The organism is Levilactobacillus suantsaiihabitans (genome assembly GCF_004745505.1).
Classification (GTDB): Bacteria; Bacillota; Bacilli; order Lactobacillales; family Lactobacillaceae; genus Levilactobacillus; species Levilactobacillus suantsaiihabitans.
The window spans coordinates 1-57,671 of record NZ_RKLX01000018.1 but is presented as its reverse complement, the minus strand read 5'-3'; the positions used below and the strand labels follow the sequence as shown (position 1 = coordinate 57,671).

Sequence of the window (57,671 nt, the reverse complement as noted above, 5' to 3'; positions counted from 1 at the left end):
TATTGCCAGTGTACACCATATTTTAAATTCTGTGGTAGCACAACGTATTATTTTAATGTTATTGTTACTGCATAGAAAAATCTAATGGAATGAAGGCGATGAATTAGAAAAGGAGAAATATCATGAAAAAATGGCTAGGTGGTTTATTAGCATTGGTGGTCGCAATCGGGTTCGGCATGGGCTGGAACTACATGTGGTCAAAGAGTAGTCGCGATAAGGGGAGCTCGGATCCTACTAGTGTTGTGGCTGAGGCGGAGGAGAATAGTCCGCTGACAAATAGGATAGTGACCCTGAAGCTTGTTGACGAGGATACTTCGGATAACTTGTATAACGTAATCGTCAATTTAAAAAAGGGTGGGGTTACAGCAGCCGAGCTCAAAAACAGCACTTACGCTCAGTTGCTTAAAAAGGTAAAAGAGAATGATCAGAAGGATTATCGTCTGCTGATGCAGTATTATGATATAGAATCTAGTTTAAGTGGTGGTAAGACTAAACAAATTTTGAAATCAATGCGGTCAGACCTTGGTGTTGATAGTATTTACAAATTGGTAACACTATCTAGTTCTACTTTTCTCAACAAAAAACCTAATCCAATGGGCTATACGCTGAACAAGAAAGACTTCAAGAAAAATTTAGCAGAGAAATACGATTATTCTAAGCTTTCTGGAGTTGTTGAGGTTCCTTATAAGAAGAACAACGCCTCAGTAAACCTTAATTTGAAGCAAGCAAATTCCACTACGAGTGTAGCTGATCTCGGTTCCTATACGGTTAATGGCGTTAATACCACGTCGAAGTCACTGGATTTTCTCAAACGTCTAGGAAACGATGATGATATTCTGTCACCAAAGACAATTTCACTTTCAGGTCAAGGGGAGTCGCAACAATTGACAGTCTGGCTAATAGAAAAAGGTGTAATAAATATTAAGCGTATTGAATATGTGGTCGATGGCAAAGAACAAGAAAACCTCCCTAAAGAATTACAAGCTACTACCGTGGAAGGGTATTACGGACAAAAGAAAGTGATCACTCACCCTAAAGTTGAAGGATTTTCATTGGAAAAAGGTCAGCCTCGAAAATCTAAAATCAAGTTTGAGGCAGATCCCGGCAATCAAGAGGAAGAAAAAATTATAGTACGTTACGTAGAAGATAGTGTAGTAAACCCTGGAGACGACAGCGATGATGAATCATCAGAAACTGAAAATCCAGGAGGGGGTGCAGGCGATGGTGGTGGATCCACAACTGGTTCAAACGACAACTCCGGTTCAGACAACGGCAATGACGTAAACGCCGGTGACAACAGCAACAATACTGGCAACAACGCAGGTAACAACACCGGCAACAGCAACGCCAACAATACCACCACCAGCGTTTCCCCATTCAAGGTCTACGGCAAGAAGAAGCTGTACCGCTACTCCCACGCAACATTTACCAACAATCGGCGGGTGCAGACGCATGCCAAGAAGGTGAAAGCGCACGCTCCGGTCTTCACGGTGGTGGGCAAGACGACTTCCAAGACTGGCGCCGCGCGGTACGTTTTAAATGACGGCACGCACATCACGGCCAAGGCAGACTACGTGGGCAAGCTGTACTGGGCTAGCGACTACCGCAAGCTGTACGTGACGCATCCGAAGGGCATCAACACTTACAAGAGCACGACGCTGAACCAGAAGGTCAAGTCCCTCAAGCAAGGCACGGCGGTGACGGTCAAGGCCGTGGCCAAGAAGGGGCAAATGACGCGCTACCGGCTGGCTGATGGCACGTACATCACTGGCAACAAGCAGTACGTTTCCCCAACGAAGCCTAAGACGGTCAAACAGGTCAAGGCCAAGACGCGGGTCCGCGTTTACCAAGACGTGAACTTAAACAAGGTGGTCAAGACCTACCAACCGGGTAAGGTGATCAAGGTCAACGGCTGGAACCACTCCCGCGGCGACGTCCACCACGTCTCCGGTGTCAAGCGCTACAAGGTAGCAGGCGGCTACATCACCGCCAACAGTAAGTACGTGAAGGTTGTGAAATAGGTTTGCGAAGGTCGCCGGTGGGGCGGCCTTTTTGCGTGGGACGGGCAAGAACACATTAGTGATGAACGCGCTAATCCCTGAAGTGGTTTAGGGCGTGCTTAGGTTCGCGGTTAAAACGATAGTTCTAGGGGATTGGGTGGTGGCATGTTATGCTGGGAGCAGCATAACTGGCGTGAGATGATGTTTTGTCGTTGAATGCTGGGGTAGTTGTGAAGCAAGGATGCTACGCGTAAATTTGTTCTGCGAGTTGCATCGATTGAAATGGCTTATCGCTGGGCACAGGTGGCGATTAAGTATATACTTAACTGCGAGACTATGTATTGGAGGAATTGTGATGCCAACACCTATTTTGAGCTTCGCCTCGACTAAGGCTACCGCCACAGCTGAGAAGAGTGTTGCTAAAGAGTTCCAGCTTTATGAACATAATTTTCAAGCCACTTCGCGGATCGTTAACGAGTATATTCAAGAGAAGTCTGATAAGAAGTCGGCAGATGCCGCCTATTTAGATTTTGTTTTGGAAAAAGCGATGGGCGATAAACTAGGCGAGGTAAATAAGCTTCAAACACAATTGAACAATAGAGAATTTGTACAAGAATACTCTGAACACATTTTAAAAATAGTGACACACTCGAATAAGAGATTAAATCGAGTGGACCAAAGCCTTGCCAAACACTATATTGATATTGATACTTCTTTAAATCGGCTTAACGTTTCACACTCCGACATGCTTAGAAAGATGAGCAAGCTGTTCAAGCAGATGCTGGATAGCGAAGATCGCATTGTGAGTATGAAAGGGACAAATGTTAATATTAAATTGCCAATGAGTTTAAAATCAGCTAAAGAAGGCAAGACTTTCATTCGAGGTGAGGACTTTGATTAAGAATATCGTTTCAATTAATTTGAGAAGCGTGAATATGGATGACATTCAGGCGGCTTTTAATAAATATTCCAAAGAAAACGGACTAGGCAGTACACCGACGGAGATTCAAGTTAAGCTGGCGACTAGCGTTCGGGGAAATGGTGTTAGTAAGAAGAACGCTAATCGCTTGTCTTTTTTTGTTAACCTGGATATGTCATTTGGCACGCATAATGAAGCTGAACCTGATGATATTTTAGGAACTATCAAAACGATGTATGAAATTCGTGTATTAGTTGATGATTATTCCGAGGACTTAAATAAAAAGGGCAATATTGAAAAGCTGGTTCCTCACGAGGAGTTGCTTAATATCGTTGAACCGTATTTTAGAGAATTAATTGCCTCTCTAATTGATCGCACGGAATTATCGCTGGCAACAATTCCTTATCATTTCTGGGAGAATCAGTAGATGAGTCAAGAACTTAGTGTGCGCGATTTTCGATTTATGTATGAAAGTAGCCAAACGGATAGATTAATTCGTAGGTATTATAGGCTTGCATTTAAAGCGTTGAAAATCAATGCCTTTAAATCTAAAGAGGCCTTTTTATTTACAATGCGGTTCTTTTACCAACACCCTATGAACTTAGAAGCTTACGTAGATGTAATGGACGATACACTGATGGACTTAGAAACTGAAGAGTTAAGCCAAGATGATGTTTCTAACATTCAGACCATCATCAAGGGGTTGGGATGGATTTATAGCCAGGATCAGGTACTGTATAAGAAAATCAGAAGTACCTTCTTAGAGTTGGTGACTGAAACGTTTGTGAAAAATAAGCAGAGTTTTTCTAAATCCGTGATTCATCATGAACCGGAAGTGATGATTAGGCGGAAACCTTTCTTTGACCGTAGTTCTAACTGGAATCAGTCTAGGATTGATGTGGTTGCTTTAAATTATCGTAAAAAACAGTTGATTTTAGCTGAATGTAAAGCCAATCTGAACGGCTTTTTTGGTATTTTGGATTTGGGAATGAGATTTCCTGAAAGACTGAATGCGCAAAGAAAGAATGCTTTTAGACGCGGCAGAAATAAAGTGGCGTATTTAGGAAAGTTTGAAGAAAGATGTCAAGAACTCAAAATAGCCAGTGAAGTTAGCAGTGTAATGACAACTTTTCTTGATTCCCGGGTTAGCTTCAGATTTCCTAATCTGCTCGACAATGGAAAGATCAAGTTGCTTTTTGCCGAAGACATTGCAAATGAACTGTTTGAGAGAGTTGGATAATGTGGCCTTTTGCTGAATACCATCTTTTACATGAATAAAAAAGTCCGCGTTTACCAAGACGTGAACTTAAACAAGGTGGTCAAGACCTACCAACCGGGCAAGGTGATTAAGGTCAACGGCTGGAACCACTCCCGCGGCGACGTCCACCACGTCTCCGGCGTCAAGCGCTACAAGGTAGCAGGCGGCTACATCACCGCCAACAGCAAGTACGTGAAGGTTGTGAAATAAGGATTGCGAAGGTCGCCGGTGGGGCGGCCTTTTTGCGTGGGACGGGCAAGAATACATTTAGTGATGAACGCGCTAATCTCAGAAGTGGTTCAGGGCGTGCTTAGGTTCGCAATTAAAACGATAGTTCTAGGGGATTGAGTGGTGGCATGTTATGCTGGGAGCAGCATAACCGAGCGGGATTACAAACAAAGTGGACTTAGCCAATGTGGTAGTAAGGAAGTAAAGACACATGAGAATTCAAAATTTGGGACCAATCAAAGATGCTACCATCACGCTAAATCGATTGACGGTTTTCATCGGCAAGAATAGCACGGGCAAGACGTTGGCTAGTTACGCCATTTTCGCATTTCGAACTTGGTTGGCAACCACCTTTCAATCAGAAGCGCTCATGTTGGGAGATTTTCAGCAGTCAGCGGCCCAAGATGAAACTAAAATCTCAACAGTAGCGTCTCGTCAGAGGCTAGTTGGTCAAATAATTGCTGATTTTAACGCGCTAAATGATACAGGTGCCTATTTTCAAACGTTTTTCCCGGACGCTAATGTTTATCGAGTTGGTGTGACGCGGATCACGGCAGATGAGTGTGATGTAGCGCGACTATCGGCGGTTGAAGGTGGCGTTAACTTAGCTGATCCGTTGGAAAAAAGCGTTTATGTGCCAGTAGAAAGGCTGGGCCTCACCGCTGACCTGTCAATTAGTTCAGCGGAGAAGCAAGCAATCTTTGAAAATACCCCTTATCCCATTGCGGCCTACTGCCAGTTTTTGAATGAGTCGTTGCGGGGGATGCACCAGTCAGATACCGCGCTGCCCCAAAGTGTACAGACACATTTGTCCGAACTGATCCCCGGCACCTTTACCTATGATGAAAACCGCGGCCAAATTTGGTACCAGCCAGATGACACGCGCTCAACCAAGGTTAAGCTCAGTCTAGCTTCTACATCCGTGAAATCCTTGCTGGGCCTTGACCTATTTTTGAGAAGGACAAATGGCGGCTACCTATTGTTAGATGAACCGGAAATGGGCCTGCATCCCTCCCAGCAAAAACGTTTGCTGGACCTGCTGTACGCTGTTGCGTTGAAAACAACGCCGGTAGTCATGGTGACGCACAGTGATTATCTGGTAAAAGAGCTGGTCAACTTGATATTACAGGCGAAGGTCGCTGGCTCGGCGGAAGCTGGACAGGTTGTTGTCTATGAGTTTACAGCGGGTGGCGTGCGAAATCTGGGGGATATTTCTGTTGCCGAAAGTCTGAGTAACTTTGATGACACGACCGATGCGATTAATCAGCGGTATTATCAGCTGTTGGATCAGTTATCGCCACAATGATTGAGATGGGTGTCGTTGATAAAGGTGTTAAACATCATGTAGACTAAAAAACTTGCGTGAACCGGTAATTGGCTCACACAAGTTTTTCATTTATATTTGGAAGAAAAGGGCTACAGTCCCTTGTGGTAGTTAGAGTATTTGAAACGATGTCACGAATTATTGGGCCGTCATGGTGCTACTGCCGGACGTTAAGGCGTAGCTGCCGGCTGCGTTGTAGGTCAACGATAAGTTGGTGCTGCCGAAGGTGAGACTGGTTGGCAGGGAGGACGTGCTCAAGGTGTACTTGGTGTAGAGGGCGTCACCGTCGGCGTTCGTGGATTGCGTCGTGCCGTCTGATTCAGTGACGGGGACGTAGATGGTGTTTAATTTCGCCGCGGTCAAGGCATCGCTCAGGCCGCTTTGGGTGGCCACCGTACCGCTGACGCCTTGGTAGTCGGCCGTGAAGTTGGCTTGGGCCTTGGTAACGGTCGTACTGCCATCAGAGGCCAGGGCGCCGTCCGTGGACAAGGCATCGTTCTTCCCGGTCGTTGCGTTCAGCGCGTATGAGGAGGCAATCGTGATGCCGGCATCCGCGTTGGCAGTGACGGGTACGGTCACGCTAGTCCCCCAAGTGGTGCTGGTCGTGACGTAGGAGTTAGAAGCGTTGGCCAGACTATAGCCGGCTGGCAAATAAGTCGACGAAGCGATGTCGTTGTTGACGCTGGTGACATCGTCGCTGGATAGCGCCGCACCAGATTTGGCATCGCTAGCCGTGATCAACACGCCACTCTTGACGCTCTTGCCGGTCGAGCTGTCCACGTAATTGACCGTGATACTCTTGGCGCTGGTGATGGTGCTGTTTTCACCCGTTTGTAGGGCACCCGCGTAGATCCAGCCCGAGATCTTGGTGTTGTTGTTATCGGTGACGTGGTAGTACAGTGAGCCTTCCTTGGTCTTGGTGACCGCGGAGTCGACGGTAAATGAGTCAGAGGCCAGCGCGGACGTACTGTTGATGACCTTGGCAGCCTTGTACTGGGTGTATTTTGGTGCATCCCACAGCGTGTTGGTCTTGCCTGGGTTCTTCAGGTAGTAAGTCTTCGTCGTTGGCGTCGTGGCTGCCGTCGTCGTGTTGGCGGATTCAATGCCGCCCGCAAACGTCCCGGCAGTCTTCCCACCGTAAATGTAGCCGCGGTATTTCCCATCCATGGAAACGACCCGGTAGTAAACGGAGCCCCGGTTGGTCGTCTTTTGGCCGTAAGCGCGGAAGTAGCTCGCGGACTTCTTGGATGATGCCAGGCTGGCCATGGTCTTCTTGGAAGCAACGACCTTAGCGCCCTTGACCGTTCCCGGCTTGGTGTACAGCGCGTTGGTCCCGGTGGCGGCGACGTTCCGTGAGGTGGCCGCCGTGGTTAATTTGGTATAACTCCCCGCCTTAGCGTAGGACTTGGCGGAAGCCGTCGTGGTCGTAGCCGCCGCAACCCCAGCTAAGCTGAGCGTGGCGAGACCTAAGTAAAGTGATTTTTTCAAATTGGTTTGCATAGATTTCTCTCCTTTGGTGTGACTGGTTAAGTTCTGCCTTAACTGGGGTCAGTATAGCAAAGGATGGGGCCGTTTTTACCGCGGGGGTCGGTTTTGTGCGGTGGGCGTGACCTGGAGATTTGCGCGTGTGGTGTCGTGGCGGTAGCTGGTGACTCGGGATATAACGACGCGAAGAAATGTGCTGGTGCGGGGACTGGGTGGCGCGGAGTGTTTTGGTTGGTGAATGATTTGATGGTGGTGTGGAAAGTTTTGGTGGCGGCGTTTAGGTTGGATTAAGCTTGTTTTCGGTTTGGTTAAGGTGGGGACGGCGGATGAGATGTTATTTCTACCCTAACAGTGATAAAATTATATAGTCGGCTGATATTTAATCACCGCAATAACACGGCGTGCGGCTGATAATTTGGGGATTAAGGAGAGATTTTGTCGTTATGAAAAAATTGGTTCGCTTGATTTTACTAGTCGTGGTATGCCTCCTAACGGTGGGGACGCTGAGCACGACTGCGTTCGCTAAGCCCAATGGTTATTCTTATAGTCGGTTACCTAAGGGGATGATGGGGAAGTGGTACACTTACACGAACTTTGGTTATGGAAAGAAGAAGCTCTATAAGATACGGATGAGTAATAAGAATTTGCGCAAGTACAAGAAGCACAAGGTGTACTGGGGTAAGAATGCTAAAAAGGGGCTGAAAACGATGAAGTACTGGACAGCGACACAGACTGGAAAAATCCATGGATATCATTGGATTTGGACGTATGGTTGGCAACAATCTGCTGGTGATGGTACTTATTACAATTTACATAAATTTGGCAAGCATAAGGTGCTTACAGTAGCTGATGGCGCTGGTATATGGACTAGTGCGCACTATTACAGAAGTAAAAAGGTCGCCAAGAAGATGGGGATGAAGCACTACCCTAAGTTCAAGTACCAAAGCCTAGACTTTTAAAACGTAAAGAAGCCCTGGATATCGTTTGGATATCTGGGACTTCTTTTTGCTTCCTCTATTTCACCTTCACAACGTAGCTCTTTAAGATCCAGGCCTTGTGGCCGGCATGGTCCTGAACTTGATAATAAGTATGCATTTTCCCATTGATCTTGATCCGCTCTGACTTGACCAGCCGCCAGGTCTTGGTTTGATGCTTGGCGGTGCGGCCCTTGGACTTCTGCAAGCGGGCATCCTTGAACCATTGCTTATGGCCCTTCAGGTGGTAGAGGTACTTGGTGTGGTGCTTCTTGGTGGAAATGATTTGGTGCTTAGCTGGCTTGGTCTTCACCGGTTGGTCGGCCAGGCTACCTTCCGCGGGAACCGCAACATCCGGTGTAGTGGGTTGCGTTTGGTCGGACGCTGGTTGTTGCGGCTGGCTAGGTTGGGGTTGACTGGGTTGTGGCGCCGGTGTTGGTGCTGGCGTCGGCGTGGTTGGTTTGGGCTTCGTGGCGAAGGTTGTGTCACCCGCCGCTGTAGCTGTGTACGGGGTGTTTTTACCATCAGTGGAAACCAGGTACATGGACCGCAGCTTGGTCTGTTGCAGCCGGGAGAAGCCGAGCACGTTGGTGATGTAGCGGTTTAGGGTGACGTAGCGTGACGTGATTTCGCGGTAGTATTCGTCCAACCATTCCTTCTTGACCAGGCGCCCTGTCTGGTGTGATTGCATAAAGTCGCCGAGGATGGTGTCCTTGTCCATCCCTAAAATTGTCATGACCAGCACGGTCGCGATGCCGGTTCGGTCCTTGCCCGAGGTACAGTGATAAAGCGTGGCGTACCGGTTGTGTAGCAGCATGTTGAGAAAGCGACTGTAACTGTTGATGGCCGATTGACTGAATTCTAATTGCTGAACGTAAAAACCTCCGTCGCCGGCAAAGGTCGGACTGAGGGCAACGCTGTCACTGAACGCGTGTGATCCGAGGACCGACATGCTGGTGTTGCTGACGCCGGCTAGTTGCTGGTCTGGTGCACCAGTGATTTGCCCATCAGTTCGAAAGTCAATGATAGAAGTGACATGATGGTCGGCGGCTAAAATGGACTTGTCGTTGTTGGTGATGTAATGTAGATTATCTGAACGCAGTAGTCGGTTGGGACGAATCTGCCATTTGCCGTCCGCGGTCTTATAGCCGCCAAAATCGCGGGTGTTCTTGGTTCCAGCTAGCTTGACGAGAGTCTTTTTGACGTCACCGTACGTAGCAATTTCATTGGCTAAATTGCTGTCCGCTTTCTGAGTTGTCGTGTCGGCCAGTGCGGTCGTCGTAGCGGAAACGCTACCGCCACCCGTCGCCAATAGCGCGAGGGCCACCCCCGCGAGGCACAAGGCCTTGAAACGCTTTGATGATTGCATGTAACTCCTCCTGATGGTGATGTAATTTTGGCACCACGGTTAGGATAGCAGGGCAATGTTTGGTTGGTGTTGTGATTTTGTATTGATTTGGTAATGGGTGGAAATGGTGGTGGGGGAAACCTTGTTGTGGGGCGGGGAACCTGGTACACTAACGACAAGTTGAAAATGTAATCAGAGAAAGCGGGTGGCAGCGTGTATATTCATCTCATTGCAGTGAGCAAGTTCGGCGGACAATCGCTAGTGTATCATTTCGCCAGTTCAGATCCGGAGCGCGTGTTGGCGAAACGGCGCGCGCTTCGAGAGAACACCCCCGTGGCATTGGCAGAGTATGGCGTTCACGTATTAAAAACGGACCGGGCAGATTTTACGTCCGTCCAGGCGCTAGATCCTTATTTTAGTGGCGCCAAGATCTATACCGACTTTGCGCCGTTCTTTTCAGCGCTTGCGCCGCTAGTGCAGGATGCTTTGGCAGAACGCCGCGCGCGCTTTGGCTGGAGTAACGCCGCAGATACCGATAGTTAAGTTAGCAAGCTGAAAGAATCTAAAAAAAGTGCAGGCAATCGTCAATTCACGGCGATCACCTGCACTTTTCAGCTATTCAGCTTTTAATGACACCACGGTCCGGGACTGGAAAATCTGGTCGAAGTCAGGACCAACCGCAAACCAGTCGGAATGACGCAAGAGGCCTTGTAATGCGGCCAGTAAGTCGGCGGCGTCATCCTGGACGAGCGCGTCGGCGAAGATGGATTCGGCGTAGTATTCGCGTTTACCAGTGGCTTCGTCCTTGTCGTGCGTTCCTTTCCAGGCCTTCAGGCTGGTCGTGGCGTCGATGGTCAGGACTTGGTTATTGGCAAGCGTTAATTTGATAGACATTGGGGCACCTCATTTTTTAGTTAGTAGGCCTAGTTTAGCTTATTTACCAGGGAAATGGTATTATTTTTTGTTTTTTGGTGGCAGCGGTCAACCACCGCTCGTACCGAAACCAAGCAATCTCCTGCACAAAATAGCACGCATCGCGATAGGACAATCGGGCCGTATCAAACAGAAAGGCAATCTCGCTAGCTTGATAAATGTCGTCGTAATAGCCACGCAGACTGGCATTCAGGTGGTTGGCGTCTAAATAAGCCAACAGTTTGTGGCGCTCACCACTGGTGGCTGCATTGTAGGCCAGCGGGGCGTACGTGAAGCTGGTCACTAGTCCGTAACGCCGCAAGTACGGCAACACGTCGGTAATCGTGTAAAGCCGCTCGTCCATGCAGTAATGCATCAAAATGATGGTCGTCGGGGGCCGGGAAATGAATGGGTGCATTTGAATCGCCTCACAAGGGGAAAGAAAAGACGGCCTGGCTCTACCAAGTCGTCGTTTGAAAATCACCACGGATGGTCACTGTGGCGTTGCTGGTCAAGGGAAGTTAGATAGCCGCTTGCCGCCAACGTCAGGTACGAGAATCGCTGCCGTTGCGGCGCGGTGGGTGAAACTCTTGTGGCAGTCCTTTCTTGATTGGCACCCATCGTTACGTGTAGAATAGCACGTTCCGTGGGATCTGGCGGTAAGAGCACCAGTGAGCATGACGGTTGGGAAACTGTCCGGTCGCAACTATTTGCCAGACGACTAAACCGCGGTGAGAATCAGCCAGCCTATTGGTGATGTGGTCACAGGGTTACCGACAGTGGCGACAATTTTCAGCGTGGTATTTAAATGGCCAAATGGCTCAGCGGGTGAAACGAAAAATCTTGGCCGAACTGGACTGCCATGTTATGCTTGCTGCTCAAGCATAACCCGAACGCTTTGTAGTGCCGGTCAAAAATGAACGGTTACGCTACGAAAAATGAGGCCGGCTCTCATTATAAGAAGAAAAATTTTCGGGAATTGGGGCGGTGCCGGATGACTGGCAGGCCTGATGGCAGCGAAGTTTTTATTTATTTTGTTATATCGATTATCATTATTTATATGGATTATTTTCAATAGCCTGGTTCAATTTTGAAGCAGTTGTTGGTATACTGATTGCGTACAACTATTACATTTTCTAGGGGAGAAAACTATGCAATCACAATTAGCAAAATCATTGTACTTGGGATTAGCTGCGCTGAGTTTCGGGGCAGTGGCGACGGCGGCCGCAACGACCACGTCGGCGGATGCCGCTGCTAAGGCGAAGATCGTGTCCAAATCGGCCTTGGGTAAGGACAGTAAGAACGTTGAAGTAACGGGGACCAACGCTATTTACACCAAGCCAGGCACGGTGCGGGGCGCCAAGCTGGTCGCCAGCAAGAAGACGGTCAAGAAGTTGGCCAACTCCAATCACTCAAAGGACTACTTCCGCGCTTATCACATGGCAGTCACCAATCGTGGAACGGTCTACTACAAGATTGTGTCCATGAACGGCAAATACCGCGGCTACATCTACGGCGGCAAAGTAAAGGGTACGATTGGTGCTGGCATCAAGGAAGCCCAAACGGTCAAGGAAGCAACGATGCCATCCCGGACGGCAGGCTTCCACATCAAGAACGTCAAGAAAAACACCCTCTGGACGGCGCCACAACACACGACTTACAAGGCCCACAAGGTCAACATGTATGGGACGACCAAGGAAGATACCTTCACTGTGTCTAAGGCTGAAACCAAGACCAAGGAAGGCTCTCTGTATTACTATGTGACTTCTGATAAGAACTCGGATGTTGCGGGTTGGATCTTTGCGGGTGAAGGCTACAAGGATGCGACTAGTGTAGACTTTGGTGGCTTGACCATCAACGAAGAAGAACCAGCAGCTACTAACGATAACAGTGTCAAGATTGTTTATCGTGAAGCTGGCAAACAAGTCGGGGATGCAACTTGGATTACGACGGCTAAGGATACCAAGGCTGGTAAGAAAGTTACAGCGACAGATAAGAACACAGCTACATTGAGTTTAGAAAAGTTTGCTTCAAACAAGATTCCTAGTGGTTATAAACTGCAAACGAAAGATGCCATTACTACTGCTACTTCCAACGCCACTTACGGGAATAATGTTTATGTGGACGTTGTGTCAGCAGCTACCTCAAAAATCTCGTTGGCAGTTGAGAATGTTACTTCGACAGTTGGCGGTAATAATGTTACGGTTGCTAACCCGCTGAAGAGTAGTGATAAGTTAACCGTTGATGACTTTGCAGTTACTCTGAAGGCTGGTGCAATTTCAGCTTTGAGTGGAGATAAAAGCCAAGTGATTTCGACAAGTGAATTAGATAAAATTGCAGCTGGTTTTGGTACTGACATGGAGGGTACTAAGACCTACTACGCTGGTGCACAAGCTTACCACTACAAATTTAGTGTAAATGTGGATGGGTTCAAGTCAGATAATCGTCAAGCTAAGTATGGCGATACACTGACTGCAAAGTTCAATGCAGTTCTTGTGAGCGGTGCAGCGGAAAAGCACACTGTTGATTCTAGCTGGATTGCACAATAGATGATCGTTAATTAAGCTTAGCCAGAAGAAAAGCCCCTAATCACGAAGTTTCCCGTGATTAGGGGCTTTTTAACCATTATAAACCCGGATGAATGAGGTTAAGAATATCTAAATAAGCGTAATCTCGCCTAATGTTTGGTATACTAGGACTGTTAACAAACAATCTTATATTTTAGAGGAGACAACACAAAATGAAGTCAAGTTTAACAAAATCACTTTACGTTGGTTTAGCTGTATTAAGCTTAGGCGCCGTTGCTTCAGTATCGACGACTGCTAATGCCGCTTCCAAAGCCAAGGTAACTTCCAGCAAGACTTTGAAGACTGCTGGCGACACCCGTAACGTTGAGGTAACTGGTAAGAACGCGCTTTACTCAAAGCCAGGGACTGTTAAGGGTGCTAAGGTCGTTGCTTCCAAGAAGACGATGAAGAAGTTAGCTAACTCCAAGAAGTCCGCTGACTACTTCCGCGCTTACTACCAAAAGGTTACCAACAAGGGTTCCGTTTACTACAAGATCGTTTCCATGAACGGTAAGTACCGTGGTTATATCTACGGTGGTAAGAAGGAAGGTACCTTTGCTGGCGGTGTTGCTTCTGCTAACACGACGACTAAGGTTACGATGCCAAGCAACACGACCGTTTACTTTGCCAAGCCTGGTAAGTCTAACGTAACGTGGGATGCACCTAAGTACACCCAATACAAGGCTTCTAAGCAAATCAAAGACACTTCTGCTTACGCCAGTGATGTTTTGACGGTTACCGACGCCGTTAAGAAGACTCGCGAAGGTTCCGTTTACTACTACGTCAAGGACGCTAAGAACCCTGCCATCAGTGGCTGGATCTACGCTAAGGCTGTTACCCCAGCTAAGAGCGACACTGCCAAGGCTGAAAACGGGATTACGTTCAACTTCGTAAACAAGGCCAATGGTGCGCAAGTTTCTTCAGCTGTTTATGAATTCCCTACAGGGGACACGATTACGTCAGCTCAAGCTTACACGCAGGCCAAGGCTTTAGTGCCAGCTGGTTACACGATTGCCGGTTCTGACGCAGCTTCTGCCTTCGGTACGACGACGGCCAACTACGCCAAGAAGTCAACGGAAACGGTTTACGTTACCGAAAACAACGCGATTACGTTGGGCACAACGCTGAAGGTTTACAATGCTGATATGACTGAAGCACAATCCTCATTAGCATTCCCAGCTGATGTTGTTGCTAAGATCCAAGCAGACACCTTCTTTAAGCAAGCCAATGGCTTAACTGCCAAGGCAAGTGATATTGAAACTCACTTGAAGGCCGATGGCGCTGGTGAATTCACTGTTGTTACCGACACTAAGAATACTGACGGTACCTTTGTTGCTTACAAGTTCACGCTGCAAAGTGCCACTGATGGTGTCTTCGGTGGAAACAAATCCACTATCTATTACACAGCTGAAAAGGGTTCAGTTACTTCAACTACGACGACTGGTACGTTCACCCCAGCCAACTAGTCAACGACTAACCTAAGTGAAACGAAAATCCTCGTCCAATCTGGGCGGGGATTTTTTGCGCACAAAAACGCCTAACAACCGGGTAACCGCAACTGCACCGGCAGACTCTTCTTGCAGAGATCCAAGTGTTGGCAAATGGCCGTATACAGGTCGTCTGCGTGAAGGAATGGCGTCAAATCGTCACATTCTAGTCGGTACCCCAACAGCTGCTTGACCTCGGGCGTTACGGCGAGCTGAGCGGCTTCCATTTGCCAATAGGCCATTGGGGAAACGCGGTAGTAGAGGGCCGAGACCAGGATGGGGCACCATTCGATCCGTTGGCGGACGCACCTCAAAATATCGGCGTAGCTGTGCTTGGCTGCCGGGTCGCTCATCTGAATGACCGGTTCAGTGGCGGCTGTAGTGGCGCTGTCGGGCCAGCTCATCATGCGTTGGCGCAAACGAGTGGCTAATTCGTGATCACGAGCACGGGCAATTTGGGCAATGGCAGCTGCGAGGTGGGGGGCCTGACGCAAGTTCCCCACGGTTTGTTCGCTCAGTTCGTAAGCTTGGCAAATCAACGCCAACAATTCATCGTTGGGCCGCGTAATGTGGTCGCGTTCCAGCTCGGTCAAATACCAGGCCGGAACATCCGCGTCACACAAGACTTCCGCGGCCGTTGCGCCGTCTGCGAGAATGAAGCGGATCTGCGTTAAAACCGTGCCCAAACTGTGCCGTGTCGTCATCATCGACTACCTCCTTTTCTCATCTTTGCCCAGTATACCAACCTTTTATGGCACCTAAGTGAAAGATTCGTGAGAATATCCGAATAAATTCGATATTAAAATAATTATAGTTCGACTTATACAGAAATAATAATTGTCCCCCACAACGGGTTATTGGGATTTTAATTGCGGTATAACAGTATTTATAGAAAAATCCGGCCAATGCATCTTTCTTGCTATTATTCGTGTTTTGTGAGAATCTATAGCCGGGTCAAGGGAAACCCAGATAGTATCGCCGTTGAAATAACTCTTGGGTGAACAGATGATGGAAGCGTCTTATTTAGAAGGGTTAACCGACCAGTGGTACCAACAAGCCCGGGCAACGGCAACGGTTGATTTTACTAAGTTGCGCCCCGCCGACGTGACCCGCGTGGTCAACGAGCGGCCGTGGGACCTGGATTGGTCTGCGGTCCTGTTCATTAAGAACTTCCGCACGCCGCATCAGCTGGCGGACACCGTCGTTTGGACCAAAAACGAAGGCTTCTTCCGGACGTCTGCGTCAGCCAACAAGTTGTTGACAAAGCTTTGCACCCTGAGTGCCGTCAATTGGTCTGACCTGGACTTGGAATTAGAGCGCTGTCGGTTGAGTGGGCCCACGCCATTTGTCGATGGGGACTTGCAGTTGATCACCACGGAACGACCGGCGAGCGCCAACAATACTAGCTGGGTCAATGGTCAGCACATCAAGCACATTGTTGCGGGCCCACGGCGGGGAACCGTCCGTGTGTTGATTGACGACGGCGTGTCGCTGATTTTTCGGGATACACCGCCCCGGTTGCAGAAGAAGCTTCATGAAGCGCGGGAACTGCAGGACTTTCAGCAGCGCTTGTGGCAGTTTATGCAAGCGAAGCATGACGCCAAAGACCTGCGTAAATCGAGCTTCGGACGTGATGTGCGGGAGTTCGCCGACTACCGGGACCTGATGCTTTGCTGGCAACTGGTCCGCAAGGCGAACATCCCAATGGGGTTGGCAGAGATCGAAGCTATTTTACGCGATCTCGCTCAGAGAGACGCCCATCCGTGGCATTTGACCGACGACCGCTGAAACGACTGTTATGACGGGGAGTGACAGGGGTTCATGACATGCAAATACAATCAAATTTATAATGAATTTTAGCTAAGATGTAATTTGTTTATAATATAGTCAGTCATTTATGCTAGTATAGTTAGAAGAGATGCGTTAGGGGTCAACCTTTTTGGCCACTAACGAATTATTTCGAACGAGGACTATGTTAGGGCTTGCCAGTGGAGCATAAGCCGCTGGCAGTCACGAGGAGGAAGAGAGTCATGATCGAAGCGCACAAATTAGCTGAGGACGTGCAGCGCATCCATCAATTGAATTCGTTGTTACGACCGTTCATCAAACGACCAAGCAGCGGGGATGCCCTCACGTTTGAACAGTATCGGATTTTACATGAGTTAGTCACAGAAAAGGTCAGCACCAGTGAGTTGTCCCGCCGGTTAAACGTTGGCCAGTCGATGGTGTCGATTCAAATCAGCCGCTTGTTAAATGGCGGTTACATTCAGGACGAGACCTTGCCGACTGATCGGCGGTATCACGTGTTCCAAGTTACGGCGCGGGGCCGGAAGATTGAGGAGCACGTGAATGAATCCTTGGCGGCCGAACTGCCAGTCTTAATGGGGCAGCTGGCTGAGATTTTGAAGTAAGCTTGAGAAGGGATGGGAACGTTTCAGCGCCCATTCCTTTTTTAGCGGCCAATGGCTAAGCCCCTTAGTGAGTGAGCGGCTGACTCATTTGGCGGTTAAAACGAAAACTCTTGGCGGCGGGCGCGGGGCGTGGTATTCTGGGCAAACAAAACGAGCCTGGAAAAAACTCCCAAGCTCGTTCGCATCACTTTTACGTAGCTGAAACGTGCGCCAAAAGGCAGGATCGCTTAAAACTGATAACCCAACAATCCGAGACCAGGATTCTTCGGGTATCAGCCTTACTGCTCGCCGGCTAATCGCCTTTTTTCCCACTCCCAAACAAAAAAGACCGGGATCAGTCCCAGTCTTCACCGTATTTATTCAGCTGCTTCTAATTCTTCAGCCGGTTCCTTGAGTGGCTTGCCCGCTGCGTCGACCAGTTGTAATTCGCTCAGCCGAATCACGACGAGGTCGCCGAAGGAATCGATTTTGTCAGTTTCCTTCTTGGAGAGTTGGTCAGGTTCAACCTTCACCAGTGCGGAATGTTCGTAGATCTTGGTAATCGTACCGTAGAAAGCGTCGGAAAAGAGTTCCGTTTTTTCGCAAAATACGCGATTGTCTTCATGTAAAGCCATTGGCGTCGTCCCCCATAAAAGTAATTTATAACAGAGTAAGGGTTGGATGACTAAAAGTCAAGAACTTTCCGACAAAACGGTGGGATTTGCGCAAATACTGGGGGAAACCCTTAGGTGACTTGCCTAACCGCGGCGCAAATGGTCGATCTTGGATTGGGTGGCAAAGTTTTGCAATAGTTCGCCTTGCTTAGCGACCTGCGCGGCAAAGTCGGTCAAGAAGTTCAGTTCCAAATCACTGAGGGGGCGTTGTCGTTCGGCGGCAGCCAACAAGTCATCGATAGCTTGGCTCAGGTGTTGATTGGTGGTCACGACCTGGGCGAAGGCTGGCGTGCCAGCGAGGCCGGGGGCCGGTTGACTAAACCGGGCCGTCGTTGGGGCCACCGTCACGGCAGGGCTGGCCGCCGTAGCGGGGGTCGCAGCGACTGAGGATGTGGCGGCTGAATCCGTTTCGCCAGCATCAAAATAATAATAAACCTCGCGCGGCTTCACAGCGGCCTTCTTGATGCGTTCGTCAATCGATGGTGCGGCCGAGATGGCGCCCATGACCACGGACGACTTGTAGCCGAGGTCGCCCAGCATTTGCCGTAGCTTAACGGCCCGAATCCCCCGGATCCCCGGGAATTTCTCCGCTGACACCACCTCTGCTTGCTGGTCATCTTGCAGCCACGCGATAATTTGCTGCCGAATCTTAGCAGCCTGACTATTTTTCGTATTTGCCATTTCAGAGCCTCCATCTGCCCATCGTTGGGATTAATCATTAAACGACGTTGTTATTAATCATTGAAGCATTTTAAGCCAGGACTGGCAAGGGCACGACCGAAATTAGCCGTGATTATTAGCTGATTTGGGGCCAATTATTAAAATGTTCATATCGGCTAATCCTAGTAGCGTAAGCCGAAACCGCCCACCCAACACCCGTCGCCAGGATATTTCGCAGGAAGCTAATCTTTTCAAGGTAAGTATGGTACAATCAAGATACATAGAGGAATTATCTGGTGATACCAAGCTGGACGTGGTTTGGCCAGGCTAACATCACTGTGCGCATGGCGGTTGATCATTGGTTTAACGACCGTGGTTGTCGAAATAAGTCGCGGCGGGTTTCCAAAATCTTTGATTGAGCGAATGTCGATATCGAGGGAGGGGACGCGGTGGCGGCTCTTCCTTTTTGTTTGTCATCCTTGCGGCAGCTGAAGTTCTAATCAATATAGGAGTGAACACATTTTGCATATCTTTAGAGATGAAAACGGAATTCGGCTGGTTATTTCGCATCAGCTGGGCGTTTACGCCGTTCGTTTCGCTGACTACGCCCCTGAACAAGAATTCGTGAACTATGAATTAAAGCGCGATCGGCATGGCCGTTATCATCTGACCATTAAGAACACGAACTTAACTGAATTAGACCAACCAGTTTTCAAGAAAGAACTGGTCTTCGGCGACTTGGGCGACAGCCTGACGCCCATCAACGGTGTTACGTTGATGTTGATCTAAGCGTCTATCAGTTAGCGAAAATAAACGCAATCTGCGAGACTATGGCGGCTAGCCATGGTCTTTTTTTGTGGGCTTTTTTCGGCAACTTGGGTGTGAGTTGGCCGCCCACCGCGTTCCAAGCCATATTTAGTGAACGGCAAGGCGGCCAGCTAAACCAATGTTGCCAGAAAAAGTTCAAGCCCTTTGACTTGCTAAATGTAACTATGAGTATTACAGTATAACCGTAAACAAAAATGAAAAGGGGTTCTTCAGATGACAAATGTATTAGTTTTAGGTGCGAACGGAAAGATTGCTAGACTGGCCACGACCCAATTGCTGGCCGACCAGAACAACCACCTCACGCTATTTCTGCGCAACAGTCAACGCTTAGCGGATGCCGCCAGTGACCGGGTCAAGGTGGTCGACGGCGACGCGGCCAACGAGGCCGACTTGACCGCTGCCATGGCGGGCATCGATGTGGTTTACGCTAACCTAGCCGGCAGTAACATCGAAGACGAGGCCAAGGCCGTGGTGGCGGCCATGGACGCCAGTGGGCTGAAACGCTTGATCTGGATCTCCACGCTGGGCATTTACGACGAGGTACCGGGCGCATTTGGCCAGTGGAATCACCAGATGTTAGACGGCGGCTACCTGCAGACGTACGCGGCGGCGGCCAAGGTCATCGAGGATTCCGACCTGGATTACACCATCGTACGGCCCGCTTGGCTCTCCAACAAAAATGAAGTGGCCTACGAGACGACGCAAAAGGGCGAACCATTCAAGGGCACCGAGGTTTCACGCAAGAGTATCGCAGCGTTGGTTGCCAAATTGGTGGCGGCCCCAACGAAGGCCATCCGCGAATCCTTAGGCGTTAACAAGCCCAACACGGACGGCGACAAACCCGCTTGGGTCAAGTAACCAGTTCATCATTGAAAAATTGCGATTCAAAAAAGGTGCAATCCACGTCATTTCGCGGTATAACTAAAGTGTGCGTTGAGAAGAGCTCCGCACGACCGTGTAACATTTTAAATTAGGAATCAATTTGCTAAGCTCATTCTGTGAAACTTTTCCTCCAAACAAGAACCCATGGATTTTGCCGGGAATTGATTCATACGTTGCGGAAATACTGTTGGCTGCGGTCAACGGTATTTTTTTCGGCTAATTTGTTCGGAAATGAACAAAAAATCGGGTGTTTTTGTTGCAAACGCTTACAGCCTATGATACTATGATGGTGCGGAAAGGAATTAAGAGTTGTGATGTTCCAGATGCTTTAAGTACCAAGTTCCAAGAAACCGATTTCCGTTTTGACGTGAGTCAGGTTTTAAGAATTAGCTCCAAGATACTGAAAGATAGATGACAACTCCGGTAAACCTTCTAACGAACTCTGGCAGATCCAGGTTTTGGTTTCACGAATGTTCCACTGAAAATTGAATAGGGTTTGAAACTTAATGCTTGTAAGTTAAGCGTAGATGTTTGAAGACTTGTAAACAGTTCCAGGTAGTAGCTAGAGCTCGGATGTTACGGCAACAAGGGTCATGCAAGGATTTCAAGAAGAATCGTTAAAGCGTGTCTTGTGTTAGTAATGAGGGAATTAAGTTCCACTGGTAAGACGTTGAAACGGCAGCCAGAAACTAATCCAAAAATTGATTTGATTGGCTGCGGCCGCTCGACGAGAATTTTAGTTATGAGGCGATCAAGAATTACAATGATTACGAAACGGAAATTTAGTAATCACAACCTCCTTTCCGAGAGTTAGCGGACTTCAAGTGATTGATTAACACCCAACTTGAAGCCCGTTTTTTATGTTTGAAAGCTCGGGAAGTTCGGTTACCTCAGATTTTACGGTTTTAGTTATACAGATATCACTTGGCAACTTAGTGTCGCCCTCCACATAGAGGCGGGCGGCGTAGCTTCTTTTTGTTCTTTGAAAATTAGGGAAAATGTTAAAGGTAAATCCTTTTAGCAAAAACAGCCGGTCGTTCGGTTAGCCCCCGAATAGACCGGTTCCCGTGAGTAATTAAGTGTCATAATGTTCGGAAATAGCCTTTATACGATTTTCTTAAATCGACCATTTACAGGGCGCTTGGGAAAAGGTATATTATTACTAGACCGAAAAAATCCTTGGGGGACTTCTGACCAAGGGTTGACCTAAGGAGTGAGAAACAGTGGCCTTTCATCGCATATTTGTGATTGATTTTGCCGGCTTGGGATTGGGGGAAGCCCCCGACGCAAACCGCTTTCAATCGGTCGGCGCTGACACGCTAGGCCACGTCGCGGTTAGTTGGATGGGTAAACTAAACCTCCCAACATTACAACGGCTGGGACTCGGAAATATTCGGGTTGACCACCAACTTGTCGGCATCGCACCCGTTGATCATCCGGTCGGCTTCTTTGGCCGCCTGCACGTGCAGGCTCAAGGAAATCGCCGGGCCACGGGGCTCCGCGAGATGTGGGATTATGCCGGGGTCAACAGCACGCAGACCGTCTTTACGACGTTGCCCTTAGCCGGGTACGCCGTGACATTGGCAGGGCCATTTCAAAGCTACCTGCAAACGCAAAGCGCGGCCCAACGCCACCAGGTTGGCAGCAACCAAGATGCGTTTCGCATTCTCTTTGAACAGCTGAACCAAAAGGCGTCCGGACTCACCTACGTGATGTTACCGGACTTCCGGTTCGCTGGCGAGCAGCAGGATAGCCAAGCCTTTGGTGAGGCGCTGGTGGCCGCTGACAAGTACTTGGCCCAGTTCCAACATGACTTGGAAGCCAACGACTTGTTGCTGGTCACGGCGACGCACGCCGATGATCCGGCTAGCGACACCACCCCGACCCGCGAGTATTTGCCCCTGTTGGCGTACTCGCCGTCGCGGCCCAGTGTTCACGCACTGGGGATTCGGCGGACGCTTGCCGACGTGGGCGCCACGGTCCTAGAGAATTTCGGTTTGGCTAGTCACACGGCCGGACATAGTTTTTTAAATGAGATTACGCAATAAAAATTCAAATCGCACGAACCTTGAAGGGAGGTGAGGGGGTACCAAGCTCCGCTGCACAACAGTTGGGTTGCAAAGGTCAGTTAGGCATCACAGTATCAGATATTATTCACCGTTAATTTCACCATTTAATGGTCCCTAACTGAAATCCAGCTGTTGCGACGGGAGTTATCGTTCGTTCGTAACAGAAGTTATGCGTTACATAATTTCTGCAGCCACATCGTGTCAACTTTTGTATGGCAAACGTCCATACATCAAAGAATAATATCGGAAAGAGGTATTTTGACCAATGCTAGTCGCAGTCAATATTTTAGGGGTAATTGTTTACCTCGCAATCGCATTCCTGTTCTCCAAGAACAAGAAAAAAATCAACTGGAAGTCCACTGGGATCGTGTTAGTGCTTAACTTGGTTCTGGCTTGGTTCTTCACGAGTTTCTCCATCGGGCAAGACATCGTTAAGGGTGCTGCCGATGGGTTCAACTGGTTAGTCCAAGTGGCCTACCAAGGGATTGTCTTCGCCTTACCTAACTGGGTTACCCCAGAATTCGGTGGGACGGCCAAGTCAATGAACTTCGTTACCAGTTCATTGCTGCCAATCTTATTAGTTGTGCCAATGTTCGATATCTTGACTTACATCGGGGTATTGCCTTGGATCATCAAGTGGGTTGGGCGTGGCCTTTCCTACATCACCGGTCAACCTAAGTTCGAATCTTTCTTCTCTGTTGAAATGATGTTCTTAGGGAACACTGAAGCCTTAGCCGTTTCTCAATTACAATTAAAGAGCATGCGTAAGGAACGTAACTTGACCCTTGCCATGATGTCCATGTCATGTATCACTGCCTCCATTCTGGGTGCATATACCCAAATGGTTCCAGGTCAATTTGTTTTGACGGCCGTTCCAATTAACATCTTGAACGCCATCATTGTTACCAACATGTTGAACCCTGTTGAAGTGGCCCCAGAAGAAGATACCATCGCCAAAATCGGTGGGTCCAACACTGCTGCCGCTGAAGAAGGCGACGTTGAAGACGATGGCAAGAAGGAAGCCTTCTTCTCCTTCTTGGGTGACTCTATCTTGGGTGCCGGCCGTCTGATCTTGATCATTGCCGCTAACGTTATCGCTTTCGTTGCCTTAGCTGCCTTGATCGATAAGTTACTTGGTTTATTCAACCCATGGTTATCCTTGGAACACATCTTAGGGATCATCATGTTCCCATTTGCATGGTTAATGGGTCTGAACGTCTCAGACGCCTTCCAATTCGCCCAATACATGGGGACTAAGTTGGTTACGAACGAATTCGTTGTTATGGGTAAGATTGCTTCAACCATTAACACGGGTGCCTTCTCCGATCACTACCGGGCCATCTTAACTGTCTTCTTGACTTCATTCGCTAACTTCTCAACTACTGGGATGATTATCGGTTGTTTCAAGGGGATCGTTGACCGTGAAAACAACGAACTTATTTCTAAGAACGTTGGTTACATGTTACTTTCCGGGATCCTGGTTTCCTTGCTATCAGCCGGAATTGTTGGTCTGTTCGTTTGGTAAAAAAATAACGCCTCATCACGTATGGGGCTGACGCGATAGCCCGGGGGCTTCTGTTCCTGGGCTATCTGTGTCACTTACGACTGACGGGAATCAACCTGGCCAGTCCGAAACGGGTGCCGACCTCTCCCAATCGGGGAGTGAAACCCAGCCGGGTGCGTGAGACCATCCGGTTGCAAAGCCCGGGAAGTCTGTATGTCGCGAACTGACGTACCGAAAGATAGGGATTTTTATGAGTAAGCAACAATCGCAGGTTGATATCGCCAATAACTTAACGTTACGCGAAGCCCTGCGGCATAAGGATGTCGTCCGCAACGAACTGATTGCTGGTGTGACTGGCTTTTTCGCCATCTCGTACATCATCATTGTCAACCCGCTGATTTTAAAGGATGCGGGCATTCCGACCGACCTCAGCGTCTTTGCCACCATCTTCTCGTCGGTGATTGGGTGTCTGATCATGGGCCTGTGGGCCAACGCACCAGTCATCCTTACCCCGGGGATGGGGGTCAACGCCTTCTTCACGTACACAATTGTCGTGAACATGGGGTTGAGTTGGCAAGAAGCTTTAGGGATCGCTGCGGTCGCTAGTTTCATTTACATGTTAATCGCCTTCACCAAGATCTCCACGATTCTCTCCGAAGCCATACCGGATTCGCTGAAGAGTGGGATCACCGCCGGCATTGGGCTCTTCTTGGTCGAAATTGGCCTGGAAAAGGCGGGTCTGATCGTGGCCGGGAAGTCCTCGTTGATTGTGTTGGGGGATTTGACCAAACCCACGCCGTTACTGGCTTTGTTTGGCCTGGTCCTCAGCCTCATCTTGTACATTCGCAAGATCAAGGGGAACTTCTTTATCGCCATCATCGCCACCAGCCTGCTGGCCTTCTTCTGCGGTGTGAAGGACGCTGACACCCCAACCGTTGATTTGGCGCGGTTAGGGCAGTACCACAAAATCGTCTTCCAAAACGACTTCAGTCACTGGTTGAGCACGCCCTTTATCCTAGCCGCCTTCTCGATGACCATGATTCTGGTCTTCGAGTCCATGGGACTGCTGCAAGGGTTGTTGCCCAACCACAAGAAGTTCAAGAAGACGTTCGAGGGCAGCTCCGTGACGACTTTTCTGTCCAGTTTCCTGGGCACGAGTCCGACCGTGGCTGCCGCCGAAAGTGCTTCCGGCATTGAGAGTGGGGGCCGGACCGGGATCATGGCATTGACTGCCGCCGTCCTGTTTGCGCTGTCCCTCATCTTCGTGCCCTTGTTGGCCTACGTGCCGTCCGCTGCCATTGCGCCCGTGATCATTATCACTGGGGCGTTGATGATGGCAGCCATCGGCGGCATCAAGATGGCCGACTTCTCTGAATGGTTCCCAGCCTTTCTGATCATTGTGCTGATTCCGTTCACCAACAGTATCTCCACTGGGTTAGCCTTTGGTTTCGTGTGCTACCCAGTTATGAAATTGGCGTTAGGAAAGGGCAAAGAACTTTCCTGGCCCGTCTACTTGTTAGGCGTGTTATTCTTGCTAGACCTCATCTTCAGTGCAATGCTCTAGCAAAATGTCACAGTGAGTTTTACTGGCGGCGGGTCCGCCCCGCGGCTAAACGAAAACGAATTCATTTAGGAGGATATTTATCATGACAATTAAAATTCTTATGGATACTGACCCAGGTATTGACGATGCAGCGGCCTTGACCATGGCCATCAACGACCCGAAGATCGACTTGAAGCTGATCACGACGGTTGCTGGTAACGTGACGGTCGACAAGACCACCATCAACGCCTTGAAGATCGTGCGTTTCTTCAACCAAGACATTCCAGTCGCTGCTGGTGCTGAACAACCATTGTTCAAGGACTTTGAAGATGCCGCTCGGATTCACGGGGCTTCCGGGATGCCAGGTTACGAATTCCCAACCGACTTACCAAAGCCATTACACAAGACGGCCGTTGAAGCCTTACATGATGAAATCATGGCTAGTCCAGACCCCATCACCTTGGTGCCAACCGGTTCATACACCAACATTGCACTGCTCTTCTCCGAATACCCAGAAGTGAAGAGCCACATCGACCGGATCGTTGCCATGGGTGGTGCCCTGGGCAAAGGGAACATGACCAGTGCCGCCGAATTTAACGTCTTCACCGACCCAGACGCTGCCGCAATCGTTTACAAGTCAGGGATTCCGATTGTCATGGTTGGTTTGGACATCACCATGAAGGCGCTCTTGACCCACGAAAGCATCGAAGAACTGCCAAAGATCAGCGAAACTGGGAAGATGCTGCATGACATCATCGTCAACGATGGTGACAACAGTGACAAGGGGATTGCCATGCATGATGTGAACACCATCTTCTACCTCTTGCACCCAGAAGCTATCAAGACCGAAGATATGTGGATCGACGTCGTTACCGATGGCCCAGCTATTGGGGAAACGGTCGGCGACATCCGCGGGGCTTACCACGATGGCAAGACCAACGCTAAGGTATCTACGGATATCGACGCTGAAGCCTTCAACAAGTGGTTCCTCGAAGAAGTTCGTGCCATTAAGAACTAGTTCGTAAAATTGAAGAGACGCCCGCCGTTTGGTTGGGGGTCTCTTTTCTTTTGGCCAAAATTGCGGGAATTGGCCGCCTACAGCTCGCCCAATAGGGGCTGGAACGCGGTAGGCTTAGGCGCATGAAAAATTTTACACAAATGTGTAGGTATTCCATACAGAAACGATACATCACTCTGGTATGCTGAAGAAAATCAGGGAAAGAGGATGATTGCATGTCTGCCATGGATACGGATACACTGCTCCTGTTGATTGTCACGTGGCTACCGATGCTGTTCTTTGTCCGGAAACCCAAGCGGCCTTAATTGATTCATTCGCTAAAATACCACGGAAGCCGACCCCTTACCGTGGTATTTTTTCGGTCAGTAAACCAATGGCTGACTTTGCTCAGCGGTGGCGAAAATTTTACAAGATGTTGACAGGTCTGACATCAAACATTTACATCAATCCGGTATGCTAGACCTAACTTAGTGATAGTCGGGGACTGTTACCGGGTGGTGTCCCGGTGGTTGCGACTTACTTTTGATGGGGGCCACGGGGGTATGAATAAATTCACAATCGTTCATTTATCTGATCCACAATTATCGGCAGGGCGGGAGCCGCAGTACCATCAGCAATTACCGCCTGCCGTGAAGTTACAGCGTATTTTTGATGACGTGTTAGACCGGCAGATTGCGCCGGACCTGATCGTGATTAGCGGGGACTTGCTCACGGATGGGACCAGCCAGGACTATACACAGCTGCGCCAATACTTGCAGCAGCAGGGAGCCCGACTTCATGCACCAATTCAGGTGATTCTCGGCGACCAGGACGACCGGGAAGCCTTTAACGTCGGCTACTTAGAAGAACCGCACCAACCGTACTATGCTTATAAGCAGGTCTACCAGAATATGGACTTTTACTTCCTGGATTCCAAGTGGGAGGCCCACAAGGAGGCCGGGTGGCTGGACCTCAAGCAACTGGACTGGTTGAATAAAAATCTGCACCTCGCCCCACGACGCCGGGCCTTCTTATTCCTTCACCATCCGCTGGACGCACCGGCACTACGGGGGATGCGCTACGCCTTGTTGCAAAATAATCGGGAACTGCTGGCCATTTTACACGGGCACAACATCGGCGGCATCTTCACGGGCCACCTCCACTTTGGGGCCAGCTACCTGGTCGATACCACGATTCCGGTGACAACGGTGGCCTCGGCGTCGACCTACATTGACTGCCAAGACCCGCACCACCACGAGGTCCACGACGCGACTAGCTATAACGTCATCACGATTCAGCGGGGGATGGCCAGCGTCACCAACCACCCGCTGTTGCTGGGCCAACCGGTGATCGACATAATCACGGTCGGCAACACGGGTTTCGCCAAGCACCGTCCGCGGCTGAGTCCCCAGCGCAGGACCAGTAATGGGTTACCTTTAATCTAAACCAAACACCAGACACGCCTCAACGTGAGTTCAACGAGGACGTGTCTGTTTTACTGTCTGCCGAGATGGCCGCTGTGCTAGAGGTTCATGCCAGCCCTGGTTGTCTCCGATGAGTCAGCATGAATTGGTGATAATTGATTGTCCATATTCTAATTAGCAATTGCGGTGGTTTTAGATTCCATGAACCAGTTGCGAGATGGGGGCTTTAACTAACCATTAGATAAACTACTCATCTATCAACCACAGAAATGGCTACCATCCGTCGCGGCAATGTTGACTGGGCTGAACCAGCAGGCTGTTGGCGCACGTTTCGGCTATGAGGCCATTTGAGACGTGGGCTTCGGCTCAAAGCAAGCTCCGAGACCGCTCCATCAGGCTCGGGGCGGCCCTTCCCCAGCGTTCCAGCCCAGAGTTTCACGTAACGGTAAGGCGGCCAGCCCAATCTCCAGCAGCCACTAAAGACCAGCTCATCACCCCGCCAACAATCCCGGAATGTTTCCCGATAGACGTTTCATGTGACGGCGATTTTCGGTATAATAGGAAACGACGCTAGGGCGAGGGGCAATTGGGCGTATCAGTTCGGTTGCGTTTCGTCCGTAAGTAAGGTAAAGTATACTCAAACGTGAAACAATTGTGTTTCACAAAGAACTGAACAGGGAGATATTGCATGAATCCTGAAGAATTTCGTGCCGCGCTGTCGGCGCAAGGCATCGAATTAAACGCAACACAGCAGCAACAATTTGCTGACTACTATCAGTTCTTGGTTGCCACGAACGAACACGTGAATTTAACGACCATTACGGCGGAGCCCGAAGTCTACCTGAAGCATTTTTACGACTCGTTGACCCCCGCTTTTTACGTGCCCGCAATGCGGACGGCACCGCTCACGTTGTGTGACGTGGGGGCCGGGGCTGGTTTCCCGTCATTGCCGTTGAAGATCGTCTTCCCGCAGCTTCAGGTGACCATCGTGGATTCCCTGAACAAGCGGATCACGTTTTTAAATGAGCTGGCAGCCAAGTTGAATTTGACCGGCGTGGCGTTCCATCACGCCCGGGCCGAGGAATTTGGCAATAAACGGGCCGAGTACCGTGAGGGCTTTGATTTGGTCACGGCTCGTGCGGTGGCCCGGATGTCCGTTCTCAGTGAACTGTGCCTGCCATTAGTCAAGGTCGGTGGTCAGTTCGTCGCCTTGAAGGCGGCCCAAACGGCTAACGAGTTGGCCGTCAGTCAAACGGCCATCACGACGCTGGGTGGTCAGGTGAACGCCGATTACGCGTTCAACCTGCCGCAGTCCAATGACCCACGCCACATCGTGGTCATCGACAAGGTCAAGCACACACCGAAGCGCTACCCACGGAAGGCCGGGACACCCAACCGGGAACCGTTAGAAGATTAATGGGATGGGGGTAAGATAATTGCCATTTTCATTATTTGGAAATAACCGGGAGAAGGCCACACGTCCGGCCCATCCCGTGAAGCAAAACGTGGTGATGATTCCGGTCGCCCAGATCATTCCGAACCGGTTCCAACCACGGCAACGGTTTGACCAGACGGCGATTGCCGAGTTGGCTCAGACGATTCAAGAACACGGCCTCTTGCAGCCCATCGTGTTGCGGGAGTATGAGGCCGATCACTACGAGATCATCGCGGGTGAGCGGCGGTTCCGGGCCGTTTCCAGTCTCAAATGGGACACCGTGCCCGCCATCTTAGAGAAGATGGATGACGACGAGACGGCTTCCATGGCGCTGATCGAAAACCTCCAACGTGAGGAATTGTCGGCCGTGGAAGAAGCCCACGCCTACCAGAAGTTGATGGACCTCAATCACCTGACGCAGGCCCAATTGGCGGAAGGTATCGGCAAGAGCCAAGGGTTCGTGGCCAACAAGCTGCGGCTGCTGAAGTTGGCTGAACCTGTGCGGACGGCCATTTTGAACCGCCAGATTTCGGAACGGCACGGGCGCGCGTTGTTGGCCTTGGCCGATGCGGATCAAGTGACCATGCTACAAACGGTACTTGCCGACCAGCTGACCGTCAAAGAGACCGAAGCGCTGATCGCCAAGCACCAGCGGCCGAAGAAACGACGGCGTAAGGTCACCAAACACAGCGTGTCCGGCGATACCCGCGTGGCCGTCAACACCATTCGCCAATCGGTGAAGATGGTCAGCGATGCCGGGATGACGCTCACCACCAAAGAAGAAGAAACCGCGGACGGTTACCGCATTATTATTGATATTCCCAAAGAAAGCTAGAGGTGAAACGACATATGGGTTACATTATTGCATTAGCCAATCAGAAGGGTGGCGTGGGTAAGACCACGACCGGCGTGAACCTGGGCGCGGCGTTAGCGACCGATGGCAAGCAGGTCTTGTTAGTCGATACCGATGCGCAGGGTAACGCGACGAGTGGCGTCGGCGTCCAAAAGGCGACCATCGACCAAGAGATCTATGATGTGTTGGTCAACGAAACGCCGATTCAAGATGCCATTTTACACACCGAACACCCGGGCTTAGACATCGTGCCGGCGACCATTCAGCTTTCTGGGGCCGAAATCGAGTTGACCCCGATGATGGCCCGCGAGACGCGCTTGAAGGCCGCCTTGGACGAGGTCCGGGACCAATACGATTACATTTTGATCGATTGCCCGCCGTCGTTAGGGTTGCTGACCATCAACGCGTTCACGGCCGCCGATTCCATTTTGATTCCCGTGCAAAGCGAATACTATGCGCTGGAAGGGTTGACGCAGCTGTTGAACACGGTCAAGTTGGTGCAAAAGCACTTCAACCGTGACCTGAAGATCGAAGGGGTCCTCTTGACCCTGTACGATGCCCGGACCAATCTGGGGAAGCAGGTCAATGAAGAAGTGAAGAAGTATTTCCAAAACAAGGTCTATGCCACGATTATTCCGCGCAACGTTCAGTTAGCGGAGGCCCCGAGTCACGGGATGCCAATCATTGATTACGCGCCGAAATCCAAAGGTGCGGAAGTTTACTCTGAACTCGCAAAGGAAGTGCTAGCTGCCCATGGCAAGTAAGAAAGAGAAAAGTTTAGGACGGGGAATTGACGCGCTGTTTGCGGAAAATGGCGTGGATACCGCCGAAGAAACCGTCGTTGATCTGACGTTGGCTGACATTCGGCCCAACCCGTATCAGCCACGGCAGAAGTTCGACAAGAAGGGCCTCGATGATTTGGCCGCGTCGATTGAAAAGACCGGCGTGTTCCAACCCATCATCGTCCGGCAACCCGATAAGAAGATGGAACGCTACGAGATCTTGGCGGGCGAACGGCGCTTCCGGGCGTCCAAATTGGCCGGCAAGACCACGATTCCGGGTATCATTCGCGATGTGACCGAAGAACAGATGATGGAGATCGCGGTGTTGGAAAACCTCCAGCGCGAAGACCTGACCCCACTGGAAGAAGCCGAAGCCTACGACACCTTGATGACCAAGCTCACCTTGACGCAGGCCCAAGTCTCCGAACGGTTGGGGAAGAGTCGGCCGTACATTGCCAACTACCTGCGTTTGCTCGGGCTACCCAAGGCCGTCAAAGACATGTTGCAGCACAACGAGCTGTCGATGGGCCAGGCCCGGACGTTGCTGTCCTTGAAGGATAAGACCAAGTTGGTGGCCTTAGCCAAGAAGGCAGTGGCCGAGGGGATGACGGTGCGGACCGTCGAAGCCGAGGTCAACAAGCTCAACGGCGCGGCCAAGAAGTCAGCCAAGAAGCCGGCCAAAAAGAAGTCGCCATTCTTGCGTTCGACGGAAAACCAACTCCAAGAACGCTTTGGCACGCAGGTCTCCATCAACGAGACGGCCAACAAGGACCATCAAGGCCACATCGAGATCGAGTACCTGTCCAACGATGATTTGAACCGCATTTTAGACCTGTTAGACATCCACTTGGATTAGCCAACATTGGAGGGAACGCCATGTATGATTTAGGTGATTTGGTCGAAATGAAAAAGCCCCATCCTTGCGGCACCAACCGCTGGGAAATTACCCGGATGGGCGCGGATATTAAGATTAAGTGTACCAATTGCGGCCACGTGGTCATGCTATCACGCCGCGAATTTGAGAAGAAGCTAAAAAAGGTGCTGGTCAAGGCCGACGCCAATAATGGAAAGAGTGAATAATTGTTATGTCATTAACTGCAGGGATCGTTGGGCTACCAAACGTTGGGAAGTCCACGTTATTTAACGCGATTACGAAGGCTGGGGCCGAAATGGCCAACTACCCATTCGCCACGATCGACCCGAACGTCGGTATGGTAGAAGTCCCAGACAGCCGGTTAGACCGCATTCAAGAACTAATTCCAGCCAAAAAAGTGGTACCGACGACGTTTGAATTTACCGATATCGCCGGGATCGTTAAGGGTGCCAGCAAGGGTGAAGGTCTCGGGAACCAATTCCTCGAAAACATTCGCCAAGTAGACGCCATCGTGCACGTCGTTCGGGCCTTTGACGACGACAACATCACCCACGTCTCCGGGAAGATCGACCCCATCGATGATATCGAAACCATCAACCTGGAACTCGGTCTGTCCGATTTAGCCGCCGTTGACAAGCGTTTAGCCAAGGTCGAACGCGCAGCCAAGGGCAGCGACAAGGAAGCCAAGGCCGAATTGGCCGTCTTACAAAAGATCAAGCCCGTCCTCGAAGCCGGCGGGGCCGTGCGGACGATTGCCTTTGACGAAGACGAAATGAAGATCGTGAAGGGCTTGTTCCTCCTGACCTCCAAGCCCGTCTTGTACGTGGCCAACATCGCCGAAGACGACATGGCCGATCCAGAAGACTCCAAGTACTTTGGCGTCATCAAGGACTACGCCGCTAAGGAAGGCGCCGAAGCCATTGCCGTGGCCGCCGAAGCTGAAGAAGAAATCGCCCAATTGGACGATGACGAAAAGCAAGACTTCCTGGAAGCTGAAGGGGTCGAGGAACCAGGGTTGAACCGCTTGATCCGGGCCTCATACCACCTCTTGGGCCTGCAGACGTTCTTCACGGCCGGGGGCAAGGAAACCCGCGCCTGGACATTTAAGACCGGCACCAAGGCACCCCAAGCCGCTGGGATCATCCATTCCGATTTCGAACGCGGCTTTATCCGGGCTGAAGTCATGGCCTTTGATGATTTAGACCAATACAAGACCGAAGCGGCCGTGAAGGAAGCCGGCAAGCTGCGGGTCGAAGGGAAAGACTACGTGATGGAAGACGGCGACATCGTCGAATTCCGGTTCAACGTTTAGAAGGGAAACAACGATAAATGAGTGATAACAAGCAAACGCCGCGGAATGCGGGTGTTCACCAGGACCGCAACAACGTGGCTTCCAGTGAACGGGCAGCCTTCGACAATGTCGGGCTGACCAAACGTAACGCGGACTACATGTTCCGCTTTAACAGAGCGCTCGACAAGACCAAGTTGGCGCCAGAAAAGAAGGCTAAGGCCGTCCAAGACATGGTCAACGAACTGGTCGACGGCCAAAAGAGTGGGAAGACGGCCAAGAACCTCTACGGTGACATCGACGCGCGCGTCAAGTACGTGGTCGAAGGACCCGTGACCGATGCGCCCGTCATTGGCGGCCCCAACTACTGGCCTAACATGATCTACAACGCGCTGACGTTCTTTATGATCTTCAACTTGATGTTTGGGATCATGTACCTCTTCAGTCCCAAGTTGATGACCAGCAGTCAACCCGTGGGGATCACGGCCATCACCATCAGTGCTTTGGTCGCCGGGTTCATCCTACCGATCATGCCACGGCTGTTCGATCCGAAGGTCAAGCATAAATACAACGGGTGGATTCGGGCCCTGTTCGTTTTGCTCGGGTTCCTGGTCTGGATGATCCTGTTCTACGCAGCCCAAATGCTGCCGAGCGTCATCAACCCAGTCCTGATGCCATGGCCAAGCATCATCCTCGGCGTCGTATCGATCGCCTTGATGTTCTGGTTACGCCGGACCTACAAGATCCGCGGTGGCTTCTTCGGGTAAACTGCTAGGTTGCTGACGAGATTGATTGGGCTGGTCGCCTTACCGTGGCGGGGCAGATGCCCTGGAACGCGGCGGGCGGACGTTCCGAGCCTGAGAAGCGGTCTCAAAGACGCCATAACCCTAACCGGCCCAAACCGCCGCTAAGGGTTATCCCACGGCTGAGGGCATCTGCCCCGCCACTCTCGGCTTACAGGACGATTGTCCAGCAACGCTAGTTAAGCCCTAGCCACCGCGAATCTAGTGGTCGCTACCCTTGGGTAAGCTACTGGAACACGGTGGGTTGGCACACAATCTGATAGTCTTGCTTGACTGCTATGCTGACAGCGTGAGGGCATGTGGTTAGTTATCAGCGTCTGCTCCACTCTCGGCTTACGGGACGATTGTCCAGCAACATGGGTTAAGCCCGAGCCATCGCGAATCTAGTGGTCGGTGCCTTGGGTAAGCTACTGGAATGCGCCAACATCAGCGCCACAGCTGGTGCCATCCCTGGCCTCCTCCGGCAGGTTGGCACACGACCTGGCAGTCTTGTTCGGCCGCTATGCTGATGGTGTGGGAGAACGCGGTGGTTAGCCATCAGCGCCTACCATCACCGAGAGTGGTGCAACGGCAGGCGGATGGCCACCAACTACAGTTATTGCAATGAAATCAAACAAACGAACCGGCACTCCCTAGCACTTAGCGGGGACTGCCGGTTCGTTTTGGTTTGCAAGCAAAAATACTTGGGGGACGGTCACTTAGTTTGCCAATTAATCAAAGCGAAAAAAGTTTTTAACGGCGATTTTTGATCCGTTGTGGCCAGTTGGTCAGGGGGGGCATTTTGGTGAGGCCTAGGGAGTCAACGGGTGGCGGAAACGGCCGAAACTTAAGGCCTGACGCCGTTTACGGTCGCACTTTCATAAATGGCGCTGAAAGTGAAAACCCCATTCTTGACCCAGGGCGTCTCTGGAATTATGATGCTCACGAGTAGTCGAGGTAGTGTGTGACTCGACGAAAAAAATTTCATTTTTCGGGGAGGATTTTTTATGAAAAAAATCTTTGGGTATGTCTTAGGTTTAGTGGCGACGTTAACCTTTGCCGGCGCAATTGCGACGACAGCCAACGCCGATGGGAGTAGTGCAGATGCAGCGAGCGGCAGTTCAGGCAGTGGCGCTGACAGCGGCTTAGTCGTTCCCCGGGGCGGCACGGACACTGGCGCCGGTGCGGATTCCGGTGCGGCTAGTTCCAGTGTCATCGACATGACCGGGACCAGCTCTAGCAACGCCATGAGCAGCAGTGAATCGGCTGCCAACAGCTCATCGGCCACCACGCACAAGCCACAAAAGCCGCAAAAGCCAGCCAAGGATAAAGTCCTGGCTAAATCCAAGCGGGCCAAGTTACGTAAGCACTACCGCAAGTACGCGCGTGTCGTTTACCTCGACAAGGGTCGCAAGGACGAACGGGTTTCCGTTTTGACCAAGAAGGGGAAGTTAGTCAAGAAGTTCACGGTCAAGAAGAATGGCCGCTTCGATATTCGTTTGACCAAGAAGGAAGCTAAGAAGTTGGCCAAGGGCGCTAAGTCCTTCACCATCCGCATCAAGGCCAAGGGTTACCGGGCTTTTGATTTAACCGTTAAGTTGTACAAGTAGAATTGTAAAGGAAGAGGCGCGGGTGACCGCGTCTTTTCTTATGGGGTCAGATTGATTGTTAAGCAAACTAATGGGGAGGGGCAACCATTTTGGAACGCATTAAATTAATCCTACATCGACGCAATCTTCAGGTGCTCGGACTCTTCACGATTGTCGGGGCGTTTATCATGACGTTTTGTTCATACACCTCCCCGGCCTACTATTTTGACACGTCGCCGGACAACAACGCCTTCTTCACGGTCGGCAAGGCCATGATGCACGGCATCGTTCCGTATAAAGATATTTTTGAACAGAAGGGCCCCTTCGTGTACTTCCTCCACGGGCTGGCCTACCTGGTGAGTCCCCGCAGTTTCACGCTGATTTTTCTGTATGAAATTGCGACGTTGGTGGCGGCCATGTTTTTGGTCTACCAGATTGCCAAGGTATTCAACACCCGTGAGCTGCCGGCCCTGTTGACGGGGCTGTTGTCGCCGGCGCTGTTCTTGTATCACCCGTATTACGACTACGGCGATACGGTGGAATTTTTCACGTTGCCATTTTTACTGTCATTGATTTACCTGATTGTCCTGCTCGACCGGCGGCACTTGACCGTCAGTCACTGGTGGTACGTGGCCCAAGGGGCGCTGGTCGGCGTCGTCTTCTTGTCGAAATACACCTTGCTGGGCGCGTGGATCGTGTTCTACCTGGTCTTGATGGGGTATCGGCTGGTCAAACGCCAGTGGCGCGCGCTCGGTCAATTGGTCGGTTGGAGTGCCTTGGGGTTTGCCGTGACGACGGTACCGTGGCTGATTTACTTTCTGGCGACCAAGAGTCTGGGGGCCTTCGTCAACGTCTACATTCTCTTCAACACCAAGGTCTACTTGACGTCTTCGGTGGCCTTCTTCGCCAACCTGATCCAGTCGATGGCGTTGGTCTCGCAATTCTACCTGAGCAACGTGCTGTTCTTCGTGCTGGGCGTGGTGGGCACGCTGGTCGTGACCTTTTGGCCCGGCGTGTTCCAGCACAACTTCACCCGCGGCCTGTATTTACTCGCCACGCTGGGCAGTGACATGTTGGCGCTGTATGGCTATCAGGCGGGCGCCGTTTATCAGTATTATGAATTGATTTATTTTGCCGGCTTCGTGTTGCCGTTCGTCCTGGGCTGCCGGTTGCTGTTTCGGCGGCTGAGCGTACCGGCTGGGGATGATAGCTTCGTGGTCTTAGCGGCGCTGGTCATCAGCTGGTTCCTGGTCCTCGGCGTCAACAACAACGTGACCAACTCCAAGGTCTTTCCCAACAACGAGGCCATCACCGAGGAAAATACCAGCCGGCCGCAACAGCCCGCCCAAGTCGACTTCGGCAATTACATGCGGGCAAGTGGCCTGCCACTGACGCTGTTAAATTACGGGTCGATCGACATGGGCTTCTACACCGCCTCGGGCGCCGTCCCGACCAGCTATTACTTCCAAAACTACAACATCGCCCAAAGTGCCGACCCGCAGATTTTGCGCTCGCAGGTCGACCAGATTCGCCAGCACAAGGTCGAATGGGTCGTGCTCAATACGCCAGCCGGCAAGACCGTCCGGCAATGGCAGGGCGGTAGCGGTCGCATCACCAGCGGCAACCTGAACCCCGGCACCAGCAAGCTGGCCCACGTGTTGTACCGCAATTACGTGCCGGTCGGCCGCCACACCCAAGTGTTTGAAGGCGTGAACGTGACTTATTGGTTGTTTGAGCGAAAGTGAAAAAGAGTGGGCCAACAGGCGGTTAGTCGGCGAGCATTAAGGCTGATAAGCGGAACCGACTGCCTGTTGGCGCTAGGGTGGACGAGAAGTTGGCCGCCTTACCGTCCGCCAAATATGGGTTGGAACGCGGTGGGCGGACCGGACCGAGCCTGAAAGGCGGTCTCGGCCTCGCTTTGAGCCGGAAGTCGCGTCTCAAAGACGCCAGTTGTCTAAGTGGCGAGAACCGTGCCACTAAGACAACTCCCACGGCTGAACCCATATTTGGCGGACTCTCGGCTACCGGAGTGCTAGTCAGTAAACCCTGGGTAGCCGTTAGCTAATCCATTAGCCGAGTCAATGCAGCGTGTCTGATAGCCCTCAGCTTGCGTGTTGCCTGGTACTGAAGGCACCTTTCCGATCTGAGAAGAGGTTTGCCAGCTTGCTGGAAGGCCTGGTAGAAACGTCGGTCTCAGAGTCCGCGCACGCTGATTGCCCAAGTTATGGTGGCACGGGCTAAGTCAGTGTGGCTGAACCGCTGTCCTGTAGCCGAGAGTGGAGCACCAGCTACCGCTCAGCCGTGGGATTCTTCTTAGCGGTGTTAGCCGGTTAGAAGAATGGCGTCTTTGAGACGCGGGCCATCGGCTCAAAGCGAGGTGTCGAGACCGCCCTTTGGCTCGACCCGTCCGCCCACCGCGTTCCAGGGTAGCTGGTGCGCAACGGCAGGCGGCCAGTGTCCACAATGTATCTCAACCAATTTTCAGCCACCTTACAGGGGAAAAGCAGTTGAATCACAACAGCTAAGGACGGTCCGTGTACCACCACGGCCGTCCTTTTAACGACCTATCAGCTAACGCTTACAACAATTGTCACTATTACTGAAAATGCCCCTTGACGAATGTGAGGGAAAGAACTACGATTATTTAGTAATAAAATTATTTGATAGTTTTATTAGAATTACATATCTGGGAGGGTATTTTTCATGAAGAAAGTATTTGGTTACGTCTTAAGTTTACTGGCTGCCTTGACCTTTGCCGGGGTTATTGCCACGACTGCTAACGCTGCTGGTAGCAGTGCAACTGCCACTAGTGGTAGCGGGGTTTCTAGCAGTGTTGTTGCTTCCAGCAGCTCCAAGAAAGCTGTTAAGAAGACTACTAAGAAAGCCAAGAAAGCTGTTAAGAAGACGGTCAAGAAGTCAAAGCGTGTTAAGTTAAGCAAGAAGTACAAGAAAAACGCACGTAAGGTCTACCTCAAGAAGGCCATGAAGGGCTCCAAGATCAACTTCAAGAACAGCAAGAACAAGTCTGTCAAGAAAGTCTCTGTCAAGAAGGCCGGCAAGAAGACGGTTAAGTTCAGCAAGAAGCAAGCCAAGAAGCTCAACAAGGGTAAGAAGTTCAAGATGACTGTTACCAAGAAGGGCTACAAGACTTACACGGTCAATGTTACCATCAAGAAGTAAGCAATTGTTTTAACGTAAAACGGAAGGACGTGGCTGAACCACGTCTTTTCTTTTTGAGTTTTTTAGGAAAAGGAGCAGGGTCCCGTGTACTTACGAATCAAGGAAAAATTGCAAAGCCACGAAGCTCAGTATTTTGTGTTACTCGCCATCATTGGGGTATTTATGATGGCGTTTTGTTCATACACCTCACCGGCCTTTTATTTTGACACCTCACCAGATAACAACGCCTTCTTCACGGTCGGCAAGGCCATGATGCACGGTATCGTGCCATATAAAGATATTTTTGAACAGAAGGGGCCGTACGTGTACTTCTGGCACGGCCTGGCCTACTTGGTCAGTCACCGCAGCTTTATTTTTATTTTTATTTCCGAAATTGCGGTCTTGATTGCGGCGATGATTTTAACGTATAAATTGGCGCGGCTCCTCAAGTTGGCCGAGCTACCGGCCTTTCTGGCGGCGGTGCTGTCGCCCATGTTGTTTTTGTACCATCCTTACTACAATTACGGTGACACGGTGGAGTTCTTTGCGCTACCATTATTGTTGTCGCTGATCTACTTGGTGTTTTTATTGGACCGGCAAACGTCGGTCAGTCACTGGTGGTACTTCGCTCAGGGCCTGTTCGTGGGTATCATCTTCCTGTCCAAATACACGTTGCTGGGCGGGTGGATCGCCTTTTATCTGGCCGATGGATTTTACTTGTTACTGAAGAAACGCTGGCACGAACTGGGCCGACTGGTGCTCTGGAGTGGCCTGGGTTTCTTGTTGGCCACGGTGCCGTGGTTGCTGTACTTTTTGGCGACCGGCTCGCTGAAGGCGTTCATTAACGTTTATATTTTATTTAATACCAAGGTCTACATGACGTCGTCGGTCTCGTTTTTCTCCAACCTGATCCAGTCGGCGATCCTGGTGGCCCATTTCTATCTGAGCGACGTGTTGTTCTTCATCCTGGGCATCGGCGGCACGCTACTGATCATGTTCCGCCAGACCGTGTTGACGACCAAGTTCGCGCGGACCTTGTACCTGGTGGTGTTTTTGGGGTGTGACCTGCTGGCGCTGTACGGGTATCAAGCCGGGTCGTTGTATCAGTACTACCAGCTGGTCTACTTTGCCTTCTTCGTGGTGCCGTTCATCTACCTGTTGAACGCGTTTTTCACCTGGGTCCATTTACCGGCGGCCGACGACCCATTTGTCATCTTGGGGACGCTGATTTTGAGTGTGTTTTTAGTCCTCGGGGTCAACAACAACGTGGTCAGCTCGCGGCTGTTCCCGAACAACCAGGCGATTACCAAACGCAACACGACCAAGCCGCAACAGCCCGCCCAAGTTGAATTTGGCCGCATCATGCGTCAACGCAGCGCGCAGCCGACTTTACTCAACTACGGGTCGATCGACATGGGCTTCTACACCGCCTCGGGCGCGGTACCGACCACGTATTATTTCCAAAATTATAATATTCCCGAAAAGGCCGCGCCGCAGATCTTGCGGGCGCAACGCAACGTCATTCGCCGCCACCAGGTCCAATGGGTCGTCGTCAACACGCCGGCCAAACAGTCCGTGCGCGAATGGGACGGCGACAGCGACATTCCCGGCCGCATCACCAGCGGAAACCTGAATCCGGGGACGTCCAAGCTGGCGCATCAGCTGTACCGCCACTACCGCGTGGTCAAGGTCCACCGGCAGATGTTCGAGCAGGTCGACGTCAAGTACTGGTTGTTTGAACGGAAGGGGTAAACGCACGTGAAAAACCACCAAGCAGCAACGGACGGCCTCACCCGGTACCGCTGGTTATGGGAACTGGCGCTCTTTAGCGTCCTGAGTGTCTTTTGGCTATTTTTGTGGGCGTCGCAGGGTAAAATTTACACCGGCGACGACCTGAGTTTTCACCTGAACCGCGTCCAAGGCCTGGTCGCTCAACTGACCAGCGGCCACTGGGGGCTGGGGCACATCGCCACGACCACCTTTAGTGGGTGGGGCTATCCCATCAATCTGTTTTACCCGGCCTACACCCTGGTGCCACTGGCCGTGTTGCAAATTGTGCTCGGCGGCGTGCGGGCCTATACGGTATTTTTATTTTTGATTACCTTACTGACGCTGTACGTCACCCGCTTCGTTGGTCAACGGCTGCTGGGTAGCTACTTTCAGGGGGTCTTGATGGCCATCTTGTACAGCTTCTCGCAGTACCGCATCCTCGACTTCTTTGCGCGCGGGGCCCTGGCGGAGGGCATGGTTTTTGCCTGCTTGCCGCTGGTGCTGTACGGCACCTATGAGCTGGCAATCGGCGACGTGCGCCACGGTGTTTGGTTGGTCGTGGGGATGACCCTGATTGCCCTGACGCACGTGGTGTCGCTATTGCTGGCGGCGGTATTGGTACTGTTAACGTTGGGGATATTCTTCTTACAACGGACCGCGCTGAAACGCCGGTTGGGTGCGCTGGTACTGGTGGTGGGGGCGACGGTTTTGTTGACGCTGACGTTTTTGGCGCCACTGGTCGAGCAACTCCACGCGCTGTCCGGGCTGAGCATTTTACAATTTAAATTGTCACAGAGTGCGATGTCCATGGGTGACTTTTTGCTGAACTCGGCGGTGAATCAGATGGGGTCGGGGCAGATCAATTTGGGCTGGCTGATGTTGATGCTTCTGCTGTTGTCACTGGTGATGTGGCGGGAGCTGACGCCGGCGCTACGCTACTTACTGGGGCTCGCCGTGGTCTTCGTCTGGATGGTCACCAATTGGTTTCCGTGGTCGCTATTCCAGGGTGTGTTGGGGATGATCCAATTCCCGTCGCGCTTCTTGGCGATTGCCAGCCTACTGATTGCCCTGGTCGGGGCGCGGGCCTTGACGTTGGTGCTACCGCGGTTGACGCGGCGGGGCCAAGGGGGCCTGCTGATGGTCGTAGCGGCGTTTGGCATCATCTTGAGTACGACCAGTTTCTTGGCCTTTTATCAAAATCCTTATGGAAACGCCATTACCCAGGCGGATTATCACCGCGTTGCCACCACCAGCGACAGTACCGATTACGTGCGGCCACAGTCGTTGGACGCCATGCCGGCGTTGCGCACCCACTCGGTGGCGGTCATGAATCCCGGGGCCGGGCTACACCAGCTGAGTCGCCGCGTGGGGCCGGACCGGTTCACGTATCTGGTACACAGCCGCCGCGCGCAAACCGTCAAGCTGCCGCACCTCTACTATCCGGGTTACCAGGTCGCGGTCAACGGTCATCAGCAGCGGCTTCAGTGGAATCACATGGCTATTTTACGGGCCCGTCTGAGTGCCGGCACTAACCGGCTACAGGTGACGTACCAGCCAACCCGAATCCAACGCGTCAGTGCTTGGATCTCAGTGTTAGCCTGGTTGGGGGCCGGGGTTGGGTTAACGGTCCGTTGGGTGATTGCCCGGCGCAACCATCATTTCGCCAAGTAGTTTTGGCCACAACCATTTCAACCAGTGTGAATAATTAAACCATGATAGTTCTATGAGAAACCTTGACCTGAGTGGCCTAGACTGGTAAATTAAGAAACAATATCTCCCAGGATTCCTAACCGAGCCTGAGACTAAAATCAAGAGGAGCGATATCAACTATGTCTAATTGGGACACGAAGTTTGCTAAAGAAGGATTCACGTTTGATGATGTTTTGTTAATACCCGCTGAAAGCCACGTTTTGCCGAATGAAGTTGACTTGAGTACCCAATTAGCACCGAACCTAAAGCTGAACGTTCCGTTTTTAAGTGCCTCGATGGATACGGTCACCGAGACCAAGATGGCCACGGCCATGGCCCGTAACGGGGGCCTCGGGGTCATCCACAAGAACATGAGTGCCGACAGCCAAGCGCAAATGGTCGCCGACGTGAAGGCCATTGAAAATGACGCCAGCCAATTCCCGAACGCCGCCGTCGATGCCGACAACCACTTGTTGGTCGCCGCTGCCGTCGGGGTGACCTCCGACACGTTTGACCGGGCCAGCGCCTTACTCAAGGCTGGTGCCGACGCCATCATCATCGATACGGCGCACGGTCACTCCGCTGGGGTCCTGCGCAAGGTTGCCGAGATTCGCCAACAATTGCCAGACGCTACCCTGATCGCCGGCAACGTGGCCACGGGCGAAGGCACGCGGGCGTTGTTCGAAGCCGGTGTCGACGTGGTCAAAGTGGGCATTGGCCCCGGTTCCATCTGCACGACGCGGGTGGTCGCCGGTGTCGGCGTGCCCCAATTGACGGCCATTTACGACGCTGCGCAGGTAGCACGTGAATTTGGCAAGCCCATCATCGCTGATGGCGGGATGAAGTACTCCGGCGACATCGTCAAGGCCCTGGCCGCCGGTGGCAACGCCGTGATGTTCGGGTCGATGTTCTCCGGGACCGACGAAGCCCCTGGCGACATCATCGAAGACAACGGCAAGAAATACAAGACGTACCGCGGGATGGGGAGCTTGGCGTCCATGTCCCACGGCTCCGCTGACCGCTACTTCCAAGGTGGCGTCAACGAAGCGGACAAGCTGGTGCCTGAAGGCATTGAAGCTCGCGTGGAATACAAGGGCAGTGTCAACGACATCATCTTCCAAATGGTCGGCGGCTTGCGGTCCGGCATGGGCTACACCGGCAGTGCCACGATCCAAGACCTGATCGATAACGCCCAATTCGTCCGTATCTCCAACGCCGGCTTGATCGAATCTCATCCACATGATGTGCAGATCACGAAGGCGGCACCTAACTACAAGTAAGAGTGTGGTCACTGCCTGCGTCAGCTAGCTGGCACCGTCTGCTAATTTAAAATTACGATAAAGGCTATTTACCTGGCATGGTTGCTAGGTGGATGGCCTTTTTTATAGTTAACTGAAGGTTGAAAGGCGAAAATCAACTGAAGCTATTGTTATCATGCGACTTATGACATTAGGATTAGTTGCCGCCTGCGTCATAACGGGAACTGGCCGCCTTACCGTTCGCCAAATATGGGTTGGAACGCTGGGGCGGACGGGTCGAGCGACGCCAGCGAGTTAAGATAGCGTTACTGGAACGTCCAATCGGAGCCGAGAGTGGAGCGAAACTAGGCTCAGCCGGGGAATTTGCCAGTGGGGTTTGCTGGCAAATTGGTGTCTTTGAGACAGCGATTTTCTGGCTCAAAGCAAGCCGCGAGACCGGTTCTCAGGCTCGGGGTCCTCCCCCAGCGTTCCGGCCTAGCTTTCGCGCAACGGCAGGCGGCCAGTACAAGTCAACGTCACCAGTTCAGCAATAAGATTTAACCCCAGCTTAAACGCTAGGTTGGCGACCGGCCCGCAAATAGTGTAAGATTAAGGAATGGTAAAGTGCCTTACGCCCGACTAAAGGTTCGGGTTTTCCGGTCACGCTACGGGATTTATTTGCTAAAATAGACGTAAACCTACGGGGAAGACCGCTAGTGACATGACCTAGCTGGTAAAGGAGATTAGCACGTTATGAAAATTTTAGTTGTCGATGATGATAAAGAAATTGCGCAATTACTTGAAATCTACATTAAAAATGAAGGCTACGAACCCCTGACCGCTTACAACGGGAAGGAAGCCTTGACCAAATTACACACCACGCCAGACATTGCCTTGATGATTTTGGACATCATGATGCCTGAAATGAGCGGGATCGAAGTCGTTAAGGAAGTGCGGAAGGATTCGCAGATTCCGATTTTGATCCTGTCGGCCAAGACCGGCGACATGGATAAGATCCAAGGACTGATCACCGGGGCCGATGATTACGTCACCAAGCCATTTAACCCACTAGAAGTTATGGCCCGGGTCAAATCACTGTTGCGGCGGAGCCAAGACCAAGTGACCGATGACAGCCCAGACATTTTGGACATCGGCACGTTGACCATCAACAAGGATTCCCACGAGGTCAAGACGATTGCCGGCAAGACGGTGTCTCTGACGGCCTTAGAGTTTGGGATTTTATACCTGCTGGCCAGTCACCCCAACCGGGTCTTTTCGGCCGACGAGATTTTCGAGCGCGTTTGGCGCCAAGAAAGTATCGTCTCGGCCAAGACGGTCATGGTCCACGTGAGTCACTTGCGGGATAAGATCGAAGACGCCACCAACGGCGAAAAGGTCATTCAAACCGTTTGGGGCGTGGGGTACAAGATCGAATCGCACTAAGCGGTTACGCCGGTGAGCGACTGCTTTAAGGTGGAACCCTGGTAGCCGCGGGCGAGGCGTTTAGCGGCAAGTAAACAAAGACCCAATCTAGAGAGGGAATTATATGGTTAAAACAAAAAAATCCCCAGCGCAACGCCGCCAGGGGGCCCGAGCATGAAGCTGACCACCCGCGAAAAAAGTGCGTTGTTCATGGAGGGTGTCGTCACCGTTATTTTACTGTTGATGCTGAACCTGGCGCTGCTGGTGCTGATCAGTCAGGCCATCGAAAGCAACCCGGGCTTGCGGGACGGAATCTTCATCATTAAACGGTCCGTGGTGTTTGGCCCGAATCACTTTCAGTTGTGGAGCTGGGAAAATGTCTTCATCGGCTTCATGATGGTGGCCGATGCGGTCGTCGTTTGGTGGCGGCTGATTCGGCGCTACCGGCAAATGCAGCTGCACCACATCATTGAAGAACTGCACTACATTGCCAACGGCCATTTTGACCACCGCATCCCGTTTCGGGTCAGCGGCGACGTGCAACGGGTTGTGGACTCGGTCAACGCGCTGGTTGATTCCGTCATTCATTCGATGGATGAGGAACGGGCCATCGAGAAGTCCAAAGACGAGCTGATTACCAACGTCAGCCACGATATCCGGACGCCGTTAACGTCCATTATCGGCTATCTGGGGCTGATTGAAGACCAGCAGTATCACAGTCAAGACGACCTATTAAAGTACACGCACACGGCATTTTTGAAGTCTAAACAGATGAAATCACTGGTCGATGACCTGTTCGAGTACACCAAGGTCCGCCAGACCGATACGCCGCTGAGTCTGACGACGATCGATTTGGCCGCCATGCTGGAACAACTGGGCGCCAGCTTTGAGTTGGAGGCCCAAAAGAAGGGCATGACCATCGGCGCGTCCAGCGACCCGGCCAGCCTGATGATGGAGGCCGACCCCGAGAAATTGGTCCGCGTCTTTAACAATCTGGTCGCCAACGCCCTGAAATACGGCGACGGCGGCAAGCAGATCAATTTGATCGCCAAGCGCGTCAGCGAAAATGAGTTGGAGGTTCGCGTGACCAATGACGGCCCCAAGATTCCGCAAGAGTCGCTGGCCCTCATCTTCGAGCGGTTCTACCGCGTCGAGGAGTCGCGCTCCAAGGAGACTGGCGGGACCGGGTTGGGGCTGGCGATTGCCCAAAGCATCGTTGCCCTGCACGGCGGCTACATTTACGTCGAGTCCGACGACGATTTGACCAGTTTCGTGATCCATTTGCCAGTCAAACACGACCAGCCACTGGCGATTCCCCAGCGGTTGAAGATGGCGGGGACCCAGTAAGGCGCACGGTTCAGTTAGGTAAGGTTGATGCACCAGCGTCTGGGAAATTTCGTCCCAGACATTACATAAGATAGAGGAGTTTTGATGACATGAAACGTTTAAAGCAACTTGTGATGGGCCTGGTGACGGCGATGACGCTGTTTGCCGGTGGCCTCAGTGGATTCAGCGCGCCGGTGACGGCTCAGGCGGCCACGACCGCCAGCAACAGTACCACGGTCAACCTGAAGGCCAAGGCCGGTATCGCGGTCGACGCCAAGACCGGTCAGATTTTGTACGATAAAAATAGTGATCAGGTCTTGCCGGTGGCTTCCATGACCAAGCTGTTGTCGATCTATTTAGTTCTAGACGCGGTCCACAGTGGCAAGTTAAAGTGGGACCAAAAGATCACCATCAATCAGGCCACGGCCAAGGTCGCCCAGGACACCAACTTGTCCAACGTGCCACTGCGGGCGGGGCACAAGTACACGGTCAAGGCGTTGTACCAAGCATCTTTGATCTACTCGGCTAACGGCGCCGTGGAAGCGCTGGGGACAGCGGTCGCCGGTTCACCGCACGCCTTTGTGACGATGATGCGCGCCCAAGCCAAGAAGCTGGGGATGACCAACGCCAAGATTTACAACGCCTGTGGACTGACCAACAAGCAGGTCGGCAAATTGGGTTACAGTAACGAGGCTGGTTCCGCAGAAAATGAATGGTCCGCGGCCGACCAAGCCAAGTTGGCGGTGGCTTTACTCGACAAGTATCCCGAAGTCCTGAAGACCACCAGCATCAAGAAGCTGTGGTTTGAAAAGGGCACGGCCGATGCCACCAAGATGGAGAACTGGAACTGGATGCTCAAGGGCTTGTCCGCGTCCTATTCGAAATTACACGTGGACGGCTTGAAGACCGGGACCTCCGATGCGGCCGGCGCCAACTTTACCGGGACGGCCAACAACAATGGCAACCGCATCATCACGGTCGTGCTTCACGCGGCCCACAAGTCCGACACGGATCCCTCACGATTCCAACAGACGCAAAAAATGATGTCTTACGTCTACAACAACTTCAAGACCGTTAACTTAAAGGCCGGCAGTCAAGTCGCTGGGAGTAAAACCGTCAAGACCAACGACGCCAAGCAACCGACTGCCAAGACGGTCTTAACCGATGGCTTGAAGCTGTGGATCCGCAACGACCAGGTCGCCAGCAACGTGCAATCGACCACGACGCTGAAGCAAAAGCTGACCAAAAACAAGGCGTTGGAGGCCCCCGTGGCCAAGAACACCCAGGTCGGTACGGCCAATATTTCATTAAAGGGCGATCAGCTGGGCTTCTTGGGCAACACCAAGACGACCCAAGTGCCGTTGAAGGTCACCCAGACCGTGGAGAAGGCCAACGTCTTCGTCCGCATCTGGCGGTCCATCGTCGCATTATTTTAAGTAAACAATCACCGAAGCCTGAGCCGCGTGCTCGGGCTTTTTGTTTGCCAGTTGATTTAAATCAAGGCCTCAGGGGACGCCCCATGATAAGCTAGGTTTCGTCAGCCGGACCTGACTTTAGCGAATCTAGAAAATTAATTTATTTTGTAAATGAGTGTTGAAACGCTGTAGTGACGGCCTTGGTAGCGATTTTGTGAATTGATTGATGGCGTGTTGTTATTTTGACAAGTCAAGTATTAATGTGCGAAGATACTTTTAATATTAGCTGAGAACGCGCAATTTTAAGATTATTTTGAGGAAAAAGGGAGTTGGCATTCGTGAACATGATTAAAGGCGAATGGAATTACATCCGGCACAATCGGTTGATCTTAATCTCCGTATTGGCCATTATGTTTATTCCATTCCTCTACAGTATCTTCTTTCTGAAGTCGGTTTGGGACCCGTATGGGGAGACCGGCGAACTGCCCGTAGCGGTCGTGAACCAGGATAAGCCGGTCACGTATCAGGGGCAGAAATTAAATGTTGGGGACCAAACCGTTACCAATTTGAAAAAGAACCATCAATTGGGATGGAAATTCGTGTCCGCTAAAACGGCGGCAGACGGTCTGAAACACCACAAGTACTACACCGTCATCACGATCCCCAAGAACTTCTCGGCCAACGCGGCGACCGCGCTGGATAACCATCCGAAGAAGATGACGTTTACCTACAAGACCAATGGCTCGGCCAACTACATTGCCCAAGTCATGAGTGAAGTCGGGTCCTCCAAGCTGGATAGCCAGATTCGCGCCAAGGTGACGAAGGCCTACGCCCAAGCCACATTTAAGCAGATCTACGCTGTCGGCAAGGGGATGGACAAGGCAGCCAAGGGGTCCGCGAAGTTGAAGAACGGGACCGTGACCCTGACGGATGGCCTGAACACCTATACGACCGGGGTCCACACGTTGAACAACGGCCTGCAAGAAATGAAGACCTCCGTGACGCCATTGGCAAATGGAATCCAAAAGCTGACCAGTGGGGCCTCGACTTTGCAAAGTGGACTGTCGACCTACACGTCTGGTGTGGGACAATTCGCTAGTGGGGTGGATACCTACACGAGTGGGGTCGGCCAATACACGAATGGTGTCAACCAGTTTACTGGCGGGGTCTCCAAGCTGAGCGCGGGGATGCCAAAACTGACAGCCGGTACGTCACAACTGGCTAGTGGGGCCAACTCGTTGAAGAGCGGGACCTACAAGTATGTTGATGGGGTTTATACGCTGAATACTGGTGTAAAGACGCTGGGCGCAGGTTCGACTTCCTTGGCGAGCGGTGTTACGAAGCTGGCTGACGGGAGTAAGACTTTGAACTCTGGGTTGAGTACTTTGAGCAGTAATTCGAGTGCATTGAATTCTGGTGCTAGTCAGTTGGCTACGGGAGCAACGACGCTGAAAAATGGTGTTGACGAGTTGGAAGCCAACTTAAAGGGTATTTCAGCAATGTCTAGTGACTTAGATGAAGCCAAGACTCTCCTAAAGAATGTTCAAACGGCTGCTACGATTGCCGATGCTAATGGTACTAGTGTTGCGTCGGCAACTGGACAACTCTATACGGCAATGCAAGAATTGATAGCTGCTCAGGCTGCTGCCAAAGCGGCCGCTTCCCAGTCAGAGGCGGAAACGGCTCGGCTGAAGACGGCTGTTTCGGGATTGGATTCTACAAACACTGGTAGTTCAACATCTGATGCGAATGCAACCGCAAAGCGTAGTATCCAAGGCGCTACCGCAAAAGCGCAGGAGCTAGCAGGAGAAATCAGTTCAGCAAGTAGTGAGGACAATGTAAAGGACAAAGTAAGCGCCCTTCAAGAGCAGTTGGATATTATCAGCAGTAATGCAAAAAATATTACAGCTGAAAAACAGGCTACTGCAAGCTCAGCTAATTCGACGGTGGCTGCTGCTGCTAGTCGTGCGTTAAGTGCGCAGAGTGCTGCCACTGATGCTATGGATAAGGTTACGAGTGCTGCACAAACCTTACTGGGAGTCATTAGCACTTCCACGATGAGTAAAGATCAAGCAGATGCCTTCGAAGCTTTGATGAACCAAAACGTGGCTGATGCGTCTGGCCAGATGAAAAAGTTAAATAATGACTTGACGATTTTATCGAAATTGAATTCTGAGGGTAGTCAAGAAAAACTAGATGCGTTAAAGGCCGGTGCTACAGCATTGAGTACGGGTGCCACACAATTAAGTACGCAATTGCCACAATACACATCTGGCGTAGACCAAGCCTTCGCCGGGTCAACGACCTTAAACAATGGCTTGTCACAACTTAACAGCCAAGTCCCAACCTTAACCAACGGGGTAACCCAGATCATGAACGGGACTGCCAAGTTAGCCAAGAACGGTGGCACGTTGAAGAGTGGGTCCAAGCAAGTTGCTGCTGGTGCCAACCAGTTGAACTCTGGCTTGAAGACCGCAGCTTCTGGGGTCAACCAACTGAACGCCAACACGGGTAAGCTGACGGCTGCTGGCAACAAGCTCAACGCCAACACGCCGAAGTTAACCGCCGCTGGCAACAAGTTGATGAGTGCTTCCAGTCAACTGAACAATGGTGCTGGCCAATTGTCTTCTGGGCTGAACACCTTGAACGGCAAGATTCCAACGCTGACCAGTGGGGTCAACCAACTGGCCGACGGGTCACAACAATTGGATAACAACAGCAACAAGCTCATGCAGGGTGCCAAGCAGTTGAAGAACGGCAATGGCACGTTAGCCAAGTCACTGAAGAGTGGGGCTGATCAGATTCAGAACCAACCACTGACCAGCAAGACGGCCGACATGTTCGCGGCACCAACGCATTTGAAGCATGAAAGTTACAGCTACGTACCAAACTACGGTCACGCCCTGGCACCTTACGTGCTATCCGTTGCCCTTTACGTGGGGGCCTTGGTCTTCAACTTTGCCTTCCCAATTCGGAAGGTCTCACGCGAAGGCGGCACCGCTACGGGCTGGTACTTGAGTAAGATCTCTATTGGTGCGGTGGAAGCACTGGCCATGGGTCTGATCGAACCTGTTTTGATGATGTTAGGGGGCTTGAGTGTTGATCACCCAGGTCAAATGATTCTGATTTCAATCTTCTTCGCGGAAGCGTCGATGTTTATCGTCATGTTCCTGTCGATGTTGCTGGACAACCCTGGTCGATTCATCGCCATGGTTCTCCTGATGCTTCAATTAGGGGGCTCCGGTGGGACATTCCCAATGGAAGTCACCAACCACTTCTACAACGTCGTGCACCCATTCCTGCCAATGACTTACTCGATCCTCGGATTCCGACAAGCCATTACCTCAGGGATGCAGGGCATGGTCGGTCAAGCGCTGTGGGTCTTAGCACTCTTTACCGTTATCGGTTTAGCCCTGTTATGGCCAACGATGGCTTGGCTCCAAAAGAAGCACCTCATGGGTGTCTCCCAATTGGATGACAACCAAAAGCTCCAAGCGGTTGAAGATCCGAATACGAATGCTCATTCCTAAAAATAACGAAGGCGTCGTGAAACCACTGGTTTTGCGGCGCTTTTCGCGTATAATTGAGGCCATTGAGAGAAAAGAGGAATCGAAATGTCAGTTACTTTTCGTTTAGCGACCGTCGCGGACCAGCCGCGTATCGTTGAGATCTATAACCAGGCCATTGCCACCAAGGGGAGTACCGCGGACTTGGATTTGACCACGGTCGCCCAGCGGCAGGGGTGGTTCGCGGAATTTTCCGCCGATCACTTCCCGTTGTGGGTGATGGAATTGAATGACCAGGTCGTGGGCTATGTCGGCTTGGAGCCTTACAGTGACCGCGTAGCCTACGCGCAAACGGCCGAAATTGCCCTGTATCTGGCGACGGAGGCCCAGGGCCACCACTTGGGTGGGCAAGCCATTCAATGGGCTGAGAGCGCCGGGAAACGGCTAGGGCTGCATACAATAATTTCGCGCATCTTTGGCCACAATCAGGCCAGTCGCCATTTGTTCGAAAAAAACGGATTTGAACACTGGGGCCACTTGCCAGCAATCGCTGACATGCGGGGCTTTAGCGCCGATTTGGAAGTCTACGGCAAGCATTTCTAGGCCGGTAATTGGCATGAAAAATCGCTGGCTTTTTTCACAAACTTTTAATCAAACCGGGGTAGATTGCGGATTCTCTTTGCTAAATATCAGAAGTGTTATATGAAAATAGCATGAAACATGTTAAAATATCATCGTGTGGTTTTATCATGTAAACCCATTAACTTGCTTCATATCTCAGAGTATTCGACGGAGGCAAACATTCTTGAATAAACGACGGCCAAACCCCAAGCAGGTGCCAGACCCCAATGAACCCTTATGGCGGTCGACATTGCGGGTAGCCATGCCCCTTAATTTGAGTTACATTCCGATTGGGCTGGCTTGTGGGATTTTGCTACACGCGGCAGGGTTCAATACCTTACTGACTGGATTGGTTTCAATCTTGATCTTTTCTGGTGGGGCACAATTTTTAATTGCCACGATGTTGACCATTAATTCCCCACTACTTTCAATTGTTTTGATGTTGTTCTTTTTGGAATTACGGTATGCATTACTGAGTTCGAGTTTATCGCCTTACTTAAAAGGCCAGTCCAATCGCTTCTTATTTGCGTTTGCGATTTCTTTAAACGATGAAAATTACGCCATTAATTACTTAAAATTTGCCACGGATAAAAAGTGGACCGGTAAGGAAGCCCTAATGGTGGAGCATTATTCCTTGCTGTTCTGGGCAGTCAGCAACGTTATCGGCAGTCTGATCGGTAGCGCGTTGAAGATTGACCTAGGTGTTGTCAACTTTGCGTTAACGGCCTTGTTCTTGTACATGATCGTCATGCAGATCAAGAACCGCTTGACCATTGTGATCTGTCTGGTCTCAGGGGTCTTAGCGGCGGTCTGCATGATGCTCACCAAGAGTACGTTAGGGCTCGTTATTTCGACGATTATCGCTTCATTGATTGGGTTCTTCTTGGAAACCACGCTGCGCAAGCACTTGCCGGCGAGTCATTGGCTGTGGAAGTTGCGCAGCCCCGGGGCTAAGAAGTCGACCGTGGAAAGCGAATCGGATGCTAATTAGGATACAGGAGACGCTATATGAGTGCAGTTAATACGTGGAACAGTACGCAACACTTTTGGTTGATCATTCTCGGTTTTTGCGTTGCCTTCGTGCCGCGCTACCTTCCCTTGATGTTATTCACCAAGCGGGCCATTCCCGAGTGGTTCAACGAATGGATGAAGTTTGTGCCGGTATCGCTCTTTACGGCGCTGGTCGTGAAGGATATCTTCATTGACAGTGCCACGTACCAGATCATCTTTACCCATTTTTCCGAAATGATAGCGGCCGTGATTGTCGTCGTCATTGCTTATCGCACGCGATCCATGGCCATTTCGGTGATTACAGGATTGATTGCTGTCTTCCTGTTGTCTATGTTTATTGCGTGAGTGAATTGAATGAGACTATGTAGGGCGGAGCCGGTTTTTGGCTTCGCCCTTTTTTCTGCCCAGTCTTAGTTGGTTTTTAAGAAGGATTAATTGTTTGGGAAGCAGTACTAAAGGCGGCACTAATTTTGTTCCAATTATCTTGAACAGTTTTTAAGTCATGAGCCACTTGGATAAGATGATTTACTTTTGAGATGTCTGAATTATCAACCAAGCTAGAAATTTTGCTATATTTGGAATCATGTTTTGCAGTCAGAGTAACATAGGATGACGCATCTGTGTAAGCTTGGGAGGAATGATTTGATTCGTGCATCATGATATACTTAGCTTCTAAGACTTCTTTAAGAAATGTTAAATCGTCGCTAGTAATTTCTTTAACGTTCCCCTGTGCATCCTTGATTGTAATCGCGCCATCAAAGTCACTTTTAGCCTTTTTCAAGTCTGTACCAATTTTTGTGATTAACTCAGCTGTAGAATTAACAGTTGGTTTACCAGGAACGTTCTTATACACAACGTTGACACTAGGTTTGCTCTGTGGCTTCTCCTTATCCTTCTCTGGCTTCTTCCCCTCATCAGGCTTAACCGGGGTAGTCGAAGCAGGCGTCTCGGTAGTCACACTGTTGTCGATTGCTTGCACGGCCTTCTTCACCTTATGGGTGTAAGTCCGGGCCTTCAGACCAGGCTTGGTTGCCTTGATCTTGAACTTTAGCTTGGTTAAGTTATTGCTCTTGACCTTAACCGTGAACTTGCCTTTCTTGTTAGCCGTGGCTGAAGCCTTTTCCCCGTGCTTCAGCTTCATCAGCTTGATGTGGGACTTGGCCGTGGTGTAACCCGTGACCTTGTGCTTGGTAACTTTGACGTGGGTGATTTTGGCAACTGACTGGTGCGTGGTCTTGGCCGCTAAGGCACTGACTTCCCCACCGGTAACAATTGAGAGCAACGTTGCGGCCATAACAATCTTCTTCATGTCCATAACAAATATAATCCCCTTTATAAGTTGGTGTACCAACATCTCTGCCGGTGAAATCACTATATCATGTTGGCAAGCCCAGCAAAAGAAGAGATGTAAATCAGTCACAAAGGTTCATATCATATACAGCGTTAATCGACTATGGTGACGGTAATCCTGGGGCATCACTTTTCAACCATAAATTTGGTAATATGAGCAATCGTCACTCTTCGGCGTCAAAGCGGGGCTGGTGGGGGACTAAAAAAGGCCGAGAATTTCTTCTCAGCCCGAAACGTCTAATTTAATTCTTCAGGGATGTAACTGTTGTCCAGCACCCACAACTCATCCATCAGGGCACTGACCTGGGTCCGCGCGTTGTCCAGTGGCAACAGCTTCGGATACAGGTTAGCACGTTGGTCTTGGAGACCGTTGATGACATCCGTCAGGTACTTTTCTTGGGCGGCCGCAGCGGCCATGTTCTGTTGATTACCTCCTGCTTCAGCCACCGCATAATCTTGGTGCACTACCTGCAAGTTGATGCGCTGCTTGTGGATCTGCGTCGTCAGGTCATCGATTCGATCCGAAATCGGTTGGAGCTGTTTCTTCACTCGGTAGTAGTTTTTCTTAGCCGCGTCGATTTGGGCTTTCTTAGCCGCAATCTGCCGGTCCTTGGCCGACAGGGTTGACCCCGGGCGACTCGGCGTGGATGGCGTGGGCTTGGCCGGGTTTGCCGGACTGGCCGGCGTGTTTGGTTTTACCGGTTTACTTGGCTTCGCCGGTTTAGCGGGGCTCGTCGGTTTATTCGGCTTGGTTGGCGTGCTGGGCTTGACCGGTGTTGGCTTGGTCGGTTTGTCCGGTTGACTTGGCACCGGGGTGGTGGTCACCGGGCGACTCGGCTTAGCCTGAGCGGCGTGTTTGATCTGCTTATTGGAGAACTTGCGCGCCTTGTAGCCGGGCTTGGAGGCAGCGAGTTTGAAGGTTAATTTACTCAGATTTTGTTTCTTCACCGTGAGCTTGAACTTGCCCACGCGGTTCGTCTTGCCGCTAGCCAACTGCTTCCCCTGAGCGGTGACTAGTTTGATGCGGGCGTACTTGGTGGTCTTGCCGGCAATGGTGTGCTTGGTCAACTTGACCTGCGTCAGCTTGCCAATCGTCTTGCTCTTGGCCATGGCGCTGATCTCGCCACCGGCGACCACGGTGAGGGCGGTTGCGACCAGTACTGCTTGCTTAATCCCCAGTTTCATGATGAAATTTTCTCCCCATTCTCTTTAGTTAACACAATTTGATTGCGTACAAGTAGTCTAACATGAACCAATTCAGAAAAAAAGCAGAGATGAAAATCACAAATAAAGATTGAGGGGCAACAGTGCACAAATTTTAAACGATTGTCAATAGTGGATATTCAATGAATAAACCGCTTCCACAAAACGCTAAATTCACAATCAAATATTAAAAAGATTGTGAAAACTGGTTGCCGTCAACCTAGACCACCGGTTATCAACCTAAGCTAATCAGTCGCCAACAATCATTTAAGATAGTCTCCATAACCAGTAAAATCAGCCCGCAAAAAAACGCCCAACCACCGGTGATCAATCCGGCCGTCAGGCGTTTTTTGAAGTGAGTGATCCGCGGTCACTCAACTGATTTGAATTAATCCGCTACCTTGGCGTGGGTATCGTCGTACATGTAATCCCGCGTCATTGGTAACATCCGGGCAGACGGGCCCTTGGAGATCAAATACTGAATCACGTCAATATTACCAGACTTGAAGGAAGCTGCGCAAGCTTGTAGGTAAAGATCCCACATGCGCACGAAGTTTTCGTCAAACATCTTAGCGACCTCGTCACGGTGTTGATTGAAGTTTTGATCCCAGATCTCCACGGTCTTTTGGTAGTGACGACGCAGGGGTTCCATGTCGTCGATCTGCAGACCGTTTTCGATGATGTGGGTCGTGTTTTCAATCAAGCCGGGCACGTAGCCACCGGGGAAGATCCACTTGTTCAACCAACCGTTGTTGGCGCCACCCTGTTGCCGGGTGATTCCGTGAATCAAGGCGACCCCGTCGTTCATCAGGTACTTTTGAACGCAGTCGAAGTATTGGCCCAAGTTTTCTTGGCCCACGTGTTCGAACATGCCGACGGAGGTGATGTAATCCCACTGTTCGTTGCCTAGTTCGCGGTAGTCTTCCAGGCGGACTTCAGCGACGTCTTGGAGGCCTTCGTCTTGGATGCGTTGGTTCACGTAGTCGTATTGTTCCTGGCTTAACGTGATCCCGGTGACGTGCAGACCGTAGTCCTTGGCCGCCGTGAGCATCAGCGTGCCCCAGCCACAACCGATATCCAGCAGCGTTTTGCCGGGTTGCGGGTTGAGCTTCTTGATGATGTGGTGGACCTTGTTCATTTGCGCCGTGTAGAGGCTGTCTTCCGGCGTTTCAAAGTAGGCACAGGAGTAAGTCATGGTGTCGTCCAACCAGAGCTTGTAGAAGTCATTACCGATGTCGTAGTGGTTCTGGACGTCAGCCTTGCTTTCCTTTTCCGTGTGCTTTTGCTTCGGTAAGAAATGAATGAACTTCTTGTTGTGGAAGAAACTGTCGGCGTTTTCGTAGGCCGCCGTCAGCAGGTCTTCAATACTACCGTCAATCTCAATGCGCCCATCCATGATGGCTTCTCCCAACGCAATGGAGGCGTTGCGGGAGATTTCCTTGACCGGAATGGCCTCGTGAATGGTAATCGTGATGTCGGGAGTGCCAGTCCCATAAACATCGGAAGTGCCGTCCCAGTAGTTGACGCGGACGGGGATGTTAAAGGTGTGGCTCAGAAACGTTTTGTAGAATGTTTTTTCAAGCATGTCAGGAGTCCTTTCCGGTTTTCTATTAAATTTGGACACAAGAAAACGAAATTTACTTAGCCATTATACGCCTTTAATGGAAGAAAGGGTAAGGGGCGACTTCATGTAACCGCTTAACATTAATTTGCCAAGAGGAAACGGCAAAAAAGGCGGATTCTCAAAACTGGCATGGTATAATGAAGTTACAATTAACCAGCGGAGGTCTTTCATTTGAAAAAATGGGTATGGGTCGTGGCAACAATCGTTGTGGCACTGCTGATTGGCGGGTACGCGTATTCCAATCATCACGCGACAGCCAAAGAGTACCAAGCGGCAATGGCCAACGGGCGTACTGCCATTCAAGCTAAACACTACACGCAAGCGGAAAGTTATTTCCAAAACGCTCTGAAGCGGCGGCTGAACGATAAGCCCGCCCAGCGTTATTTGACGCAAACGCAACGGTTCGTGTCGGCGGAAAATGCCTTGAGCGACTTGAAGTTCGCCAGCGCACAAAGCCACTACACGGCGGTGCAGAACACGACCAACGCCTCAGACGTGTTGGTCACGCGGGCCAAGGCCAAGGTCAAGCTGGTCAAGGGGATCCGCGCCAACGTTAAGCAATTCAAGAAGATCTTGAAGACGGCTAGCGGGCAAAATCTGGCCTTGAACTACGGGCAATCCAACACCACGTTAGACGAGCTCTTCAATAACGCCAAGTTCCGTCAGAAGTACTACAAGGACTTGTATGATCAAGCCTTAGCGCTACGTAAGGCCAACAATGCCGGTCAATCCGCGGCCACGTCGAGCGCAAGTGGCGCCAGCAGCAGTAGCGCGGCGGCCAGCTCCTCGAGCACCGGCACGTCGACCAGCAGCTCCAGCGCCTCACTGACGTCTTCCGAACAATCGGCGGCCAACAACTACTCCGGTAGCAACGAGTACACGGTCACCCAAAAGGAAAAGGAACTGAACGGCAAGACCATCACGGCGGCACAAATCAACAACGCCCGCAAGACCATCAATGCGGCGGGCGGTCAAGCCGACGCGATGAGTGATCAAGACGTGCGGGTTGCCTTACAGACGGCCAACAAGAAGAACATGTCTTTGACGCAGTACACGAAAGAATATTTGAAATAGCTTTGTGGCAGGTCACTGGCCCCTTGAGGGTCGGTGGCCTGCTTTTTCGTACCGGGGGTTGACAAATTTGGGCTCTTTGTCAACCGGTGTTGATGGGGAGAATTTGAGAGGTTCAATTCACTTACGAATTGGGCCTCTTTTTTGGACCCGAATATTGAATTCAATCTGTATTCTGTAGTGGAAGTTA

The 57,671-nt window shown here is 51.1% G+C and carries 50 protein-coding genes; 40 read left to right on the top strand and 10 right to left on the bottom strand.

Going from position 1 to position 57,671, the window contains the following annotated elements; all coding sequences use genetic code 11:
• Nucleotides 1–1,052 precede the first annotated feature (1,052 nt).
• The 6 genes from EGT51_RS10070 (at nt 1,053) to EGT51_RS10045 (ending at nt 5,711) form a co-directional block, all read left to right on the top strand.
• The gene (locus EGT51_RS10070) at nt 1,053–2,021 is read left to right on the top strand and encodes a DUF5776 domain-containing protein (protein WP_135368582.1); all 969 of its coding nucleotides are present in this window, start codon (nt 1,053–1,055) and stop codon (nt 2,019–2,021) included.
• A gap of 334 nt (nt 2,022–2,355) precedes the next feature.
• Nucleotides 2,356–2,901 (top strand): hypothetical protein, encoded by a 546-nt coding sequence (locus EGT51_RS10065; RefSeq protein ID WP_135368581.1) that lies wholly within the window; start codon nt 2,356–2,358, stop codon nt 2,899–2,901.
• Nucleotides 2,894–3,346, top strand: a complete 453-nt coding sequence (locus EGT51_RS10060; RefSeq protein WP_135368580.1) for a hypothetical protein — start codon at nt 2,894–2,896, stop codon at nt 3,344–3,346. The genes EGT51_RS10065 and EGT51_RS10060 overlap by 8 nt, the downstream gene beginning before the upstream one ends.
• Nucleotides 3,347–4,159, top strand: a complete 813-nt coding sequence (locus EGT51_RS10055) for a hypothetical protein (RefSeq protein WP_135368579.1) — start codon at nt 3,347–3,349, stop codon at nt 4,157–4,159.
• Nucleotides 4,160–4,189: 30 nt separating this feature from the next.
• Nucleotides 4,190–4,387, top strand: a complete 198-nt coding sequence (locus EGT51_RS10050) for a DUF5776 domain-containing protein (RefSeq protein ID WP_135368578.1) — start codon at nt 4,190–4,192, stop codon at nt 4,385–4,387.
• 229 nt (nt 4,388–4,616) lie between these two features.
• Nucleotides 4,617–5,711 carry an AAA family ATPase gene (locus tag EGT51_RS10045; RefSeq protein WP_135368577.1) on the top strand — a complete coding sequence of 365 codons (1,095 nt, stop codon included), beginning with the start codon at nt 4,617–4,619 and terminating at the stop codon, nt 5,709–5,711.
• A gap of 156 nt (nt 5,712–5,867) precedes the next feature.
• Here EGT51_RS10045 and EGT51_RS10040 read toward each other — a convergent pair whose 3' ends face one another.
• Nucleotides 5,868–7,229: an S-layer protein gene (locus EGT51_RS10040; RefSeq protein ID WP_135368576.1), complete on the bottom strand. Its 1,362-nt coding sequence runs from the start codon at nt 7,227–7,229 to the stop codon at nt 5,868–5,870.
• A gap of 428 nt (nt 7,230–7,657) precedes the next feature.
• Between EGT51_RS10040 and EGT51_RS10035 the strand changes: the two genes are divergently transcribed.
• Nucleotides 7,658–8,173 (top strand): hypothetical protein, encoded by a 516-nt coding sequence (locus EGT51_RS10035; protein ID WP_135368575.1) that lies wholly within the window; start codon nt 7,658–7,660, stop codon nt 8,171–8,173.
• Nucleotides 8,174–8,228: 55 nt separating this feature from the next.
• Here the strand turns inward: EGT51_RS10035 and EGT51_RS10030 are convergent, their stop codons facing one another.
• Nucleotides 8,229–9,557 (bottom strand): tyrosine-protein phosphatase, encoded by a 1,329-nt coding sequence (locus EGT51_RS10030; RefSeq protein ID WP_135368574.1) that lies wholly within the window; start codon nt 9,555–9,557, stop codon nt 8,229–8,231.
• Between the two features lie 192 nt (nt 9,558–9,749).
• Here EGT51_RS10030 and EGT51_RS10025 point away from each other — a divergent pair, with 192 nt between their 5' ends.
• Nucleotides 9,750–10,079: a hypothetical protein gene (locus EGT51_RS10025; protein ID WP_135368573.1), complete on the top strand. Its 330-nt coding sequence runs from the start codon at nt 9,750–9,752 to the stop codon at nt 10,077–10,079.
• A gap of 72 nt (nt 10,080–10,151) precedes the next feature.
• On the opposite strand, the gene EGT51_RS10020 is transcribed toward EGT51_RS10025, so the two are convergent.
• Both EGT51_RS10020 and EGT51_RS10015 read right to left on the bottom strand, forming a co-directional pair.
• Entirely contained in the window at nt 10,152–10,430 is a 279-nt protein-coding gene (locus tag EGT51_RS10020) for a hypothetical protein (RefSeq protein WP_135368572.1), read from the bottom strand.
• 43 nt (nt 10,431–10,473) lie between these two features.
• Complete coding sequence (locus EGT51_RS10015) at nt 10,474–10,866, bottom strand: hypothetical protein (protein WP_135368571.1); 393 nt, start codon at nt 10,864–10,866, stop codon at nt 10,474–10,476.
• A gap of 733 nt (nt 10,867–11,599) precedes the next feature.
• Here EGT51_RS10015 and EGT51_RS10010 point away from each other — a divergent pair.
• Together EGT51_RS10010 and EGT51_RS10005 are read left to right on the top strand one after the other, a co-directional pair.
• Nucleotides 11,600–12,997 carry an S-layer protein gene (locus tag EGT51_RS10010; RefSeq protein WP_135368570.1) on the top strand — a complete coding sequence of 466 codons (1,398 nt, stop codon included), beginning with the start codon at nt 11,600–11,602 and terminating at the stop codon, nt 12,995–12,997.
• A gap of 191 nt (nt 12,998–13,188) precedes the next feature.
• Nucleotides 13,189–14,481, top strand: a complete 1,293-nt coding sequence (locus EGT51_RS10005) for a hypothetical protein (protein ID WP_135368569.1) — start codon at nt 13,189–13,191, stop codon at nt 14,479–14,481.
• A 71-nt stretch (nt 14,482–14,552) separates the two neighbouring features.
• Here EGT51_RS10005 and EGT51_RS10000 read toward each other — a convergent pair whose 3' ends face one another.
• Nucleotides 14,553–15,209, bottom strand: a complete 657-nt coding sequence (locus tag EGT51_RS10000) for a hypothetical protein (RefSeq protein WP_135368568.1) — start codon at nt 15,207–15,209, stop codon at nt 14,553–14,555.
• Between the two features lie 301 nt (nt 15,210–15,510).
• Between EGT51_RS10000 and EGT51_RS09995 the strand changes: the two genes are divergently transcribed.
• Nucleotides 15,511–16,290: a hypothetical protein gene (locus EGT51_RS09995; protein ID WP_135368567.1), complete on the top strand. Its 780-nt coding sequence runs from the start codon at nt 15,511–15,513 to the stop codon at nt 16,288–16,290.
• 242 nt (nt 16,291–16,532) lie between these two features.
• Nucleotides 16,533–16,913 (top strand): MarR family winged helix-turn-helix transcriptional regulator, encoded by a 381-nt coding sequence (locus tag EGT51_RS09990; protein WP_135368566.1) that lies wholly within the window; start codon nt 16,533–16,535, stop codon nt 16,911–16,913.
• Nucleotides 16,914–17,269: 356 nt separating this feature from the next.
• On the opposite strand, the gene EGT51_RS09985 is transcribed toward EGT51_RS09990, so the two are convergent.
• Nucleotides 17,270–17,527, bottom strand: a complete 258-nt coding sequence (locus tag EGT51_RS09985) for a hypothetical protein (protein ID WP_135368565.1) — start codon at nt 17,525–17,527, stop codon at nt 17,270–17,272.
• 123 nt (nt 17,528–17,650) lie between these two features.
• Nucleotides 17,651–18,247, bottom strand: coding sequence for a hypothetical protein (locus tag EGT51_RS09980; protein ID WP_135368564.1), 597 nt, complete (start codon nt 18,245–18,247; stop codon nt 17,651–17,653).
• Nucleotides 18,248–18,748: 501 nt separating this feature from the next.
• Here EGT51_RS09980 and EGT51_RS09975 point away from each other — a divergent pair.
• From EGT51_RS09975 to EGT51_RS09845, 27 genes are all read left to right on the top strand, one after another.
• Nucleotides 18,749–19,015 carry a hypothetical protein gene (locus EGT51_RS09975; RefSeq protein WP_135368563.1) on the top strand — a complete coding sequence of 89 codons (267 nt, stop codon included), beginning with the start codon at nt 18,749–18,751 and terminating at the stop codon, nt 19,013–19,015.
• Between the two features lie 252 nt (nt 19,016–19,267).
• The gene (locus tag EGT51_RS09970) at nt 19,268–19,912 is read left to right on the top strand and encodes an SDR family oxidoreductase (protein ID WP_135368562.1); all 645 of its coding nucleotides are present in this window, start codon (nt 19,268–19,270) and stop codon (nt 19,910–19,912) included.
• A gap of 1,247 nt (nt 19,913–21,159) precedes the next feature.
• Nucleotides 21,160–21,984, top strand: a complete 825-nt coding sequence (locus tag EGT51_RS09965; RefSeq protein WP_135368561.1) for an alkaline phosphatase family protein — start codon at nt 21,160–21,162, stop codon at nt 21,982–21,984.
• A gap of 286 nt (nt 21,985–22,270) precedes the next feature.
• Nucleotides 22,271–23,530 carry a NupC/NupG family nucleoside CNT transporter gene (locus tag EGT51_RS09960; RefSeq protein WP_135368560.1) on the top strand — a complete coding sequence of 420 codons (1,260 nt, stop codon included), beginning with the start codon at nt 22,271–22,273 and terminating at the stop codon, nt 23,528–23,530.
• Nucleotides 23,531–23,759: 229 nt separating this feature from the next.
• Nucleotides 23,760–25,073 (top strand): NCS2 family permease, encoded by a 1,314-nt coding sequence (locus EGT51_RS09955; RefSeq protein WP_135368559.1) that lies wholly within the window; start codon nt 23,760–23,762, stop codon nt 25,071–25,073.
• Nucleotides 25,074–25,155: 82 nt separating this feature from the next.
• Nucleotides 25,156–26,070, top strand: a complete 915-nt coding sequence (gene rihC / locus EGT51_RS09950; RefSeq protein ID WP_135368558.1) for a ribonucleoside hydrolase RihC — start codon at nt 25,156–25,158, stop codon at nt 26,068–26,070.
• Between the two features lie 542 nt (nt 26,071–26,612).
• Nucleotides 26,613–27,494 carry a metallophosphoesterase family protein gene (locus tag EGT51_RS09945; protein WP_135368557.1) on the top strand — a complete coding sequence of 294 codons (882 nt, stop codon included), beginning with the start codon at nt 26,613–26,615 and terminating at the stop codon, nt 27,492–27,494.
• A 667-nt stretch (nt 27,495–28,161) separates the two neighbouring features.
• Nucleotides 28,162–28,890 (top strand): 16S rRNA (guanine(527)-N(7))-methyltransferase RsmG, encoded by a 729-nt coding sequence (gene rsmG, locus EGT51_RS09940; protein ID WP_135368556.1) that lies wholly within the window; start codon nt 28,162–28,164, stop codon nt 28,888–28,890.
• Between the two features lie 19 nt (nt 28,891–28,909).
• Nucleotides 28,910–29,743, top strand: a complete 834-nt coding sequence (gene noc / locus EGT51_RS09935; protein WP_135368555.1) for a nucleoid occlusion protein — start codon at nt 28,910–28,912, stop codon at nt 29,741–29,743.
• A 14-nt stretch (nt 29,744–29,757) separates the two neighbouring features.
• Nucleotides 29,758–30,525 carry a ParA family protein gene (locus tag EGT51_RS09930; protein ID WP_135368554.1) on the top strand — a complete coding sequence of 256 codons (768 nt, stop codon included), beginning with the start codon at nt 29,758–29,760 and terminating at the stop codon, nt 30,523–30,525.
• Nucleotides 30,515–31,399: a ParB/RepB/Spo0J family partition protein gene (locus EGT51_RS09925; RefSeq protein WP_135368553.1), complete on the top strand. Its 885-nt coding sequence runs from the start codon at nt 30,515–30,517 to the stop codon at nt 31,397–31,399. Before EGT51_RS09930 ends, EGT51_RS09925 begins: the two co-directional genes overlap by 11 nt.
• 20 nt (nt 31,400–31,419) lie before the next feature.
• On the top strand, nt 31,420–31,623 hold the full coding sequence (locus EGT51_RS09920) for a DUF951 domain-containing protein (protein ID WP_011668841.1): 204 nt from the start codon (nt 31,420–31,422) through the stop codon (nt 31,621–31,623).
• A 5-nt stretch (nt 31,624–31,628) separates the two neighbouring features.
• The gene (gene ychF / locus EGT51_RS09915) at nt 31,629–32,729 is read left to right on the top strand and encodes a redox-regulated ATPase YchF (protein WP_135368552.1); all 1,101 of its coding nucleotides are present in this window, start codon (nt 31,629–31,631) and stop codon (nt 32,727–32,729) included.
• A 17-nt stretch (nt 32,730–32,746) separates the two neighbouring features.
• Nucleotides 32,747–33,472 (top strand): DUF1129 domain-containing protein, encoded by a 726-nt coding sequence (locus EGT51_RS09910; protein WP_135368551.1) that lies wholly within the window; start codon nt 32,747–32,749, stop codon nt 33,470–33,472.
• A gap of 1,022 nt (nt 33,473–34,494) precedes the next feature.
• Nucleotides 34,495–35,097, top strand: a complete 603-nt coding sequence (locus tag EGT51_RS09905) for a hypothetical protein (protein WP_135368550.1) — start codon at nt 34,495–34,497, stop codon at nt 35,095–35,097.
• Between the two features lie 89 nt (nt 35,098–35,186).
• Nucleotides 35,187–36,821, top strand: a complete 1,635-nt coding sequence (locus EGT51_RS09900; protein WP_225428714.1) for an ArnT family glycosyltransferase — start codon at nt 35,187–35,189, stop codon at nt 36,819–36,821.
• Between the two features lie 958 nt (nt 36,822–37,779).
• Nucleotides 37,780–38,256 (top strand): hypothetical protein, encoded by a 477-nt coding sequence (locus EGT51_RS09895; protein ID WP_135368548.1) that lies wholly within the window; start codon nt 37,780–37,782, stop codon nt 38,254–38,256.
• Nucleotides 38,257–38,340: 84 nt separating this feature from the next.
• Entirely contained in the window at nt 38,341–39,987 is a 1,647-nt protein-coding gene (locus tag EGT51_RS09890) for a teichoic acid glycosyl transferase (protein ID WP_135368547.1), read from the top strand.
• A gap of 6 nt (nt 39,988–39,993) precedes the next feature.
• The gene (locus tag EGT51_RS09885) at nt 39,994–41,676 is read left to right on the top strand and encodes a glycosyltransferase family protein (protein WP_135368546.1); all 1,683 of its coding nucleotides are present in this window, start codon (nt 39,994–39,996) and stop codon (nt 41,674–41,676) included.
• Between the two features lie 158 nt (nt 41,677–41,834).
• Entirely contained in the window at nt 41,835–42,974 is a 1,140-nt protein-coding gene (gene guaB, locus EGT51_RS09880) for an IMP dehydrogenase (protein WP_135368545.1), read from the top strand.
• 711 nt (nt 42,975–43,685) lie between these two features.
• Nucleotides 43,686–44,375 (top strand): response regulator transcription factor, encoded by a 690-nt coding sequence (locus tag EGT51_RS09875; RefSeq protein ID WP_125575717.1) that lies wholly within the window; start codon nt 43,686–43,688, stop codon nt 44,373–44,375.
• Nucleotides 44,376–44,528: 153 nt separating this feature from the next.
• Nucleotides 44,529–45,701, top strand: a complete 1,173-nt coding sequence (locus EGT51_RS09870; RefSeq protein WP_135368544.1) for a sensor histidine kinase — start codon at nt 44,529–44,531, stop codon at nt 45,699–45,701.
• A gap of 89 nt (nt 45,702–45,790) precedes the next feature.
• Nucleotides 45,791–47,116: a D-alanyl-D-alanine carboxypeptidase family protein gene (locus tag EGT51_RS09865; RefSeq protein ID WP_135368543.1), complete on the top strand. Its 1,326-nt coding sequence runs from the start codon at nt 45,791–45,793 to the stop codon at nt 47,114–47,116.
• Nucleotides 47,117–47,433: 317 nt separating this feature from the next.
• Nucleotides 47,434–50,625: a YhgE/Pip domain-containing protein gene (locus EGT51_RS09860; protein WP_135368542.1), complete on the top strand. Its 3,192-nt coding sequence runs from the start codon at nt 47,434–47,436 to the stop codon at nt 50,623–50,625.
• Nucleotides 50,626–50,709: 84 nt separating this feature from the next.
• Entirely contained in the window at nt 50,710–51,204 is a 495-nt protein-coding gene (locus EGT51_RS09855) for a GNAT family N-acetyltransferase (RefSeq protein ID WP_135368541.1), read from the top strand.
• A gap of 202 nt (nt 51,205–51,406) precedes the next feature.
• On the top strand, nt 51,407–52,213 hold the full coding sequence (locus EGT51_RS09850) for an AzlC family ABC transporter permease (RefSeq protein ID WP_125575722.1): 807 nt from the start codon (nt 51,407–51,409) through the stop codon (nt 52,211–52,213).
• A gap of 17 nt (nt 52,214–52,230) precedes the next feature.
• Nucleotides 52,231–52,578, top strand: a complete 348-nt coding sequence (locus tag EGT51_RS09845; protein ID WP_135368540.1) for an AzlD domain-containing protein — start codon at nt 52,231–52,233, stop codon at nt 52,576–52,578.
• Nucleotides 52,579–52,654: 76 nt separating this feature from the next.
• Here the strand turns inward: EGT51_RS09845 and EGT51_RS09840 are convergent, their stop codons facing one another.
• The 3 genes from EGT51_RS09840 to EGT51_RS09830 form a co-directional block, all read right to left on the bottom strand.
• On the bottom strand, nt 52,655–53,548 hold the full coding sequence (locus tag EGT51_RS09840) for a hypothetical protein (RefSeq protein ID WP_135368539.1): 894 nt from the start codon (nt 53,546–53,548) through the stop codon (nt 52,655–52,657).
• A gap of 272 nt (nt 53,549–53,820) precedes the next feature.
• A complete protein-coding gene (locus tag EGT51_RS12980) occupies nt 53,821–54,768 on the bottom strand; it encodes a hypothetical protein (protein WP_167850189.1) in 948 nt (315 codons plus the stop codon).
• 406 nt (nt 54,769–55,174) lie between these two features.
• Nucleotides 55,175–56,371, bottom strand: coding sequence for an SAM-dependent methyltransferase (locus EGT51_RS09830; protein WP_135368537.1), 1,197 nt, complete (start codon nt 56,369–56,371; stop codon nt 55,175–55,177).
• 210 nt (nt 56,372–56,581) lie between these two features.
• On the opposite strand from EGT51_RS09830, the gene EGT51_RS09825 reads away from it, so the two are divergent.
• The gene (locus EGT51_RS09825; protein WP_135368536.1) at nt 56,582–57,484 is read left to right on the top strand and encodes a hypothetical protein; all 903 of its coding nucleotides are present in this window, start codon (nt 56,582–56,584) and stop codon (nt 57,482–57,484) included.
• The last annotated feature ends 187 nt before the right edge of the window (nt 57,485–57,671 follow it).

Excerpts from the sequence above, each read along its gene's own strand:
- EGT51_RS10065 (WP_135368581.1), top strand. The coding sequence starts at position 2,356 with ATGCCAACACCTATTTTGAGCTTCGCCTCGACTAAGGCTACCGCCACA.
- EGT51_RS10055 (WP_135368579.1), top strand. The coding sequence starts at position 3,347 with ATGAGTCAAGAACTTAGTGTGCGCGATTTTCGATTTATGTATGAAAGT.
- EGT51_RS10050 (WP_135368578.1), top strand. The coding sequence starts at position 4,190 with ATGAATAAAAAAGTCCGCGTTTACCAAGACGTGAACTTAAACAAGGTG.
- EGT51_RS10045 (WP_135368577.1), top strand. The coding sequence starts at position 4,617 with ATGAGAATTCAAAATTTGGGACCAATCAAAGATGCTACCATCACGCTA.
- EGT51_RS10040 (WP_135368576.1), bottom strand. The coding sequence starts at position 7,229 with ATGCAAACCAATTTGAAAAAATCACTTTACTTAGGTCTCGCCACGCTC.
- EGT51_RS10035 (WP_135368575.1), top strand. The coding sequence starts at position 7,658 with ATGAAAAAATTGGTTCGCTTGATTTTACTAGTCGTGGTATGCCTCCTA.
- EGT51_RS10030 (WP_135368574.1), bottom strand. The coding sequence starts at position 9,557 with ATGCAATCATCAAAGCGTTTCAAGGCCTTGTGCCTCGCGGGGGTGGCC.
- EGT51_RS10020 (WP_135368572.1), bottom strand. The coding sequence starts at position 10,430 with ATGTCTATCAAATTAACGCTTGCCAATAACCAAGTCCTGACCATCGAC.
- EGT51_RS10015 (WP_135368571.1), bottom strand. The coding sequence starts at position 10,866 with ATGCACCCATTCATTTCCCGGCCCCCGACGACCATCATTTTGATGCAT.
- EGT51_RS10010 (WP_135368570.1), top strand. The coding sequence starts at position 11,600 with ATGCAATCACAATTAGCAAAATCATTGTACTTGGGATTAGCTGCGCTG.
- EGT51_RS10005 (WP_135368569.1), top strand. The coding sequence starts at position 13,189 with ATGAAGTCAAGTTTAACAAAATCACTTTACGTTGGTTTAGCTGTATTA.
- EGT51_RS10000 (WP_135368568.1), bottom strand. The coding sequence starts at position 15,209 with ATGATGACGACACGGCACAGTTTGGGCACGGTTTTAACGCAGATCCGC.
- EGT51_RS09995 (WP_135368567.1), top strand. The coding sequence starts at position 15,511 with ATGGAAGCGTCTTATTTAGAAGGGTTAACCGACCAGTGGTACCAACAA.
- EGT51_RS09990 (WP_135368566.1), top strand. The coding sequence starts at position 16,533 with ATGATCGAAGCGCACAAATTAGCTGAGGACGTGCAGCGCATCCATCAA.
- EGT51_RS09985 (WP_135368565.1), bottom strand. The coding sequence starts at position 17,527 with ATGGCTTTACATGAAGACAATCGCGTATTTTGCGAAAAAACGGAACTC.
- EGT51_RS09980 (WP_135368564.1), bottom strand. The coding sequence starts at position 18,247 with ATGGCAAATACGAAAAATAGTCAGGCTGCTAAGATTCGGCAGCAAATT.
- EGT51_RS09970 (WP_135368562.1), top strand. The coding sequence starts at position 19,268 with ATGACAAATGTATTAGTTTTAGGTGCGAACGGAAAGATTGCTAGACTG.
- EGT51_RS09960 (WP_135368560.1), top strand. The coding sequence starts at position 22,271 with ATGCTAGTCGCAGTCAATATTTTAGGGGTAATTGTTTACCTCGCAATC.
- EGT51_RS09955 (WP_135368559.1), top strand. The coding sequence starts at position 23,760 with ATGAGTAAGCAACAATCGCAGGTTGATATCGCCAATAACTTAACGTTA.
- rihC (WP_135368558.1), top strand. The coding sequence starts at position 25,156 with ATGACAATTAAAATTCTTATGGATACTGACCCAGGTATTGACGATGCA.
- EGT51_RS09945 (WP_135368557.1), top strand. The coding sequence starts at position 26,613 with ATGAATAAATTCACAATCGTTCATTTATCTGATCCACAATTATCGGCA.
- rsmG (WP_135368556.1), top strand. The coding sequence starts at position 28,162 with ATGAATCCTGAAGAATTTCGTGCCGCGCTGTCGGCGCAAGGCATCGAA.
- EGT51_RS09930 (WP_135368554.1), top strand. The coding sequence starts at position 29,758 with ATGGGTTACATTATTGCATTAGCCAATCAGAAGGGTGGCGTGGGTAAG.
- EGT51_RS09925 (WP_135368553.1), top strand. The coding sequence starts at position 30,515 with ATGGCAAGTAAGAAAGAGAAAAGTTTAGGACGGGGAATTGACGCGCTG.
- EGT51_RS09920 (WP_011668841.1), top strand. The coding sequence starts at position 31,420 with ATGTATGATTTAGGTGATTTGGTCGAAATGAAAAAGCCCCATCCTTGC.
- ychF (WP_135368552.1), top strand. The coding sequence starts at position 31,629 with ATGTCATTAACTGCAGGGATCGTTGGGCTACCAAACGTTGGGAAGTCC.
- EGT51_RS09910 (WP_135368551.1), top strand. The coding sequence starts at position 32,747 with ATGAGTGATAACAAGCAAACGCCGCGGAATGCGGGTGTTCACCAGGAC.
- EGT51_RS09905 (WP_135368550.1), top strand. The coding sequence starts at position 34,495 with ATGAAAAAAATCTTTGGGTATGTCTTAGGTTTAGTGGCGACGTTAACC.
- EGT51_RS09895 (WP_135368548.1), top strand. The coding sequence starts at position 37,780 with ATGAAGAAAGTATTTGGTTACGTCTTAAGTTTACTGGCTGCCTTGACC.
- guaB (WP_135368545.1), top strand. The coding sequence starts at position 41,835 with ATGTCTAATTGGGACACGAAGTTTGCTAAAGAAGGATTCACGTTTGAT.
- EGT51_RS09875 (WP_125575717.1), top strand. The coding sequence starts at position 43,686 with ATGAAAATTTTAGTTGTCGATGATGATAAAGAAATTGCGCAATTACTT.
- EGT51_RS09870 (WP_135368544.1), top strand. The coding sequence starts at position 44,529 with ATGAAGCTGACCACCCGCGAAAAAAGTGCGTTGTTCATGGAGGGTGTC.
- EGT51_RS09865 (WP_135368543.1), top strand. The coding sequence starts at position 45,791 with ATGAAACGTTTAAAGCAACTTGTGATGGGCCTGGTGACGGCGATGACG.
- EGT51_RS09855 (WP_135368541.1), top strand. The coding sequence starts at position 50,710 with ATGTCAGTTACTTTTCGTTTAGCGACCGTCGCGGACCAGCCGCGTATC.
- EGT51_RS09845 (WP_135368540.1), top strand. The coding sequence starts at position 52,231 with ATGAGTGCAGTTAATACGTGGAACAGTACGCAACACTTTTGGTTGATC.
- EGT51_RS09840 (WP_135368539.1), bottom strand. The coding sequence starts at position 53,548 with ATGGACATGAAGAAGATTGTTATGGCCGCAACGTTGCTCTCAATTGTT.
- EGT51_RS12980 (WP_167850189.1), bottom strand. The coding sequence starts at position 54,768 with ATGAAACTGGGGATTAAGCAAGCAGTACTGGTCGCAACCGCCCTCACC.
- EGT51_RS09830 (WP_135368537.1), bottom strand. The coding sequence starts at position 56,371 with ATGCTTGAAAAAACATTCTACAAAACGTTTCTGAGCCACACCTTTAAC.